General features: G+C 70.0%; 50 protein-coding genes and 1 riboswitch (1 of these 51 cut by a window edge). Of the genes, 18 read left to right on the forward strand and 32 right to left on the reverse strand.

Annotated elements, in window-relative coordinates; genetic code table 11:
- On the forward strand, positions 1-549 hold the 3' portion of the coding sequence (locus tag AB0I12_RS41275) for a P1 family peptidase (RefSeq protein WP_359941534.1). 474 nt of this gene lie to the left of the window's left edge; only the last 549 of its 1,023 coding nucleotides appear in the window; its start codon lies beyond the left edge, outside the window; its stop codon occupies positions 547-549.
- Here AB0I12_RS41275 and AB0I12_RS41280 read toward each other — a convergent pair.
- From AB0I12_RS41280 to AB0I12_RS41290, 3 genes are all read right to left on the reverse strand, one after another.
- The gene (locus AB0I12_RS41280; protein WP_359941536.1) at positions 524-1,018 is read right to left on the reverse strand and encodes an anthrone oxygenase family protein; all 495 of its coding nucleotides are present in this window, start codon (positions 1,016-1,018) and stop codon (positions 524-526) included. The two genes, AB0I12_RS41275 and AB0I12_RS41280, sit on opposite strands and share 26 nt — an antisense overlap.
- On the reverse strand, positions 1,018-1,656 hold the full coding sequence (locus AB0I12_RS41285) for an NAD(P)H-binding protein (protein WP_359941539.1): 639 nt from the start codon (positions 1,654-1,656) through the stop codon (positions 1,018-1,020). Before AB0I12_RS41285 ends, AB0I12_RS41280 begins: the two co-directional genes overlap by 1 nt.
- Before the next feature lie 85 nt (positions 1,657-1,741).
- Positions 1,742-2,707, reverse strand: a complete 966-nt coding sequence (locus AB0I12_RS41290) for a WYL domain-containing protein (protein WP_359941542.1) — start codon at positions 2,705-2,707, stop codon at positions 1,742-1,744.
- Between the two features lie 61 nt (positions 2,708-2,768).
- On the opposite strand from AB0I12_RS41290, the gene AB0I12_RS41295 reads away from it, so the two are divergent.
- The gene (locus tag AB0I12_RS41295) at positions 2,769-3,731 is read left to right on the forward strand and encodes a hypothetical protein (protein ID WP_359941545.1); all 963 of its coding nucleotides are present in this window, start codon (positions 2,769-2,771) and stop codon (positions 3,729-3,731) included.
- An 85-nt stretch (positions 3,732-3,816) separates the two neighbouring features.
- Here AB0I12_RS41295 and ribH read toward each other — a convergent pair whose 3' ends face one another.
- From ribH to AB0I12_RS41335, 8 genes are all read right to left on the reverse strand, one after another.
- Complete coding sequence (gene ribH, locus AB0I12_RS41300) at positions 3,817-4,290, reverse strand: 6,7-dimethyl-8-ribityllumazine synthase (protein ID WP_359941548.1); 474 nt, start codon at positions 4,288-4,290, stop codon at positions 3,817-3,819.
- On the reverse strand, positions 4,290-5,528 hold the full coding sequence (locus AB0I12_RS41305) for a bifunctional 3,4-dihydroxy-2-butanone-4-phosphate synthase/GTP cyclohydrolase II (RefSeq protein WP_359941551.1): 1,239 nt from the start codon (positions 5,526-5,528) through the stop codon (positions 4,290-4,292). Before AB0I12_RS41305 ends, ribH begins: the two co-directional genes overlap by 1 nt.
- Positions 5,529-6,203 (reverse strand): nicotinamide riboside transporter PnuC, encoded by a 675-nt coding sequence (gene pnuC, locus AB0I12_RS41310; RefSeq protein ID WP_355698982.1) that lies wholly within the window; start codon positions 6,201-6,203, stop codon positions 5,529-5,531.
- Positions 6,200-6,826: a riboflavin synthase gene (locus AB0I12_RS41315; RefSeq protein ID WP_359941554.1), complete on the reverse strand. Its 627-nt coding sequence runs from the start codon at positions 6,824-6,826 to the stop codon at positions 6,200-6,202. The genes pnuC and AB0I12_RS41315 overlap by 4 nt, the downstream gene beginning before the upstream one ends.
- Positions 6,827-7,822 (reverse strand): bifunctional diaminohydroxyphosphoribosylaminopyrimidine deaminase/5-amino-6-(5-phosphoribosylamino)uracil reductase RibD, encoded by a 996-nt coding sequence (gene ribD, locus AB0I12_RS41320; protein ID WP_359941674.1) that lies wholly within the window; start codon positions 7,820-7,822, stop codon positions 6,827-6,829.
- A gap of 172 nt (positions 7,823-7,994) precedes the next feature.
- Positions 7,995-8,128: riboswitch (FMN riboswitch) on the reverse strand.
- A gap of 57 nt (positions 8,129-8,185) precedes the next feature.
- Positions 8,186-9,397: an MFS transporter gene (locus AB0I12_RS41325; RefSeq protein WP_359941557.1), complete on the reverse strand. Its 1,212-nt coding sequence runs from the start codon at positions 9,395-9,397 to the stop codon at positions 8,186-8,188.
- Between the two features lie 48 nt (positions 9,398-9,445).
- A complete protein-coding gene (locus AB0I12_RS41330) occupies positions 9,446-10,480 on the reverse strand; it encodes a serine/threonine-protein kinase (RefSeq protein WP_359941560.1) in 1,035 nt (344 codons plus the stop codon).
- A gap of 10 nt (positions 10,481-10,490) precedes the next feature.
- Complete coding sequence (locus AB0I12_RS41335) at positions 10,491-12,395, reverse strand: VWA domain-containing protein (protein WP_359941563.1); 1,905 nt, start codon at positions 12,393-12,395, stop codon at positions 10,491-10,493.
- A gap of 109 nt (positions 12,396-12,504) precedes the next feature.
- Here AB0I12_RS41335 and AB0I12_RS41340 point away from each other — a divergent pair, with 109 nt between their 5' ends.
- From AB0I12_RS41340 to AB0I12_RS41365, 6 genes are all read left to right on the forward strand, one after another.
- Positions 12,505-13,113: a DNA-binding protein gene (locus AB0I12_RS41340; protein ID WP_359941565.1), complete on the forward strand. Its 609-nt coding sequence runs from the start codon at positions 12,505-12,507 to the stop codon at positions 13,111-13,113.
- A 180-nt stretch (positions 13,114-13,293) separates the two neighbouring features.
- Complete coding sequence (locus AB0I12_RS41345; RefSeq protein WP_359941568.1) at positions 13,294-14,112, forward strand: ABC transporter substrate-binding protein; 819 nt, start codon at positions 13,294-13,296, stop codon at positions 14,110-14,112.
- Positions 14,112-14,876 carry an amino acid ABC transporter permease gene (locus tag AB0I12_RS41350; protein WP_359941571.1) on the forward strand — a complete coding sequence of 255 codons (765 nt, stop codon included), beginning with the start codon at positions 14,112-14,114 and terminating at the stop codon, positions 14,874-14,876. The genes AB0I12_RS41345 and AB0I12_RS41350 overlap by 1 nt, the downstream gene beginning before the upstream one ends.
- A complete protein-coding gene (locus AB0I12_RS41355; protein ID WP_359941574.1) occupies positions 14,863-15,600 on the forward strand; it encodes an amino acid ABC transporter ATP-binding protein in 738 nt (245 codons plus the stop codon). Before AB0I12_RS41350 ends, AB0I12_RS41355 begins: the two co-directional genes overlap by 14 nt.
- Positions 15,601-15,665: 65 nt before the next feature.
- Positions 15,666-16,349, forward strand: a complete 684-nt coding sequence (locus tag AB0I12_RS41360; protein WP_359941577.1) for a polysaccharide deacetylase family protein — start codon at positions 15,666-15,668, stop codon at positions 16,347-16,349.
- Positions 16,350-16,484: 135 nt separating this feature from the next.
- The gene (locus tag AB0I12_RS41365) at positions 16,485-17,216 is read left to right on the forward strand and encodes a polysaccharide deacetylase family protein (protein WP_359941580.1); all 732 of its coding nucleotides are present in this window, start codon (positions 16,485-16,487) and stop codon (positions 17,214-17,216) included.
- On the opposite strand, the gene AB0I12_RS41370 is transcribed toward AB0I12_RS41365, so the two are convergent.
- The gene (locus AB0I12_RS41370) at positions 17,213-18,004 is read right to left on the reverse strand and encodes an HAD-IIA family hydrolase (RefSeq protein WP_359941583.1); all 792 of its coding nucleotides are present in this window, start codon (positions 18,002-18,004) and stop codon (positions 17,213-17,215) included. The two genes, AB0I12_RS41365 and AB0I12_RS41370, sit on opposite strands and share 4 nt — an antisense overlap.
- A 42-nt stretch (positions 18,005-18,046) precedes the next feature.
- Between AB0I12_RS41370 and AB0I12_RS41375 the strand changes: the two genes are divergently transcribed.
- Positions 18,047-19,258: an MFS transporter gene (locus tag AB0I12_RS41375; RefSeq protein WP_359941586.1), complete on the forward strand. Its 1,212-nt coding sequence runs from the start codon at positions 18,047-18,049 to the stop codon at positions 19,256-19,258.
- On the opposite strand, the gene rpe is transcribed toward AB0I12_RS41375, so the two are convergent.
- Positions 19,223-19,888 (reverse strand): ribulose-phosphate 3-epimerase, encoded by a 666-nt coding sequence (rpe, locus tag AB0I12_RS41380; RefSeq protein WP_359941589.1) that lies wholly within the window; start codon positions 19,886-19,888, stop codon positions 19,223-19,225. The genes AB0I12_RS41375 and rpe overlap by 36 nt on opposite strands.
- 34 nt (positions 19,889-19,922) lie before the next feature.
- Positions 19,923-20,771 carry an NAD(P)H-binding protein gene (locus AB0I12_RS41385; RefSeq protein ID WP_359941591.1) on the reverse strand — a complete coding sequence of 283 codons (849 nt, stop codon included), beginning with the start codon at positions 20,769-20,771 and terminating at the stop codon, positions 19,923-19,925.
- Positions 20,772-20,848: 77 nt separating this feature from the next.
- Here AB0I12_RS41385 and AB0I12_RS41390 point away from each other — a divergent pair, with 77 nt between their 5' ends.
- Positions 20,849-21,604 carry a TetR/AcrR family transcriptional regulator gene (locus AB0I12_RS41390; RefSeq protein WP_359941594.1) on the forward strand — a complete coding sequence of 252 codons (756 nt, stop codon included), beginning with the start codon at positions 20,849-20,851 and terminating at the stop codon, positions 21,602-21,604.
- On the opposite strand, the gene AB0I12_RS41395 is transcribed toward AB0I12_RS41390, so the two are convergent.
- The 6 genes from AB0I12_RS41395 to AB0I12_RS41420 all read right to left on the reverse strand — a co-directional run bounded on the left by AB0I12_RS41395 (position 21,565) and on the right by AB0I12_RS41420 (position 27,210).
- A complete protein-coding gene (locus tag AB0I12_RS41395) occupies positions 21,565-22,311 on the reverse strand; it encodes a cobalt-precorrin-6A reductase (protein ID WP_359941597.1) in 747 nt (248 codons plus the stop codon). The genes AB0I12_RS41390 and AB0I12_RS41395 overlap by 40 nt on opposite strands.
- Entirely contained in the window at positions 22,308-23,048 is a 741-nt protein-coding gene (gene cobM / locus AB0I12_RS41400; protein ID WP_359941600.1) for a precorrin-4 C(11)-methyltransferase, read from the reverse strand. The genes AB0I12_RS41395 and cobM overlap by 4 nt, the downstream gene beginning before the upstream one ends.
- On the reverse strand, positions 23,045-24,247 hold the full coding sequence (cbiE, locus tag AB0I12_RS41405; protein WP_359941603.1) for a precorrin-6y C5,15-methyltransferase (decarboxylating) subunit CbiE: 1,203 nt from the start codon (positions 24,245-24,247) through the stop codon (positions 23,045-23,047). The genes cobM and cbiE overlap by 4 nt, the downstream gene beginning before the upstream one ends.
- A complete protein-coding gene (locus tag AB0I12_RS41410) occupies positions 24,237-24,617 on the reverse strand; it encodes a PPOX class F420-dependent oxidoreductase (protein WP_359941606.1) in 381 nt (126 codons plus the stop codon). The genes cbiE and AB0I12_RS41410 overlap by 11 nt, the downstream gene beginning before the upstream one ends.
- Before the next feature lie 83 nt (positions 24,618-24,700).
- Positions 24,701-26,299: an ABC transporter permease gene (locus AB0I12_RS41415; protein ID WP_359941609.1), complete on the reverse strand. Its 1,599-nt coding sequence runs from the start codon at positions 26,297-26,299 to the stop codon at positions 24,701-24,703.
- Positions 26,296-27,210, reverse strand: coding sequence for an ABC transporter ATP-binding protein (locus AB0I12_RS41420; protein WP_359941612.1), 915 nt, complete (start codon positions 27,208-27,210; stop codon positions 26,296-26,298). The genes AB0I12_RS41415 and AB0I12_RS41420 overlap by 4 nt, the downstream gene beginning before the upstream one ends.
- Before the next feature lie 91 nt (positions 27,211-27,301).
- Between AB0I12_RS41420 and AB0I12_RS41425 the strand changes: the two genes are divergently transcribed.
- Entirely contained in the window at positions 27,302-27,814 is a 513-nt protein-coding gene (locus AB0I12_RS41425) for a MarR family transcriptional regulator (RefSeq protein ID WP_359941615.1), read from the forward strand.
- Here the strand turns inward: AB0I12_RS41425 and AB0I12_RS41430 are convergent.
- On the reverse strand, positions 27,802-28,446 hold the full coding sequence (locus AB0I12_RS41430) for an NBR1-Ig-like domain-containing protein (RefSeq protein ID WP_359941618.1): 645 nt from the start codon (positions 28,444-28,446) through the stop codon (positions 27,802-27,804). The two genes, AB0I12_RS41425 and AB0I12_RS41430, sit on opposite strands and share 13 nt — an antisense overlap.
- A 201-nt stretch (positions 28,447-28,647) precedes the next feature.
- On the opposite strand from AB0I12_RS41430, the gene AB0I12_RS41435 reads away from it, so the two are divergent.
- Together AB0I12_RS41435 and AB0I12_RS41440 are read left to right on the forward strand one after the other, a co-directional pair.
- On the forward strand, positions 28,648-29,106 hold the full coding sequence (locus tag AB0I12_RS41435) for a CHAP domain-containing protein (RefSeq protein WP_359941621.1): 459 nt from the start codon (positions 28,648-28,650) through the stop codon (positions 29,104-29,106).
- 75 nt (positions 29,107-29,181) lie between these two features.
- On the forward strand, positions 29,182-29,874 hold the full coding sequence (locus AB0I12_RS41440) for a CHAP domain-containing protein (protein ID WP_359941624.1): 693 nt from the start codon (positions 29,182-29,184) through the stop codon (positions 29,872-29,874).
- Positions 29,875-29,913: 39 nt separating this feature from the next.
- On the opposite strand, the gene AB0I12_RS41445 is transcribed toward AB0I12_RS41440, so the two are convergent.
- Positions 29,914-30,636, reverse strand: a complete 723-nt coding sequence (locus tag AB0I12_RS41445) for an alpha/beta hydrolase (protein WP_359941627.1) — start codon at positions 30,634-30,636, stop codon at positions 29,914-29,916.
- A gap of 29 nt (positions 30,637-30,665) precedes the next feature.
- Positions 30,666-31,715, reverse strand: coding sequence for a LacI family DNA-binding transcriptional regulator (locus tag AB0I12_RS41450; RefSeq protein ID WP_359941630.1), 1,050 nt, complete (start codon positions 31,713-31,715; stop codon positions 30,666-30,668).
- 135 nt (positions 31,716-31,850) lie between these two features.
- Between AB0I12_RS41450 and AB0I12_RS41455 the strand changes: the two genes are divergently transcribed.
- From AB0I12_RS41455 to AB0I12_RS41465, 3 genes are read left to right on the forward strand one after another with little or no spacing between them, the layout of a single operon-like run.
- Positions 31,851-32,753: a sugar ABC transporter permease gene (locus tag AB0I12_RS41455; protein WP_359941633.1), complete on the forward strand. Its 903-nt coding sequence runs from the start codon at positions 31,851-31,853 to the stop codon at positions 32,751-32,753.
- Positions 32,754-32,763: 10 nt separating this feature from the next.
- Positions 32,764-33,645 (forward strand): carbohydrate ABC transporter permease, encoded by an 882-nt coding sequence (locus tag AB0I12_RS41460; protein WP_359941635.1) that lies wholly within the window; start codon positions 32,764-32,766, stop codon positions 33,643-33,645.
- 13 nt (positions 33,646-33,658) lie between these two features.
- Positions 33,659-34,957, forward strand: coding sequence for an extracellular solute-binding protein (locus tag AB0I12_RS41465; RefSeq protein WP_359941638.1), 1,299 nt, complete (start codon positions 33,659-33,661; stop codon positions 34,955-34,957).
- On the opposite strand, the gene egtD is transcribed toward AB0I12_RS41465, so the two are convergent.
- From egtD to AB0I12_RS41505, 8 genes are all read right to left on the reverse strand, one after another.
- On the reverse strand, positions 34,954-35,919 hold the full coding sequence (egtD, locus tag AB0I12_RS41470; protein WP_359941641.1) for an L-histidine N(alpha)-methyltransferase: 966 nt from the start codon (positions 35,917-35,919) through the stop codon (positions 34,954-34,956). The genes AB0I12_RS41465 and egtD overlap by 4 nt on opposite strands.
- Positions 35,916-36,677: an ergothioneine biosynthesis protein EgtC gene (gene egtC, locus AB0I12_RS41475; protein ID WP_359941644.1), complete on the reverse strand. Its 762-nt coding sequence runs from the start codon at positions 36,675-36,677 to the stop codon at positions 35,916-35,918. Before egtC ends, egtD begins: the two co-directional genes overlap by 4 nt.
- Positions 36,677-38,014: an ergothioneine biosynthesis protein EgtB gene (gene egtB / locus AB0I12_RS41480; protein ID WP_359941647.1), complete on the reverse strand. Its 1,338-nt coding sequence runs from the start codon at positions 38,012-38,014 to the stop codon at positions 36,677-36,679. The genes egtC and egtB overlap by 1 nt, the downstream gene beginning before the upstream one ends.
- A complete protein-coding gene (locus AB0I12_RS41485; RefSeq protein ID WP_359941650.1) occupies positions 38,011-39,231 on the reverse strand; it encodes a glutamate-cysteine ligase family protein in 1,221 nt (406 codons plus the stop codon). The genes egtB and AB0I12_RS41485 overlap by 4 nt, the downstream gene beginning before the upstream one ends.
- 159 nt (positions 39,232-39,390) lie before the next feature.
- A complete protein-coding gene (locus tag AB0I12_RS41490) occupies positions 39,391-40,044 on the reverse strand; it encodes a (2Fe-2S)-binding protein (RefSeq protein WP_359941653.1) in 654 nt (217 codons plus the stop codon).
- Positions 40,041-40,814, reverse strand: coding sequence for an ABC transporter ATP-binding protein (locus tag AB0I12_RS41495; protein WP_359941655.1), 774 nt, complete (start codon positions 40,812-40,814; stop codon positions 40,041-40,043). The genes AB0I12_RS41490 and AB0I12_RS41495 overlap by 4 nt, the downstream gene beginning before the upstream one ends.
- Positions 40,814-41,851: an iron chelate uptake ABC transporter family permease subunit gene (locus tag AB0I12_RS41500; RefSeq protein ID WP_359941657.1), complete on the reverse strand. Its 1,038-nt coding sequence runs from the start codon at positions 41,849-41,851 to the stop codon at positions 40,814-40,816. Before AB0I12_RS41500 ends, AB0I12_RS41495 begins: the two co-directional genes overlap by 1 nt.
- Entirely contained in the window at positions 41,848-42,864 is a 1,017-nt protein-coding gene (locus AB0I12_RS41505; RefSeq protein WP_359941660.1) for an iron ABC transporter permease, read from the reverse strand. Before AB0I12_RS41505 ends, AB0I12_RS41500 begins: the two co-directional genes overlap by 4 nt.
- 78 nt (positions 42,865-42,942) lie before the next feature.
- Here AB0I12_RS41505 and AB0I12_RS41510 point away from each other — a divergent pair, with 78 nt between their 5' ends.
- Both AB0I12_RS41510 and AB0I12_RS41515 read left to right on the forward strand, forming a co-directional pair.
- A complete protein-coding gene (locus tag AB0I12_RS41510) occupies positions 42,943-43,920 on the forward strand; it encodes an iron-siderophore ABC transporter substrate-binding protein (RefSeq protein ID WP_359941663.1) in 978 nt (325 codons plus the stop codon).
- An 18-nt stretch (positions 43,921-43,938) separates the two neighbouring features.
- Positions 43,939-44,583 (forward strand): hypothetical protein, encoded by a 645-nt coding sequence (locus AB0I12_RS41515; RefSeq protein ID WP_359941666.1) that lies wholly within the window; start codon positions 43,939-43,941, stop codon positions 44,581-44,583.
- Here AB0I12_RS41515 and AB0I12_RS41520 read toward each other — a convergent pair.
- A partial coding sequence (locus AB0I12_RS41520; RefSeq protein ID WP_359927761.1) for an integrase core domain-containing protein occupies positions 44,580-44,678 on the reverse strand: 99 nt, incomplete at its 5' end. The genes AB0I12_RS41515 and AB0I12_RS41520 overlap by 4 nt on opposite strands.

Consider the following 44,678-nt stretch of genomic DNA (forward strand, 5'->3'; position numbering starts at 1 on the left):
GTCGGAGCGGGCTCGGGCACCACCGCGCTGGGCTTCAAAGCCGGCATCGGCACGACCTCCCGCACCCTCACCGGGCCTACCGCAGGTCCGGCGGCATCTGCCGGCGTCCAGCCGACTCCCGGCGACGGATACACGGTTGGGGTTCTGGTACAGGCGAACTTCTCCGGACTGCTGTCTGTGCTGGGCAAGCCGGTTCCCGTCGAGCCGATCGACGCGGACGGCAACTCCTGCATGATCGTGGTGGCGACGGACCTCCCGCTCGACTCCCGCCAACTCGGACGCCTGGCCAGGCGGGCGATCTTCGCAATGGGCCGCGTCGGCTCCGACTACGCGCCCGGCAGCGGCGACTACGCGATCGCCTTCACCACCGCCGGTACGCCGGACTACGCCGACCGCGACCTCCGCGGCCCGTTCCAGGCCGTCACCGAGTCGGTCGAAGAAGCCCTGCTCAACTCACTGACCATGGCTCGAACCACCGCCGGCTTCCAGGGGCGCACCGCCCAGGCCGTCCCCCACGACCTCATCACCGACCGACTCGGACCTCGCTGATGGCCGGCGAACTCGACCGGCCGCCACTGCGCTGACGCACGGCGGCCCCGACCAGCAGCCCGAACGCCGCCACCGCGGCGACCGTACGCACCGCGTGTGCGATCTGCCAACGATCACGGACGCCCGCCCAGTCCGCCGGCGGCTGCTGGACCGACCACGACAACTGGTCGGAGTTGATCGGCAGGTTCACCGCCAGCGTCGTCACGAACACGATCACCAGCAAGGCGACCGCGGTGATCGCGAACCGTCGACCGTTGCCGCGGCTCCAGATCACCACGGCCACGGTCGTGACGATCGCCGGTATCAGCGTCACCGACGCGAGCTTGTCCAACGAGTCCAGCTCGACCAGACGCACTTGGGTGTAGACGGCAGCGCCGAACGATCGCAACGAGTTCTCCAGCACCATCACACACACGAGGAACCCGGCGAACAACCCGCTGAAGAACAAGCTCACCCCACGCAGCACCATCAGTACCCCACCCCGATCGGCTGACCAACGGTTGCCGGGTCGTCGAGCACCGCGAGCATCAGGTGCGCCGTGTCCGCGCGCGAGATCGAATAACTCCGCGGCACCGTGCCGCCGACAACAGTCCGGTAGCGGCCGGTCAGCCGTCTGTTGGTCAGCTTCGGCGGCCGCACGATCGTCCAGTCCGTCGCGCTCGCCCGGATGTCGGCCTCCATCACCCGGAGGTCGGCGTACACGTCCGCGGCGAACGCGTTGATCGCCGGATAGAGCAGCCGCCGGTTCAGAAAGCCCTCGTCCGCCGGGATCGGCCCGAGCGGCGCAGCGCTCACCGCGACCAACCGCCGTACCCCGGCCGCCTCCATCGCGCCCAGGATCGACTGCGTACTGCGCGACGCGACCGGCCCGTCCTTCCGCCCGCGCGGCCCCACTCCCGAAATCACCGCCGTACTGCCGTCGACCGCCTCGCGCAGCGGCTCGGCCGCATCCAACCCCGGCACCCGTAACACCTCCAGCGAAGGGTGCTCCAGCTCGAACGCGGATGCCGTCCGCACCACCGCCGTCACCTTGTGACCCGCATCGAGCGCCTGCCGTACGACGTGGCCGCCGATCCCGCCCGTCGCGCCGAACACCGTGATCCTCATCGCGCCTCCTCTTCCGTTATCCATATAGTACGAAACTCGTAATATATGGAAAAGACAGAATCGGGTGACGCGCGCCACCGTGGGCTCAGGAGTAGAGCCGGAGGATCCTGCGCGCCAGCTCGGCGATCTCGGCCCGCAGCTCGGGCGGTTCCAGCACCTCGACCGCGTCGCCGAACCGGCTCAGCGACGCGGCGGCGTTGCCGATCGACTCGATCGGGATCGTCACCACGACACTGCCGTCGGCCTCCGGCGTCGCCGCGGCGACCGCCTTGACGAGAGTCGGGTACGAGACGTCGTACATCCTGCCCGCGAGCCGCGCCGCCACCCGGACGACGGCGTCGCCGGTGAAGCGCAGGCGGTCGAATCCCGTCAGGTGGTGCTGCCAGAAGTCCGCGAGGTGGAAGTCGGTCGCCCGCTCGAACGTCTCGTCGGTCGGCGTCAGCTCGAGGATGTTGGAGACGCGGTACGTCCGCAGCCCGCCCGGCGTGGACGCCACGACGTACCAGCTGCCGTTCTTCAGGACCAGTCCGTACGGCTCGAGGACCCGCTCGACCTCGCGAGGCTCCTCCCAGCGGCGGTACCGGACCTGCACCCGGCGGTCGTGGAGCACGGCGTCGGCGATCGCGGACAGGTGCGGGGAGTCCTCGGCGTCCTGGTACCAGGCGGGCAGGTCGAGGTGGAAGCGGTTCTTCAGCCGGCCGGCGCGGTCCCGCTGATCGGGAGCCAGCGCGGCCAGTAGTTTGAGCTCGGCGGCGCTTGTCTCCGCGGTCAGCCCGAGCGCCGCGGCCGCGCCCGGCATACCAACGAGGAACAGTGCGGCCGCTTCCTGTTCGGTGAGACCGGTCAGGCGGGTGCGGTAGCCCTCGACCAGGCGATACCCGCCTGCTCGGCCCTGGTCGGCGTACACCGGAACTCCCGCCGCGGCGAGCGCCTCGACGTCGCGATAGATCGTCCGCAGCGACACCTCCAGCTCGTCGGCGAGCTCACGCGCGGTCAACCGCCGGCGCGTCTGCAGCAACAGCAGGATCGACAACAGCCGGCTCGAACGCATACTCCGAGGTTAGTCCTGATCGCTGCCATGGGCTGTCAGGTTTAGCTCGCAGGCTGGCACCATGACGACTTGGACCAAGCTGACCGGCGACTTCGACTTCCTCAACGGGTACTTCGACGTCCACCACCGCACGCTCAAGCAGGCGTTCGCGGGGTGCGACGAATGGCTCGAGTACGACGGGACCACGACCGCGCGCACGTACTTCGACGGACAGATCAGCATCGACGAGATGCGGTTCCCGACCAAGGGGTCGTACGGGCTGTCGCTGCGGCTGTTCGACCCGGTCAGCGAGCAGTGGAGCATCTGGTGGGTCAACAGCACGACGATGAAGCTGTACCCGCCGGTGCACGGCGGCTGGGCGGCCGACGGGTCGCGCTGCCGTCTGGTCGGCGAAGACACCCACGACGGGCGGCCGATCCTGTGCAGCTACGAATGGTCGGACATCACCCCGGAGACCGCCCACTGGGAGCAGGCGTACTCCGCCGACGGCGGCGAGACCTGGGAAACCAACTGGATCATGGACTTCACCCGGCGCTCCACTCCCCCGCCCGCACTCGACGTACCCAAGCTCACCGACGACTTCGACTTCCTCGTCGGACGCTGGTCGTTCCACAACCGGCGCCGGCGTCCCGTACTCGGCGAGCCCTTCGAGTGGTACGAACACGACGCCACGATGGAAGCCACCACGTACTTCGACGGCGCGATCAGCTTCGACGAAGGCTGGTTCCCGAGCGAAGGCTTCCGCGGCGCGACCTTCCGCCGCTACGACCCCGAGGCCAAAACCTGGTCCATCCACTGGATCAACAGCCAGCGCGGCCGCCTCGAATCCCCCGTCATCGGCTCCTTCACCCCCGACGGCACCGGCACCTTCGAAGGCCCCGACGACTGGACCGGCCAACCGATCGACGTCCGCTTCCTCTGGACCCCCGGCACCGACAAAGCCGCCTGGCAACAGGCGTTTTCGACCGACCAGGGCAAAACCTGGACCACGAACTGGCTCATGGAACACACCCGCGTCGACTGAGGTCTGTGAACAGGCAAGGGGGTCGGTGAACAGGTTATTAGCTGTTCACCGACCCCATAGGGTGTCGCATGAGCTCAGGTTCGTCCTACCCCAACTGCCGGACGGCGGCCAGCGTGGAGAGGGCGGCTTGGGTGGCTTCGTAGCCTTTGTCTTCTCGGCTGTCGGGGAGGCCGGCTCGGTCCAGGGCCTGGGGGTCGTTGTCGCAGGTGAGTACGCCGAAGCCGACGGGGACGCCGGTGCTGACGCCGACCTGCATGAGGCCTTCGGTCGCCGCCTGGCAGACGTATTCGAAGTGCGGGGTGTCGCCGCGGATCACCACGCCGAGCGCGACCACGGCGTCGTACCCGGACTTCGCAGCGTGCAGGGCCGCGACGGGGAGTTCGAACGATCCGGGTACGCGGATGACGGTGTGGTCGGTGACGCCGGAGTCCTCCAGTGCGCGGAGGGCGCCGGCGAGCAGGCCGTCGGTGACTTTCGGGTGCCACTGGGCGGCGACGACCGCGACCCGGGCGCCGTCCACGCGGGGTGCCTCGATGGTGGGTGCTCCACTGCCCGACATCAGCCGGCTCCGTTCTCTTCGGTCAACACGCCACCTGGCAGGTGGTGGCCCATCCGGTCGCGCTTGGTGCGCAGGTACCGCAGGTTGTGCTCGGTCGGGTCGATGAAGATCCCGCGGCGCTCGACGACGTCGATGCCGTACCCCTGGACGCCCGCGAGCTTGTCGGGGTTGTTCGTCAGCAGCCGCGCCGACGTCACCCCGAGGTCGGCGAGGATCTGCGCCCCGGTGCCGTAGTCGCGCGCGTCGGCCGGCAACCCGAGGTCCAGGTTCGCGTCGACGGTGTCCCGCCCCGCGTCCTGCAGCTCGTACGCCTGCAGCTTGTGCAGCAGCCCGATCCCGCGCCCTTCATGGCCGCGCAGATAAACGACGACACCACCCTCGGCAGCGACCTGCCGGAGCGCCTCGTCCAGCTGCGGCCCGCAGTCGCAGCGCAGCGAACCGAACACGTCGCCGGTCAGGCACTCCGAGTGCAGCCGCACCAGCGTCGGCCCGTCCCCGATCTCGCCGCGGACCAGCGCGAGCTGCTCCGACCCGTCCACGACGTTCCGGTAGCCGTGGGCAACGAAATCGCCGTACCGGGTCGGCAGCGTCGTTGTCGCGACCCGCTGGATCTGGGACTCGGTACGACGCCGGTACCGGATCAGGTCGTCGATCGACACCAGCACGAGCCCGTGCTCGTCGGCGAACTCCCGCAGCTCCGGACCGCGCTTCATGGTCCCGTCGTCGTTCACCATCTCGGAGATCACCGCGGCCGGCGTCAACCCGGCCAGCCGCGCCAGGTCGATGGACGCCTCGGTGTGCCCGGGCCGAACCAGTACGCCGCCTTCGCGACCGCGCAGCGGGAACACGTGCCCCGGCTGCACCAGGTCGTACGGCTCCGAGGCGGAGTCGGCCAGCACCCGGATCGTCCGCGTCCGGTCCGCGGCCGAGATTCCGGTGGAGATGCCGTCGCGCGCGTCGACGGAGATCGTGTACGCCGTCCGCATCCGCTCCCGGTTGTGCGGCGTCATCAGCGGAATCCCGAGCCGGTCGAGCTCCGCGCCCTCCATCGGCACGCACACCACACCGGAGCTGTACCGGATCAGGAACGCCAGCAGCTCGGGCGTCGCCTTGGACGCGGCGAAGATCAGGTCACCCTCGTTCTCGCGGTCCTCGTCGTCGACGACGATCACCGGCCGCCCGGCGCGGATCTCCTCGATCGCGTGCTCGATCGTGTCGAGCTTCAGCACGTCACCCATCTAACCCACCACCACCGGTTCAGGAGTCTGGATCCGCTCACGGTTCTGGATCTTCCACCACGACGCGAATCCGAGGACGCAGAAGAGGCCGTACACGATGTACATCGTCGCGGACGGGTAGAACTTCGCCTGCACCAGCAGCGGTACGCCGACCACGTCGACGGCGATCCAGATCAGCCAGAACTCGACGAAGCCGCGCGCCATCCCGTACGTCGCCAGGATCGAGCCGGTGAGGATCCACGCGTCCCACTGCGGGCCCCACGAGCCGAGCTCGCGCAGGACGAAGTACGAGATCGCGTACAGCACCACGGCGACACCGCCGAGCTCGAGCCGCTCGCGCGCGGTCGCCCAGCGCGGCTGCACGGCCTTGTCGGCGCCGTGGTGCCGGGTCTGGTACCAGCGGTACCACCCGTACAGGCTGACGAGCGCGAAGAAGACCTGCCGGCCGGCCTGACCCCAGAGGTCCTTGTCCTGCGGGGTGTCGAAGATCCCGCCGACGAAGACCGTGAACAGCAGCACGTTGCCGACGATGCCGACCGGCCACGCGGCGACCAGCCGGCGCATGCCGAACAGCGCACTGGCCAGACCGAACACGTTGCCGACGATCTCCCGGACCAGCACCGGCGAACCGGCGATTGTCACCTGGGAGTGCAGCAGCCAGTCGATCGCGTTCACTTCTCGCCTCCGTTGTCCTGCACTGTGCCGGCGGTCAGCAGCCGCTCGACGTACTTGGCGATCACGTCGACCTCGAGGTTGACGGTGTCGCCCACCTTGTTCGCGCCGAGCACGGTCAGCTCCAGCGTGGTCGGGATCAGGCTGACCCCGAACGTCCCGGTCGCGTCGTCGACGTCGGTCACGGTCAGCGAGACGCCGTCGATCGCGATCGAGCCCTTTTCGGCGACGTACCGCAGGATCTCCGGGGACGTCGCGATCCGGACGTCCTCCCAGCGCTCGGACGGGGTCCGCGAGGCGATAGTGCCGGTGCCGTCGACGTGGCCCTGGACGATGTGGCCGCCGAGCCGTTCGTGCGCGGCGACAGCCCGCTCGAGGTTGACCGGCGAACCCTTCTCCAGGCCGCCGAGGCTGGTCCGCTGCAGCGTCTCGCGCATCACATCCGCGGTGAACAGGCCCCCGCCGTACTCCACTACCGTCAGGCAGCAGCCGTTGACCGCGATCGAGGCGCCGTGCGCGGCGTCCTCGGTCACCTTCGGACCGCGGATGGTGAGCCGCGCGGCGTCACCGTCCAGCAGGTCCAGGGACTCGACAGTGCCGAGTTCTTCGATGATGCCGGTGAACATCTACTTTCCTCCCAGAGGAACCAGGGTCAGCCGGACGTCGTCGCCGAGGCGGGTGACGTCCGCTAGCTTGAACCGCCGCAGGTGGTCGATCGATTCCGCGCCGAGGTCGCCGACCGCGGCGTAGCCGGAGCCGAGGACGGCCGGGGCGACGTACGCGACGATCTGGTCGACCAGACCGGCGCGCAGGAACGCGGCGGCCAGCGTCGGGCCGCCTTCAAGCCAGAGGTGCCGGATCTGCCGGTCGTCCAACTGCCGGAGCACCTCGGCGGGATCGTGGGTCGGCAGCAGCAACGTCTCGGCGCGGTCGTTGCGGACGCGCGCGGTCGGCGGAATCTCGCGGTCACCGACGACCACCCGCAGCGGCTGCCGCGCCGCGGGGACGTCGTTCTCGTCGCGGACCGTCAGCTCAGGATCGTCGTTCAGCACTGTCTGGGTGCCGACGACGATCGCGTCGCACTCGGCCCGCAGGCGGTGGACGTCGGCCCGCGCGATCGGGCCGGTGATCCACTTGCTGGTCCCGTCCGGCGCCGCGGACCGCCCGTCGAGCGTGGTCGCGAACTTCCAGGTGACGAACGGGCGCCCGACCCGCACGCTGTGCAGCCAGACGTGATTCACCGCCTCGGCCTCGGAGCGCAGTACGCCCTCCACGACCTCGATGTTCTTGGTCCGCAGCTTCTCGGCGCCGCCCGCGGCGGTCCGGTTCGGGTCGGGTACGGCGTACACGACGCGCGCGATCCCGGCCTCGATCAGGGCGTCCGCGCACGGACCGGTCCGGCCGGTGTGGTTGCACGGCTCGAGCGTGACGTACGCCGTACCGCCGCGGGCGCGGGCACCGGCCATCCGCAGCGCCTCGACCTCGGCGTGCGGTCCGCCGGCAACGGCATGGAAGCCCTCGCCCACCGGATGCCCGTCACGGCCGGTGATCACGCACCCGACCACCGGGTTGGGATGGGTGCTGCCGACACCTCTCGCAGCCAGCTCGACAGCACGCCTCATCCAGGCGATGTCGATCGGCGACGCGTCGTTCACTGCTCGGGCCCCTCGTCGTCACGGACGCACTCCGGGGCCTCCGGCCGGCACGTCCGCTCCGCCGCCCACCGGGAACCGCGTCGCGCGGGCCGTCACAGCCCACGCTCCGCGCCGTCGGGCGCCAGAGCGCACCCGTCGACCGCGTGCGCCTCCCATCCGGACTTTCACCGTCGGTCCTGGAATTCCACCAGGTCAACCGATCGCCATACCGCAGCGACCGGGTCGCGGACTGTTACCGCCGGCTCGGAATTACACCGACCCCGGAGCACGCGAGTGGGTTCACTCGTGCTTCAAGTATGCCCTCTGCCGCAACCCGCACCACGACCCAGGTCACATCCTGGTCGACGCCGGCGGCACCAGCCGGCGGGTGAGGGCCAGCGCCGCTCCGGCCAGCGCGCAGCCGGCGGCCACCGCGAGGATCAGCGGCCGGTACCCGAACGCGCCGGCCAGCCCGGCGCCGACGAGCGGCCCGACCGCCTTCGCGATCGTGGTCGGGGTGCCGAGCATCCCGGCGATCATGCCGAAGCCGCTCGCGCCGTACCGGTCGAGCAGGATCGCCGGGGTCGCGATCGACGACACCCCGAACCCCAGGCCGAACAGCACCAGGCACCCGATCGCCCCGCCGACGTGCTCTCCGACCGCGGGCAGCAGCGCGACCGCGACGCCCTGGACGAGCAGGATCAGCGCGGTGATCGTCGCCATCGGCAACCACCGGGCGGACACGCTGACCACCAGCCGCCCGGTCACCGACATCAGGCCGAGCAGCCCCGCCAGGCTCGCCGCCCGCGCCGGCGGGTGGCCCAGACTGACGAGGTAGAGGACCAGGTGGACGGCGATCACGGCGAGCGCCGCGCTGTGTACGACGAACGCACCGGCGAGCAGCCAGAACCCGGGATCGCGCAGAACTCTGGCCGGTGACTTCGGGTGCCGCGTGGTTGTGGGCAGTGGCGCTTCCCGCGGTACGGCGAGGAAGTGCAGCGGGACTGTGGTGACGGCGAGGATGCCGGCCAGCACGACGAGGGCGGAGCGCCAGCCGAGGCTGTGGGCGAGGTAACCGGTGAGCGGGATGAAGATCGAGCTGGCCAGTCCGCCGACCATCGTGATCGTGAGGATCGAGTTCGTCCGGGCGGTCGGGGCCGCGACGGCGACCACGACGGCGAAGGCGGGCGGGTAGAGGACCATCGCGCAGGCGACGCCGATCAGGACGAAGACGGCGAACAACTGGACGGTGTTCTGGACCTGCGACCAGCCGAGGACGGCGGCCGCGGCCAGGGCCGAGCCGGACGCCATCAGACCGCGCCCGCCGCGGACGTCCAGGCGGCGACCGACGGGGATCGAGATGAGGCCGCTGACCAGCACGGCGATCGTGGACGCGCCGACCGCGGTCGTGGTGGAGATGGACAGCTCGTGGCTCATCGGGCCGACGAGGGCGCTGAACGCGTACGTGAGCACGCCGTACCCGACGGTCGTCGTGATCGCCAGCGCGGCGATCAGAAACCGCAGCCGACCCCTCGTCGGCGCGGTGACCACTGACGGCTCCATCACCAAAAGTCTTCCACGCCACGCCCCCGAGGTCCGACGAACTACCTCTCAGCCAAAGAGCAGCCAGCCGGCCGTCCCCAACAGCCCAATCCCCCCAGCCAAACAAGCCACAGCCACCACCCACAACACCCGACCCCGCCCAATCGGTGTCCCCCGCCCAACCGGCGCCGCCTGTCCGGTCGGTTTGGCCTGGCCTGTCGGTGGGGTGTGGGCGGCCGAGGTTGGCTGGGCGGGTGGTGGGGTGGGGGTCCAGTTGGGTGGGAGTGGGGGGAGTTGGTCGAAGACCTCGGGGGCGTCGGGGGTGTGGGTCCAGGGATCGGTGCCTGGTGGCGGGAGGGTGCCGGCTTCGGCGAGGAGGCGGCCGGCTGCTGCGGCGGAGGCGGGGCGATCGGACGGGTCCTTCGCCGTGAGGATGCTGATGAAGGTGCCCAGCGGCCCGCCGAGCTTCGGGAGCGGGCCGGTTGCGCCGGGGCGTTCGCCGGTGAGGAGTTCGACGGCGACGGCGCCGACGGCGTACAGGTCCTGGCGCGGGTCGGGGTCCGCACCAGTCAGCTGCTCGGGTGCGAGGTAGCCGGGCGTCCCGAGGACAGTGCTGTGGCGGGTCATCCGGGGCTCGTCGAGCAGACCGGCGACGCCGAAGTCCGACAGGCGCAGGTGCGGCCGCCCCGTCCCGGTGACGTCGAGCAGCAGGTTGGCCGGCTTCACGTCCCGGTGCACGACGCGGGCGGCATGCACCGCGGACAGCGCGTGCAGCAGCTGATCCAGCAGCACGGCGACGTACGCCGGGGGCAGCGGCCCGTGGTCGCCGAGGAGGGTCGCCACCGAGCCGCCGCGGACCAGGTCCATCGCGAACACGACCCGGTCGTCGTCCGCGGCCCACCCGTGCGGAGCGACCACGTGCGGATGCTCGATCCGCAGCGACTGCTCCCGGACGAACCGCAGCAGCGTCGCCGCATCGTGCTGGCCGAGAACCTTCGCGGCGACGAAGGTCGCCCGCCGCAGGTCCCAGGCCCGCCAGACCGAGCCCATCCCGCCCGTCCCGATCAGGTCGATCAGCCGATACCGGCCCGCAAACGCCTCCACCGCCCAGAACTTACCGCCGCAGCCGGACCACCAGCAGCACGCCGACCATCAGGAGCAGCAGACCCCCACCGCCCAAGCCCGCCACCAGCGCGACCGGCGGACCGGCGTCGCCGTCGACGCGCCCCTGCACCGGACCACTCGCCTGGTTGGGCTGACCCGGATCCTGGGACGGCGTGGTGCTCGGTGTCACGGACTCGCCGGCGACCGGCGTAGCACCGTCCACGTACGTCGGTTTGCCCGTGCCGGGCGTGCCGACGAAGCCGATGGTCAGCGTCATCGGAACGGTGAAGGCCTTGTCGTCGGTCTTCCGCGTCATCGACACCGCGACGTAGTACTCCCCCGGCAGCGAGGTCCCGGTGTCCTGGTTGTTCGCGCCGTCGCGGTTCAGGTACCGGATCTCCTTCGTGGTGATCGCCTTGACCGTGCCGTGCGGGTCAAGCACGGTGCGCTTGCCGGCCCCGCCGGGCACCTTCTTCGCGAACACGGCGTACACGTCCTCACCGGTCGGCGAGATCACGTCGAGGTCGACATACCGCCCGACGTCCACTGCCTTCGCGGTCGCCGCACCGAGCTGCGGAATGGACACCTGTGCCTGGATCCGCTGCCCCCAGTCCGCCTTCACCTTGTACAGCTGGACCTCTCCGGGCATCAGCGTGGTCTTGTAGCTGCCGGCGGCGACCAGCGGCGCGTCGGCGAAGCTCGAGCCCGGGACGATCTCGCGCGGCGTCGAACCCGGCATCGGTGTCCAGGTCGGGTCGCCCGCCTCGGCCGGCAGGTTCGCGGTGGACTCGACGGCCGGCTCCTCGTCGACGCGCAGCTCATACGGCGCGGACTTCAGCTGGGCGTAGTCCCTGCCGCCGGAGACCGTGAGCACGAGCTGCTCGTCGGTCTCGCACTCCTTCGGGTAGTCGCCGGTCCAGCTCGACGCCGAACCGGTGGCGATGCCCTGCTCGCCCTCGAACGACAGCGGATAGCTCCAGCCGCACGCCTCACCGCTCAGCGTGTTCAGCTTGACCGCGGCCTCGATCACGGTGCCGCCGGGAACCGGCCGGCGGAAGCTGATCCCCGCGCGCAGCGTCGACTTCGCCATCGTCCGCTTGATCGTGTAGTACTTCGCGGTCCGATCGGTGCCGAACGTGTCCAGGTAGTGGCCCGGGGCAAGCACCGGCGCACCCTCCTGTTGCGCGGCCCCGCGCACCGGCGTGCCCGACAGCCGGAACGGCCGGAACGCCCTGGTGGACAACCGGTCCAGGCCCGCCTCCAGGTCGACGGTCGAGTCGGCGTCGTAGTAGTCGCCGCGGCCTTCGCGAGCCACGCACTGGAGCTGGCTGCGCGCCTTCCCGCCGACGCGGAACCCGACGACGTCGATCTTCACGTCGATGCCCTGCTGGGCGATCGATCGCGCGACCGCGCACGGCTCGGGTGCACAGGTGGCCTCACCGTCGGAGACCAGGACGATCGTGCGCTGGCCGACCGGGCCGACGTCCTTCGCGGCCTGCTGGAGCGCGTAAGCGATCGGCGTCTCGCCATACGGCTTGTACTTGGCGATGGCTGCCTGCAACTGCGGCCGGTTGCCGGTGCCGATCGGGACGGTGAGCTGGGTGTCGGTGCAGGCGCCGGCCTGCGTGCGCTTGAACACGGTCGCGCCATACACCCGGAGTCCGACCTCGGCGCCGTCCGGCAGCTTGCGCACCACACTCGTCAGCGCCGTCCGCGCGGCCGCGATCTTGGTCTGCCCGTCACCGGCCGGCTCCGCCATCGAGCCGGACGAGTCCAGCACCAGCACGAGCTTGCCGCCGCTCGGGGCCGGGTCCGCCAGTGCCGTCGGCGCCGTCAGACCGCCCAGGACGGCGGCGAGCGTGACGGCGAGGAGAGCCCACACCGCGGTGCGGCGGTGAGCCTGGTGAGTCGTCATCGTTGTCCTCCGCTGAGATTCGCTGCCGCAAACCTTGGCAGTTTGCTATCGCAAATGTCAAGCCGGTTCCAGGCTGGAAATTCGGGTTCGCAAATGCGAAGATCTTTGCATGGAGCAGACGGCGCAGAACCTGCAGCAGCAGGTCGAGTTGTACGGCGAGCCGCTCGGCGAGGTGGTCCGGCGGATCACCGCAACGCTCGGCCTGACCCAGGGCGGGCTCGCCCAGGTGATCGGGCTGTCGGCGCCGATGCTCTCGCAGCTGGTCAGCGCGCAGCGGGTGAAGATCGGCAATCCGGCCGTCGTGTCCCGGCTGCGGGCCGTCTCCGAGCTCGCCGACCTGGCGGTGGCCGGCGGCATCGAGCCCGAGCACGTCGCGCACGAGCTCGACGGCATCCGCGCCGCCACCAGCGCCTACACACGGCCGACGACGACCCACCTCCAGCGATCGGCCACGGCCGGGCAGCCTGTCGATCCGCCGGCCAGGTTCGTGCGGCCGCTGACGATTCCCGGCGGGCCACCCGACACGCAAGCACCGTCCGCACGCGCCGTCGTGAGGGAGATCCAGGATCTCTTCCGCGCGGTCGCGTCCGCCGACGAGATCCAGCGGGCAGCCACGGCGGCGGCCGCGGTGTCACCCGGGGTGGCCGAGCTGTTACTTGCCTATGGCACCGGTCGGACCGCGGACGCGCTCGCGCACTATGACCAGCATCACGGCTGATTGCTCTGATATAGCACAGCCCGAGTAGACATTAGGCCCCGTCTCACCCTTCGTCGGCACGGAATGCCGGTCGCAGCGCTGGTGTTGGCTTGCTGCGGCAGCGGCGAACCGCCCTGCCTTCGTTGACGTTGTGAGGAGACAGTTGTGCGCGCGTTCGGCGCTTTTCGGCGGGTTGTCGCAGTGGTTGGGGCCATCACCTTGGCGAGCGCGATGGTTGCCTGTGGCAGCAACGGGGACGACGCCGCGGCGGGCGGCCAGGATCTGGGCCTGATGTCGGCGGGCACGCTGCGGATCGGCACGCTCACCGACGCGCCGCCGAACGTGTACGTGAAGGACGGGAAGTTCACCGGCTTCGACAACGACCTGATCACCGCGGTGGCGGCGAAGCTGAACCTGAAGCCCGAGTTCGTCGGCACCGACTTCTCCGCGCTGCTGTCGCAGGTGAACGGCGGCCAGTTCGACCTCGGCAGCTCGTCGATCACGATCACCGAGGCGCGCAAGAAGACGGTTGCTTTCAGCAACGGGTACGACTTCGGCTACCTGGGACTGAACACCACGAAGGACTCCGGGATCACCTCGTTCGACCAGCTCACCGGCAAGCGGGTCGTGGTGGTCCAGGGCACCGTCCAGGGCGACTACGCCACCGGCAAGAACCTGAACCCGGTCCGGGTGCCGAACTACAACGCCGCGCTCGGCCAGCTCAAGGCCGGTACCGCGGACGCCTGGGTCTCACCGGCCGAGATCGGCGAGAAGATGGCCAAGGAGCAGGGCGGCGGCACGGTCATCCTGGCTGCGAAGGAGCTCAGTGACGCGCCGATGGCGTTCGCGGTGGCCAAGAACAACGACAAGCTCCGCGAGGTCGTCAACAAGGCGCTCGACGAGGTCATCGCCGACGGCACCTGGACCAAGCTCGTCGAGCAGTACTACCCGGGTCGCGCCGTACCGGCGAACTTCACGCCGGGCAGCGGATCGGTCAAGTTCACGGCTCCCAAAGCCTGATGGACATCTGGTCCACCCTGAGTGACACCTTCCTCGACTGGGAGTCGATGAAGGCGGTCCTGCCCGAGATGCTGAAGGTGGGACTGGTCAACACCCTCATCCTGGCGGCCGCCTCGGTCGTGCTGGGCACCCTGCTCGGCATGGTCGTGGCGGTCCTCGCCCTGTCCACGAAGCGCTGGCTGCGCTGGCCCGCGAAGATCTACACCGACATCTTCCGCGGCCTGCCCGCGATCCTGACCATCCTGCTGATCGGCCAGGGCCTGTCGCCGATCACCCGGCACTGGTGGGGCCCGAACCCGTACCCGCTGGGCATCCTCGCGCTCTCGCTGATCGCCGCGGCGTACATCGGCGAGATCTTCCGCTCCGGCATCCAGAGCGTGGAGAAGGGCCAGCTCGAGGCCGCCCGGGCGCTCGGCTTCAGCTACACCAGCGGCATGCGGCTGGTCGTCATCCCGCAAGGGGTACGGCGGGTGCTGCCCGCGCTCGTGAACCAGTTCATCGCGCTCGTGAAGGAGTCCAGCCTGGTCTACTTCCTCGGGCTGCTGGCGAGCCAGCGCGAACTGTTCCGGATCGGGCAGGACGCGGCCGCGACCAACGGCAACCTGTCTCCGCTGCTGCTGGCAGGCATCTTCTACCTGCTGATCACCGTGCCGCTCACGCACCTGGTGAACCACTTCGACAAGCGGCTGCGCGAAGGCCGGCCCGCCGAACCGTCGGGGCCGGAGGACGTCAAGCTGGAGGAGCTCGCCCATGCGAACCATTGAGGCCACGAGCCTGGAGGTGTCCGGCGTCGAGCTGGCCTTCGGCAGCAACAAGGTGCTGCGCGGCGTCGACCTCGCCGTACCGGCCGGGCAGACCGCGTGCGTGATCGGCCCGTCCGGGTCCGGCAAGTCGACGTTGCTGCGCGCGATCAACCGGCTGCTCGAACCGGACGCCGGCGACGTGAAGCTCGGCGGCGAGTCGGTACTGCGGGGTGATCCCGACGTCCTGCGGCGCCGGATCGGGATGGTGTTCCAGCACTTCAACCTGTTCCCGCACAAGAGCGTGCTCGACAACATCACGCTGCCGCTGCGCAAGCTCAAGAAGCTCGACGTGGAGCCGGCGCGCGCCGCGGCCCGCGCACAACTCGAGCTGGTCGGCCTCGAGCACAAGGCGGACGCCCGCCCCGGGAACCTGTCCGGCGGCCAGCAGCAGCGGGTCGCGATCGCGCGGGCGCTGGCGATGGAGCCCGAGGTGATGCTGTTCGACGAGGCCACCTCGGCGCTCGACCCCGAGCTGGTCAAGGGCGTGCTGGCGCTGATGGCGGACCTCGCCGAGACCGGGATGACGATGGTCGTGGTCACCCACGAAATGGGTTTCGCCCGGGAGGTCGCGGACCAGGTCGCGTTCATGGACCACGGCATCGTGGTCGAGTCCGGCGCACCCGGACAGATCTTCGGCGCGGCCGAGTCACCGAGGCTCCGTCAGTTCCTCTCTCAGGTGCTCTGAGGATCTGGCGAGTCGGCCCCGTCCAGGCGCACGATGGAAGCTCACGCTGCGTCCGGGGGGTGGCCATGTCTGTGTACCGACGAGCAACAGCCGGGCTCCTGACTGCGGTACTCGCGATCGGAATGCTCGCGGCCACGTCGACGCCCGAGGCGACCACCGTCGCAGCCACTCCGGCGGCCGCGGTGGTTCGCAAGTACGTCTATCTCACCTTCGACGACGGCCCGAGCCAGTACACGCCCCAGATCCTGAGGATCCTCCGGGCGTACGGGGCACGGGCAACCTTCTTCGAGCTCGGCCAGAACGTGGCGCGCTATCCGTATCTGACCCGGCGCGTCTACCAGCAGGGCAACAGCGTGCAGAACCACACCTGGTCGCATCCCGATCTCCGGCACGTCTCGTGGCCGGTCTTCAGGTCCCAGGTCCAGAAGACCGACCGGTACATCCGGGCCCAGACCGGCTACACCCCGCGCTGCCTCCGGCCGCCGTACGGCGGCACGAACCGGCTGGTGTCGCACCGCGCGGCCGTCCTCGGCAAGAAGATCCGCGTCTGGACCATCGACACCCGCGACTGGTCCCGCCCCGGCACGTCGGTGATCGTGCGCCGCGCCCTCGCGAACGTGCACATCGGCTCGGTGATCCTGATGCACGACGGCGGCGGGAACCGCAGTCAGACGCTCGCCGCGCTGCCGACGATCCTGCGCACCCTGAAGGCCCGCGGCTTCGTCTTCACCACGATGTCCTGCACCTAGGGCGCGTCCGGTATCCGTGAATTGTTGATGCGGAAGCGGCGTGGACGCTGGCTTTCTGCGGCCGTTCGCCCAGGATGCAGTGAGGTCTCAGTGAGGTTGTGAACCCACCGCCCTGGGGGGAACATGGACATTCGCTTGACGCGCACGGGGAACAGGGTCATCGGTCTGGCGCTGATGATGCTGGTGAGCGTGGTGATCGGCACGGTGGTCGTCGCGGCGGCGAAGTCACCGGCCAAACCACCCACGCCCACACCCGCTCCACCCGCGGCGGCGGTCGCGGTCACGCCGAAGCCGACACCGCTGCCGACCAAGTATGTCGTCCTGACGTTCGACGACGGGCCCGATGCCGAGTACACCCCGAAGGTGCTCGACATCCTCGCGAAGTACGACGCCAAGGCGACGTTCTTCGAGGTCGGCCAGAGCGTCCGGAAGCATCCAGAGCTGACCAAGCGGGTCCACGCCGCCGGCCACAGCGTGCAGAACCACACGTGGACGCACGCCGACCTCCGGCAGCTCGGCGCGGCGGCGTTCCGGCAGCAGGTGCTGTCGACGGATCAGGCGATCCAGGCCCAGACCGGTAGTACGCCGGGCTGCCTGCGGCCTCCGTACGGCGGGGTGAGCGCGGCCGTCCGGCAGCGGGCGAAGGCGCTCGGCAAGGACCTCGTCGTGTGGACCGTGGACTCGCGGGACTGGACGAAGCCGGGCGTCGCGGCGATCGAGCAACGGGTACTGAAGAACGTGCACAGCGGATCGGTCATCCTGATGCACGACGGCGGCGGCAACCGCACCCAGACCGTGGCGGCCCTGCCGGTGATCCTTCAGGCTCTGAAGGCGCAGGGGTACGGGTTCCGCACGCTGACCTGTTAGGCCAGCGCGGTCACCAGCGGTACGACATCGGCAATCGACTGGACGACGCGGGTCGGGCGGTACGGGAAGCGCTCGACCTCATGCTCGCCGGTCGAACCGGACAGCACGAGCACGCTGCGCAGGCCCGCCTCGAGACCGCTGATGATGTCGGTGTCCATCCGGTCGCCGATCATCACGGTCGTCTCGGAATGTCCCTCGATCCGGTTCAGCGCGCTGCGCATCATCAACGGGTTCGGCTTGCCGACGAAGTACGGCGCGACGCCCGTCGCCCGGGTGATCAGCGCCGCCACCGAGCCGGTCGCCGGCAGCGGGCCTTCCTGCGACGGGCCGGTCGGGTCCGGGTTGGTCGCGATGAACCGCGCACCCTCCGCGATCAGGCGGATCGCCCTGGTGATCGCCTCGAACGAGTACGTCCTGGTCTCGCCGAGGACCACGTAGTCCGGGTCGCGGTCGGTCAGCACGTACCCGATCTCGTGCAGCGCCGTGGTCAGCCCGGCCTCACCGATCACGTACGCCGTCCCGCGCGGACGCTGGTCCTCGAGGAACTGCGCGGTGGCGAGCGCACTCGTCCAGATCGACGTCTCCGGGATGTCGATACCCGCGGCAAGCAGGCGGGCGCGCAGGTCGCGCGGGGTGAAGATCGAGTTGTTGGTGAGCACCAGGAACTTCTTGCCGGACGCCTGCAGCGCTCCGATGAAGTCACTGGCTCCGGGGATGGCGCGCTCCTCGTGCACGAGGACGCCGTCCATGTCGGTCAGCCAGCTCTCCACCGGTTTGGGGTCGGTCATCTCGTCATCGTAAATGTCGGTGGCGGCGTTCAGGATGAGGGCATGGACTTGGGTGGCTACCGGGAGTTGTGGCGAACGCACGGCGTGACGGCGTTGCTGTTGTCCTCGCTGCTCGCTCGCCTGCCCGTGCTCGCGACGATGGTTCCGGTGGCGTTCCTGGCCAAGGACGCGAGCGGCTCGTTCCGCTGGGCAGGCGTCGTCGCTGGCGCCTATTCGGTCGGTATGGCGATCGCCGGGCCGTTGTGGTCCCGAGCCGCCGACCGCCGCGGCGCACGAGGCGTGCTGCTGATCACCGGGCTGTCGTGGAGCGTCGCTCTGTTCGCGATCGCGCTGCTACCCGCCGGGCTGTACCGGTTGCTGCCTGTGCTCACCATCATCGCGGGAGCCCTCGTCCCACCCGTGATGCAGACGTTGCGCGCAGCCTGGCCCCGAGTGGTGCAGGGCCCGGCGCTGCGGACGGCGTACGCCGTGGACGCGACCGCGCAGGAGCTGCTGTTCATGGTCGGGCCGATGCTCGGCGCGACCGCGGTGAGCGTGGCGAGCCCGCGACTGGGCGTGCTGCTCGCGGCGGCGATGTCCGCGCTCTTCATCTGGTGGTATGCGCTCCGACAACCGAGACCGCTCACCCACGACGATCACGCCGCGGTGCCGTTGACCGCGCGGCAGCTGCTGTGGCACCGGCACCGGTTGCCGCTGATCCTCGCGTTCGGCCTGTGGATCATGTCGTTCAACGGAATCTCGCTGGCGATCGTCGCGTTCGCCGACGATCACGGGCAGCGGTTGATCGCCGGGATCTTCGAGGCCGTCTGGGCGTTCGGCAGCCTGGTCGGCGGTGCCGTCGCGGGCGCGTTGCCGGGCCGCCGTACGTCGTACCTGTGGCGGCGGGCCGCGCTGGTCGGGGTGGGCATGCTGCTGTGCGTGTTCGCGACCTCGTCGCCGGTCACGCTCGGGATCGCGTTGGCGTTGTCGGGGCTGACGCTGGCGCCGGCGATCGGCGCGCTGTACGAGCGGCTGGGCGCGTTGACCCCGGACGTGGCGCGGACCGAGGTGTTCGGGTGGATGGGCAGCGCGGCGATGGGCGGTGCGGCGATCGGGTCCGCGGTAGCGGGTGCGGTGATCGAGGGCTTCGGCGTGCAGTACGTGTGGCTGCTGGCCGCCGTACTCGCGGCGATCTCGACCGTGTTGCTGCTGCGCGTGCCGCCCGAGGTGGAGCCTGAGTTAGCGACCGGCGGACTGCTCGGCGAGACCGCGTAGCTGCTCGACCATCGCGTTCGGGTCGTCGGCGGCGTAGACGGCCGAGCCGGCCACGAACACGTCGGCGCCGGCCTCGGCGCAGCGCTCGATCGTCTCGGCCGAGACGCCGCCGTCGATCTCGATCCACAGATCGAGGCCGTGCTTGTCGAGCAGCTGCCGGGTGCGGCGGATCTTCGGTACGCAGACGTCGAGGAACTTCTGCCCGCCGAAGCCGGGCTCGACGGTCATGATCAGGATCATGTCGAGCTCGGACAGCAGGTCCTCGTACGGCTCGATCGGGGTGGCCGGCCGGAGCGCCATCGCGGCGCGGGCGCCCTTGGCGCGGATCTCCCGCGCGGTCCGGATCGGCGCCCGGCAGGCCTCGACGTGGAAGGTGACGCTCGAGGCGCCCGCCTCGACGTACCCGGGCGCCCAGCGGTCCGGGTCCTCGATCATCAGGTGACAGTCGAGCGGCATGTCGGTCGCCTTGGCCAGCGACTCGACCACCGGCAGTCCGAGGGTCAGGTTCGGCACGAAGTGGTTGTCCATGACGTCGACGTGCAGCCAGTCGGCGTTCGATACCGCGGCCGCCTCGTCGGACAGCCGCGCGAAGTCGGCGGACAGGATGCTCGGCGCGATCTGAATCCCCATGGCGTCAATCTATCGAGCCGCCGACCGGTGAGCGTCAGGTGGGGAGCTCGGCGGCGAGCACCTCACGCAGCGTCGTGGCGGGGCGACCGATCAGTGCGGGCAGCGTGGGATCGACAACCGCGAACTCGCCACGCCGCGCGGCCGCGAAGATGCCCAGGGTCAGGTCGACGAGGAACTCCGGCATGCCACGGCCGAGCGCGGCCTGTCGCCATTCCTCGTCCGGCACTGTGATCCGGGTGACCTTCCGCCCGAGGAGGTCCGAGGCGATCGCGGCGACGTCCGCGTAGTCGAACAGTTCCGGGCCGGTCAGTGGTGGTGTGATGCCGTCGACGCGCCCCGGCTCCGTCAGGGCGATCGCGGCCGCGTCGGCCAGGTCCCGGTGCGCGGTCCAGGAGAACGGCCCGTCCTCCGGCAGGATCAGCTCGCCGGTCTCCAGCGCGGACCGCACCATGAACACCGGCGTACTCGCGTAGAAGCCGTTGCGCAGGGCCGTGAACGGCACGCCGGAATTCAGCAGGTCCTGTTCTGTCGCGGCGTGGCCACGGGTCGCGATGAAGAGCGAGTCCGGGTTCGCGGCCTGGTGGCTGGTGTAGAGGACGCGCTCGGCGCCGGCGGTCTTGGCCGTGTCGATCGCGAGGTGATGCGGCGCCGGGTCGGCCGGGCCCGAGACGACGAGCACCTGGCGGGCGCCCTCGAAGGCGTACGCCAGCGAGTCGGCATCGTCGAAGTCGCCACGCCGAACCCGGATGCCCTGAGCCGCGAGGTCCACGGCCTTCTCCGGGTCACGCACGCTCACCCCGAGCCGATCGGCCGGGACGCGTTCGGTCAGGCGGTCGACCACAGCACGGCCGAGGCGCCCGGTCGCTCCGGTAACGATGATCATTCGGACTCCTTGTTATCAGTGGATACTGATTTACGCTATCACTGTTAACAGCGTGCGCCGACCGCTACGGTTGGCGCGTGGTGGATGCGAGCGGGCGGGACCGGATGCGGGCGCAGATCGTCGAGGTCGCTGCCGGGCTGCTGGCGAGCGGCGGGCGCGATGCCGTGTCCACCCGGGCGGTCGCGGCCGCGGCGGGGACGCAGGCGCCGACGATTTACCGGCTGTTCGGCGACAAGGACGGGCTGCTCGCGGCGGTGCTGGAGTACGGGTTCGCGACGTACCTCGCGGACAAGCCGCCGCTCGATCCGACGACCGACCCGATCGCGGACCTCCGGTCGGGCTGGGACCTGCACATCGAGTTCGGGCTGGCGAACCCGGCCCTGTTCCTGCTGATGTACGCCGACACGCAGCCGGGGAAGCGTCCCGCGGCGGCCGAGGCCGGAATCGCGATCCTGCGGACCCGGATCCGCAACATTGCCGCCGCCGGACGACTGCGGGTCGACGAGGACCTGGCCGCGGACATGGTGCAGGCGGCCGGCTCAGGCGCCGTACTGGCCCTACTGGCCGAAGAGGCCGACCGCCGCGACCCACGCCTGGCGGACGCGATGTTCCACGCCGTGGTCGCGGCGATCACCACCGCTCCGGCCTTACCGCGCACGGCGGACGGAGCGACAGCAGGCGCGGCGGACGGTGAGGCCCGGGCGGTCGCGCGGGCGGACGCGGGTGCGGTGGCTGCGGCGAATGCGTTGCGGGTGCGGTTGGCGGAGATCGGGGTGCTGACCGACGGCGAGCGTCACGTCCTCGGCGAATGGCTCGCCCGGATCACCCACTGAACGGCGTCCTCGACCGTCTCGACCGCCTCGTGCCCGACCGGCAACGGCGGGCGGCGGATCACGACGACCGGGATTCCGAGCTCACGGGTCGCGGCGAGTTTCGCGGCCGTGGCGGGGCCGCCGCTGTCTTTGGTGACCAGGACGTCGATGCGATGGTCACGAAGAATCGCCTGCTCGTCGGCGAGGGCGAACGGCCCGCGGGCGAGGATCAGTTCACACCAGGCCGGGCGCGGGTCCGGCGGATCGACGCACCGGGCGAGCGTCCACAGGCCGGTGTCGGCGAAGGCGTCGAGACCTTGGCGCCCGATGGTGAGGAAGACGCGGGTGCCGATCTGCGGCAGCACGTTGGCGGCCGCCGACGTGGAGTCGGCCCAGTGCCAGTTGTCGCCGGGTGCCGGCGTCCAGCCCGGCCGACGCAGTACGACCAGCGGCGTGCCAACCTCGCGAGTCGCCGTGAGTGCGTTCGCGGTCATCGTCGCCGCGAACGGATGCGTCGCGTCGACCACCGCCTCCACCGGATGCTCCCGCAGCCAGGCCGCAAGACCGCTCGCACCGCCGAACCCACCGACCCGCACCTCACCGACAGGCAGCCGCGTGTCCGAGGTCCGTCCCGCCAACGACGACACGACCTCGACCCCCGGGACACCGGCCAGCGCACCCGCGAGTTCGCGGGCCTCCCCCGTTCCGCCGAGCAGCAGAACCTTCATCGGCTGCGGTCGGCCGAGTACAGATGGCTGTCCCGGAAAGCCGTTGCGGACAGCACCTTTCCGGCGATGATGACCGCGGTACGGCGAACACCTGCCGCCTTCACCTGCTCCGCGATGTCGGCGAGCGTCCCGCGCAGGACCACCTCGTCGTCGCGGGAGGCGCGTGCGACGACCGCGACCGGGCAGTCGGCGCCGTAGTTCGGCACGAGTTCCGCGACGACGCGATCGATCTGCTGGACGGCGAGGTGGAGGACGATCGTCGCCCGGCCGGCGCCCAGTGTCGCGAGATCCTCGCCGTCCGGCATCGCGCTGGCGCTGCCGCCGATCCGCGTGAGCACGACGGTCTGCCCGACCTCGGGGACAGTCAGCTCACGGCCGAGAGTCGCCGCGGCGGCGGCGTACGCCGGGACGCCGGGCGTCACGTCGTACGGGATCTCGAGCGCGTCGAGGCGGCGCAGCTGTTCGGCCATCGCACTGAAGACGGACGGGTCGCCGGAGTGCAGCCGGGCGACGTCGAGGCCGGCCGCGTGCGCGGTGGCGAGCTCGGCGATGATCTCGTCGAGGGTCAGGTTCGCCGTGTCGACCTTGCGGGCGCCGGGCGGGCAGTGGTCGAGGAGCTCGACCGGGACGAGCGCGCCGGCGTACAGGCAGACCGGCGACGCGGCGATCAGATCGCGCCCGCGGACGGTGATCAGGTCGGCGGCTCCGGGGCCGGCGCCGATGAAATGAACCGTCATTTGGTCACGCTCCAGATGGTCACCGGCATGGCTGGGCGCCAGCCGGTCATGGTGCCGACGGCGGAGGCGCGTTGTACGTCGAGGCGGACGAGGTCGCCGCCGACAGCCTTGTACCACTGGGTGATCAGGGACTCGGTCTCCAGCGTGACGCCGTTGGCGACCAGGCGGCCGCCGGGTTTCAGCGCGTTCCAGCAGGCGTCGAACATGCCCGCGGCGGTCGCCCCGCCGCCGATGAAGATCGCGTCCGGTGGCTCGAGACCGTCGAGGATCGCCGGCGCGGCGCCTTCCACCACGTCCACAGCGGCTCCGAGTGCGGCCGCGTTCCGCTCGAGGCGCTTCGCCCGGTCGGGGTCGCGTTCGACGGCGATCGCGCGGCAGGACGGGTGGTGCCGCGACCACTCGATCGCGATGCTGCCTGCTCCGCCGCCGATGTCCCACAACAGTTGGCCGGGGACGGGCGCGAGGCGGGACAGGGTGACGGCGCGTACTTCGCGTTTGGTGAGCTGGCCGTCGTTCTCGTACGCGTCGTCGGGCAGACCGGGTGACGTGGAGAGGACGGGAGCGTCGGCCGGGCATCGGATCGCGATCACGTTGAGCGGATCGACCTCGTGGGACCAGTCAGCCGCGGTCGCCGTACGGACGCGTTCGGCCGGGCCGCCGAGCTGTTCGAGAACGGTGAACTCGCCGGCGCCGTAGCCGCGCGCGACCATCAGGGCGGCCACCTCGGCCGGGGTCCGCGCACCACGGCTGAGAATCAGCAGGCGCCGCCCGGGCTGGAGATGCGGATGCAGCCGCTCGACCGGGTTGCTCACCAGGCTCACAACCTGCACCTGATCCTGCGCCCAGCCCAGCCGCGCACACGCCAGCGAGACACTCGACGGCTGCGGAATCACCCGCACGGCGTCGGCCCCCAGCAGCCGAACCAGCGTCGTACCGATCCCGTAGAACGTCGGATCCCCACTCGCCAGCACAGAGATCCGCCGGCCTCGGTGCTCCTCCAGCAACCGAGGCAGAGCCTCGGACAACGGCGAGCCCCATGCGATCCGCACGGCCCCAAAGGATTCAGTTGGGAGGAGAGCTAGTTGGCGGGGGCTGCCGAGGATTACTTCGGCGGACTGGATGGCATCGCGGGCGGCTGGGGAGAGGGTGCGCCAGCCGTCGGGGGTGATGCCTATGACGGTGATCGGGTCAGCCGGCATTGCCGAGGACCTTGGTGATGGTGATTTCGATGACCACTCGCTGCGGATTGACGCGCGGCTCCCGGTAGCGCTTGGCATAGCGCCGTTCGGCTTCGCGGACGTGCGCGGGGTCGTCGCTCACCACGGCGCGTCCCTCGATCGTGCTCCAGCGCCGCCCGTCGACCTGGGTGACCGCGACCGCCGCCTCACCCAGCCGCCGGATCGCGCGCGCCTTGTACGACGTACCGGAGCAGATCACCCGCACCAGCCCCGCCTCGACGTCCAGCGTCGCCCCGACCGGCGTCGCATGGACGGTCCCGTCCGCGCGCGCCGTACTCAGCACACACAGGTGCCGCTCACTCCAGAAGTCCACCAGCCGCTCACTGAACACGCAGCGATCGTAAACAGGCCCGCCCGGCGAGGTGCCGGGCGGGCCCGTGGGCGCTGGACCCCTCAGACCAGCGCGATCCGGATTCAGCCGATGTCGCGGCGGCGGAACGTGACGAAGCCGGTCACCGTGAGCGCGGCGGCGATCGCGGTCAGCCAGAGCACCGGCGTGGCGGAGAACTCACCGCCGGGCAGCCGCGGCGTGTGACCGTACGGGCTGAGGTCGATCATCCATTGCGGCAGGTTGAACAGCTCGCCGAACTGACCGATCAGCAAGAACAGGCCGTACAGCGCCCAACCGCCGGTCACCAGCTTCGGCGCCAGCCCGAAGAGGAGGACGACCAGCCCGGTCACCAGCCAGATCGCCGGCAGCTGTACGGCGGCCCCGGCGAGCATGCGCGGTACCTGACGGCCCATATTGCCGAGCGACGCACCACTCGAGACGCCGGACCCCAGACCGGCGACGAGGATCAGGACGGCGGTGCCGAACAGCGCCATGACGACGTGACTCCCGAGCCACTGCGCCCGGGTGACACCGGTCGCCAGCAGCGGCTCGGCCCGCAGCGCAGTCTCCTCCGACCGGAGCCGGAGGGCCGCCTGGATCCCGAACGCCGACGCCAGCAGCCCCATGATGCCCAGCTCGGTCGCCAGGAACGCGTCGGTGATGCCCTCCACGCCGCCGAGCTTCTGCACCATCTCCTTCGCGCTGTCGCTGGTGACGAACCCGTCGACGTTGCTGGCGATGTTGCCGACCAGTAGACCGAGCAGCAGGAACCCGAAACCCCACGCGAACAGCGACCCCCGATGCAGCCGCCAGGCCAGTGCGAGCGGCGAACGCAACGACGCGGCACCGCGCGGCGGTCCGGGACGCGGTCGCACCAGACCGGCGCCGACGTCGCGCCGCTGGATCAGTGCGATCGCCGCCGCGACCATCAACGCCAGGAACACGACTGGCAGCAGCAGTACGACCCACCGGTCACCGGCGTACGCACGGACCTGCTGGGACCACCCGATCGGCGACAGCCACGACACCCACTGCGTGCTGCCGTCGGCCGACGAGTCGCCGATCGCCCGCAGTACGTACGACACACCGAGCACGATCGCCGTCAGCCCGTTCGCGGCCCGGGCACTCTCGGTGACCTGTGCCGTCACCGCGCCGACACCCGCGAACGCCAGTCCGGCCGCGGCCCACATCAGCCCGAACGCGAACGAGCCCTTCGTGTCCAGGCCGCTCCCCATCAACGAGAGCGCGGTCAACAGGCCGAGCACGATCGCAGTTCCCCCGGAGACGATCAGCGCGGCGGCGAGAGCGGCGTACCGACCGAGGACGCCGGCGCTCAGCAACTCCAGCCGCCCGGACTCTTCCTCGCTACGGCTGTGCCGGACGACGAGCATGCCGCCGAGCAGCCCGACCAGGAGCGCGCCGAAAGCTGTGAGCTTGAACAGCGAGACCTCGCCGAGCGACGACTCGTCGAAGATCCGGCCGTACAGCGACACCAGGGCCGGCGACGCGTTCGACGTCCGAGCGGCCTCGACCAGCGCGTTCCGGTCGGAGTACAGGTCGATGGACGCCTTCGCCGACCCGGCCGCCGACATCACGAACACGACGATCCAGATCGGGATCAGGATCCGGTCCCGGCGCAGCGCGAGCCGGACCAGCGTCCCGGTACCGACGAAGTCGTTCATCGCACGGCCGCCTCGGGCTCGAGGTCGCCGTCGTAGTGCCGCAGGAACAGCTCCTCCAGCGTCGGCGGCTGCGCCACCAGGCTCTTGATGCCGCTCGCCGACAGCTGCCGCATCACCGCGTCGAGCTGGGCGGTGTCCACCTCGCACCGCACCCGGTTGCCCTCGACGTCGAGGTCGTGGACGCCGGGGAGCTGGGCCAGTCCGTTCGGCGATGCGGTCAGCTCGGCGTGGATCGACGTCCGGGTGAGATGCCGCAGGTCGGACAGCGTGCCGGTCTCGACCACCTTGCCGCGGCGGATGATGCTGACCCGGTCGCACAGCGCCTCGACCTCGGACAGGATGTGGCTCGACAGCAGGACAGTGCGGTCGCCGTCGCGGGCGCGCTCCTCCTCGATGACCTGCCGGAAGACCTCCTCCATCAGCGGGTCCAGGCCGGAGGTCGGCTCGTCGAGGATCAGCAGCTCGACGTCGCTCGCCAGCGCGGCGACCAGGGCGACCTTCTGCCGGTTGCCCTTCGAGTACGTCCGGCCCTTCTTGGTCGGGTCGAGGTCGAAGCGGCGCAGCAGGTCGTCGCGCTTCTTCTCGTCCAGCCCGCCGCGGAGCCGGCCGAGCAGGTCGATCACCTCGCCGCCGGTCAGGTTCGGCCACAGGTTCACGTCACCGGGCACGTACGCCAGCCGCCGGTGCAGCTTGGCCGCGTCGTGCCACGGGTCCCCGCCGAGCAGCGAGACATCTCCGGCATCACCGCGCAGCAGACCGAGCAGGACGCGGATGGTGGTGGACTTCCCGGCGCCGTTCGGCCCCAGGAAGCCGTGCACCTCACCGGTCGCGACCTCCAGGTCGAGACCGTCGAGGGCGTGCGTACTCCCGTACGACTTGTGCAGTCCGGAGACCACGATGGCTGATGTCATGATTCATAACGTACACTTCATTCAGAAGTTTGTGAATCTTCCTAACGCGTTTCTGACACGTCAGGCGACCCGGGGAGGAGATGATGGGTCCGTGAGCGCAGAGCGAGACGACGACGCCGTCCGGCGGTACACCGAGCAGTTCGGCAACCTGCTCGCCGAGACGGGCTGGCCGCGGATGGCGGCCAGGGTGTTCGCCGCGATCCTGTCCAGCGAGACCGGACGAATGACGGCCGCCGAGCTGTCCGACCAGCTGCAGGCGAGCCCTGCCGCAGTGTCCGGGGCGGTCAACTATCTGCTGCAGCTGCGCCTCGCGACCCGCGAGCGCGAGCCCGGCAGCCGCCGCGATGTGTACGTCGTCCAGGACGACGCCTGGTACCAGACGATGATGACCGAGAACGCCTCCCTGATCCGCTGGTCCGACTCCCTGCGCAAGGTCCTCGACGCCTCCGGCGACGGCACCGACGCCCACTACCGGATCCGCATCTCGCTGGGCTTCATCGACTTCATCGGCGAAGAGGTCAAGGGCCTCAGCGAACGCTGGATCAAACGCAAGGCCGAACTCGACGCCGAGATCGCCGCGGACTACGACAGTCAGAGCTCGTAGACGGTGAAGATGGTGCAGTAGAGGGGCGGGGACTCCAGGCCGGGGTAGTACAGGCGGCCGGCCTCGTCGGTGAGTTTGAAGTACGCCGTGGAGGCGCCGACCTGGCACGGGGCCTGGAGGGACATCGCGACCGTGACGATGTCGCCCGGTTCGGCGTCGGGGACCGGGGCGCGGTTCGGGGAGCGGAGCCAGCCGGGGGTGCCGGCGGCGCCTTGGCGGGTGAGCCAGCGGTCGTGCCAGGGGCGTTCGCCGCTGTTGCGGATCATCCAGGCTTTCTCGAAGACCTGCTCCCGGCACACCTGGGTCCCGTCCGGCACGGTCTCCCCCACCAGTTCCGCACGGTCGTCCGGGTGGTGGTCGATCGGTACGGATCCGCCGAGCAGCACCGGCTGCACGTGGCGGCGCATGTCCCGCTGCGACATGTCCCGTCCGGCGCGGACGGCGGCGTCGAGCTCCATCAGCTGGTTGACCAGCGCCTGGTTCGCCCCGAAAGAGTCGTCGTACCACTCGATGAGCTCGCGGCTCGGCTTGGTGTGACCGCGCTCGACCCGGGAGAGGTGGCCTTTGTCCCAGCCGGACTCGGCGGCCGCCCGGGTCAACGGCATCCCGGCAGCCTCGCGCAACTCGCGCATGCGCGCTCCGATCACGTATCGAGCCTGGGCTGGGCGCACGGCGCACTCTCCGCTCTCGCCGTCACTTATCTACACAAAGTACCAAACCGCAGTGATTCAGTTCCGTTGCCCACTGCGACAATCCGATCACGCTCTGATTGTCTGCACAAAGGAAGGGATTCTCCAAGACAACAGGCAGTTCAGAGCGAAAGGGTTTCCACCATGTTCAAGCGTCTGATCGCCACCGCCGCACTCGCCACGCTGCCCCTCACGGGCGCCGCAATCCCTGCGACCGCCGCATCCACGGCGCCGATCGCCGCCACCACCGTCGCGCCGCAGTCGCGGGCCGACGACGCGATCGCCTGGTTCGCCGCCCGGAACGGCTCCACCGCGTACCAGGGCTACTGCGAGAAGGCCGTCGAGAACTCGTACGGAAGGACCGGCGTCTACGCGTCGGCCATCGCCAACTGGAACGACGCCGTACGCCGGGGCGCCGCGCACCGCGGCGACCTGAACCCGCCGAAGGGCGCCCTGGTGTTCTGGAACATCAGCTCCTACGGCCACGTCGGGCTGGCCACCGGTGACGGCAACTTCTGGGCCACCAGCGTCAGCGGCGCGATCGGCAAGCGGAGCCTGCCGTACTTCTCCAACTACCTCGGCTGGGCGCAGCCCAACTTCTGAGCCCTTGTTGCCCACTGCGACAACACCGTCACGGTTTGGTTCCCTGCGAGTACAACTCCAGAAGGGATCACCACCATGCGTACCGCCCTCATGCGCATCACCGCCCGCCTTTCTGCCATGACCCTGCTCGCCGGTGCCGCCGTCCTCGGCACCGGCGTGCTCCCGGCCAGCGCCGCGACCGGGACCGTGGACACCGACAGCAACACCGGTGTCGCCATCCGGTCCGGCAACGCGACCAGCTTCGGCTCGGTCGGCAACCAGCCGGACGGCCCGGTCGAGATCGACTGCCAGCTCTACGGCGAGCCGGTCACCGGCAAGTTCGGCCGCAGCCTGATCTGGGACCACATCCCCGGCAAGGGCTTCATCACCGACGCGTACGTCAACACCGGCAGCAGCGGCCTGGTCGCGCCGCTGTGTACCAGCAACCCGCGGGCCGACAAGGCCGTCGCCTGGTACGCCGCCCGCAACGGGTCGACCGCCTTCCAGGGGTACTGCGAGATGGCCGCCGAGAACTCGTACGGGAAGACCGGGATCTGGGCCTCGGCGATCGCCGACTGGAACGACGCCGTGGCCCGCGGCGCCGCCCACCGCGGCGATCTGAACCCGCCGAAGGGCGCTCTGGTCTTCTGGAACATCAGCGCCTACGGCCACGTCGGAGTCGCCAAGGGCGACGGCACGTTCTGGGCCACCAGCGTCAGCGGCGCGATCGGCACGCGCACGCTGCCGTACTTCTCCAACTACCTCGGCTGGGCCTGGCCGAACTTCTGATCCGCCCCTCACGCAGCACCCGGACGCGTGTCCCGCCCCTCACGCGTCCGGGTGCTCGATCCTGTCCAGCCAGTCCTCGACCAGCGCGCGATACACGGCCGCGCCGGGGCCGGGCAGGAAGTGGTCCTCCTGATCCAGTACGGCGAACGTCGCGCGCGGGTAGTCCTCGATGATCGCCCACGCGTCGGCGTACCCGGCTGTGGTGTCCTGCCGGCCCGTCACGACCAGCGTCGGCCGCTCGAAGCGGATCGACAGCTCCTCCCGCAGGCCGTACGTCGAGACGTCTCCCTGGATCCGCCCGAGAAAGGCGAGGTCCGCCGACGCCTCGGCCGCGTCGTAGTACTGGTGCTGACGCTCGCGTGCCGCGGACGGGCGCAGGTGCTCGTCCGTCGGGAGCGTGCGGCGGGAGCGGTCGATGACGATGCCCGGTGCTCTCAGCAACAATCCGAGGACACGGGACGGGTCGCGCTTGACGATCCCGCGGGCGTGCAGGCCGCCGGCCGACGTACCGGCGAGCGCGAACGGTTCGGCACCGGCGAGCGAGTCGATCAGCCCGGCGATGGACGACAGCATGCCGTCCTGGTCGGTGATCGACGGGTCGGCCGGGGACCGGCCGGTGCCCGGCGGGTCGACGTAGATCCGGCGCCAGCCGGGGCGTGCCTCGAAGATCGGCTCGTGGACGTCGCGGCCTTCGCCGGCGTCGCCACCCCAGCTGGGCAGGAAGAAGATCGGCCGGCCGCTGCCGAAGCTCTCGTAGTACACACCGCCACCCTAGCCAGGACGGCGGCGGCTCATCGAGCTTTTCTGTCGGCAGCAGAAGGCGGCCGCTCGCCCGACCCGCGCTCGATCAACGCGCACGGCAGCACGATCCGCTGCGGCGGACGGGTGTCCGTGCCCGACGCGCGATCGAGCAGCAACCGCGCCGCACTGCGGCCGAGCTCGGCGATGTCGGAGGCAACGACCGTGACCGGTGTCGGCAGCATGTCGGCCAGCCGGAAGTCGTCGAACCCGACCACCGCGGGCTCCGGACCGCTCAGTTCGCCGAGCGCGCGCAGTACACCTTCGGCGAGGAAGTTCGTCGACGCGAAGATCGCGGTCGGCGGATCGGGGCGCAGCATCACCTCGCGGGTCGCCTTCTCCGCGGCCTCCGCGTTGCCCTCGGGCAGCTGGATGACGAGCGACTCGTCGACGTCGATCCCGGCCGAGCGGTGCGCCCGCCGGAACCCGCGCAACCGGCGACCGATCGTGTAGTACGACGGGGCGAGCAGGATCGCGATCCGCTGGTGCCCCTGCTGCAGCAGGTGCTCGGCCGCCAGCCGCCCGCCGCCCTCGTTGTCGACCATCACGATGTCCGCGTCGATCCCGGTCGCCGGGCGGTCGACGAACACCACCGGCACGCCGGCGCCCTGCAGGAACGCGTGGTCGCCCTGGTCGGGCACGATCATCAGACCGGCCACCTGCCGGCTGACCAGCTCCTGGATGGCCCGCTTCTCACCTTCGGGGTCCTCGTCGACGCTGCCGAGCACCACGGCGAACCCGGACTGCCCGGCAACCTCGAGCGACGCCTTCGCGATGCTCGCGTAGAACGGGTTGGTCAGGTCGCCCAGGACCAGGGCGAGCGAGGTCGACTTCTTGCCCGGCCGGAGCGCCCGGGCCACCTCGTTGCGCTGGAACCCGAGCTCGTCGATCGCGGCCCGGACCCGCTGCGCGGTCTCGTCACGGACGCCGTGCCCGCCGTTGACCACGCGTGACACCGTGCCGAGGCCGACACCGGCCCGCCGGGCGACGTCGATCATCGTCGGCCGGGGAGCCTCCGGCTGGCTTGGAAACGTTTCGGACACGGGGTTGACTTCCTTTTCACGACACGGCATCGTCACCCAACAGTAAAACGTTGGAAACGTTACCGTCCAGGAGGCCGGGTGAATTCAGTCTCTGCCGGCGGATCCGCTACCCGAAGGCGCACGACCCGTGGTGGCATGAGCCGCAATGCCGGCTCCGACGTCAAGGCCGCGTACCTGTTCATCGCACCCGCGGTGATCGGGTTTCTGGTCTTCGTGGGGTATCCGCTGATCCGATCGTTCTATCTCGCGCTGACGAAGTACAACGGGCTGACCGACCCGATCTTCGTTGGCCTCGGCAACTTTCGCCGGTTGTTCTCCACCGACCCGGCTTTCTGGCCGTCGTTGCGGGCGACCGGCTATCTGGTGCTGCTCTATGTCCCGCTGTCACTGGTCCTCGGCCTGGCGCTGGCGATGTTCCTCAACCAGCGGTTCGCCGGGGTGCGGGTGGTCCGCACGCTCGCGTATCTGCCGGTGGTGCTGCCCGCCGTCGCGACGATCACGCTCTGGAAGTTCATGCTCGACCCGCAGGTCGGCCTGCTGAACACGATCCTGGACCGGATCGGGCTGCCCACGAGCCTGTGGCTGCAGAGCCCGAAGATGGCGATGCCGTCCGTGGTGCTGGTGATGCTGTGGGGCGTCGGCGGGACGATGATCATCTTCCTGGCCGCGCTGCAGGCGGTGCCGACCGAGCTGTACGAGGCCGCGAAGGTCGACGGCGCCGGGCCGTGGGCGGTGTTCTTCCGGATCACACTGCCGGTGATCAGCCCGATCATGCTGCTGCAGGTGATCCTGCAGACCACCGCGGCGCTGCAGACGTTCAACCAGCCGAAGATCCTCACCGGCGGTGGACCGGGGTTCAGCACCAACGTGCTGATGCTCGGGATCTACAACAACGGCTTCCCGACCCTGGGCAAGATCCCGCAGCTCGGGTACGCCTCGGCGCAGGTGTGGGTGCTGTTCATCATCATCATCGCCGTGATCGCCCTGACCGCGAAGTTCTCCTCGCTCTGGACGTACAGTGACAACACTCCCGACTGAAGCTCCCCCGGTGACGGTGGCCGACCACGCCGTCAGTCCCGCAAAGAAGAAGCCGCGCGTCGTCGGTACGACGGCCTGGTACGTGGTCGCGCTGTTCATCTGCGCGGTGATGATCGTCCCGCTGCTGTGGATGATCACGATCGGCCTGAAGAGCCGCACCGCTGTCTTCGACATCCCGCCGCGGCTGCTCCCGCACGAGTTCCAGTGGAGCAACTTCGTCAAGGGACCGCAGGCGATCAACTTCCCCCGGTTGTTCCTCAACTCGATGGTGATCACCGCGCTCAGCGTGCTGGGCGGCGTGCTGACCGCGATGATGGCCGGCTACGCGCTGGCCAGGCTGCGGTTCCCGGGCCGCAAGACGTGGTTCTACCTGTTCGTCGGCAGCATGCTGCTGCCGGGCGTGGTCGGGCTGATCCCGTTGTTCCAGCTGTACAAAAGCATCGGCTGGTACGACACCTGGCTGCCGTTGATCGTGCCTGCGTTCCTCGGCGGGAACCCGCTGTTCATCTTCCTGGCCCGGCAGTACTTCCTGGCCATCCCGTACTCGATCGACGAGGCGGCCAAGATCGACGGCGCCGGCCACCTGCGGATCTTCGTCAGCGTGATGCTGCCGTTGACCCGGCCGGCCTGGCTGACGATGGCGATCCTCGCGTTCCAGGCGTCCTGGAACGACTACCTGAACCCGCTGGTCTACCTGTACTCCTCCGGCAAGTGGCCGCTGTCGGTCGGGATGGCGTCCTTCATCTCCCCGTTCGCCGGGAAGACGCCGGACTGGAGCTACTACATGGCCACCAACCTGCTGTACATGCTGCCGCCGCTGATCATCTTCTTCGCCGCGCAGCGCTACTTCATCCAGGGCCTCGGCGCTCTCGGCAGCACGAACCAGAAATAGAGGGAGAATCCTTGTGAAGAGGACATCGGTTGTGACCGCGCTGGCGTGCGCGGGGTTGCTCGCGGCAACGGGCTGCAGCGGGTCGGACTCCGGCGGCTCGAGCGACGGCCCGGTCACCGTGACCGTGATGACGTGGGAGTCGGCCGAGACGAACGCCGCGATCAAGAAGGCGCTGGCGGACTTCAAGGACGACAACGTCACGGTCCAGCTGCTCGACACTCCGAGCGGTCAGTACGGCGACAAGCTGGCGTCGCTGACCCAGGCGAAGAAGCTGCCCGACCTGTTCTGGTGCGGCAACGACACCGAGCAGCAGTACACGTCGCAGGGCCTGCTGGTCGACTGGGCGGACAAGATCCAGAACGGTGACGGCGACTTCAAGGCCGACAAGTTCGTCCCGTCCGCGATGGAGAACTGGAAGACCGCCGACGGCCAGATGGGCGGCCTGCCGTCGCTGATGAACACGTACGGCGTCTGGTACAACGCCGACGCGTTCACCGCGGCCGGGCTGCCGCTGCCGAAGGCCGGCTGGACGTGGGACGAGATGTACGCCGCGGCCGCGAAGCTGGCGAACAAGAACGGCGCGAAGTACGGCCTGATCGCCGACCAGCTGACCGGTCCGGACGGGCCGTTCACGATGAGCATGTACTCGGTCTCGGCGGGCGGCGCGCCGTTCACCGACAACGTGAACCACCCGACCAAGGCCGAGGCCGACGACAAGTACAAGGAAGGCGTCGAGAAGCTGACCGCCGCGATCAAGAACGGGTCGGTCGCGCCGCCCGGGTACGACGCGGCGAACGTGCAGTCGCTGTTCGCGGCCGGCAAGATCCCGATGACGTTCGGCGGGCAGTGGCTGGCGGCCGGGTTCCAGACCGACAAGCCGAAGATCAAGTACGGGTTCGCGCCGTTCCCGCAGGTGCAGACGCCGACCACGCTGTACGACTCGGTCGGGATCTGCACGCCGCAGTACACCAAGGACCAGGACGCGACGTTCAAGGTGCTGCAGTACCTCAACACCAAGGTGTGGGACGCCGTCCTGCCGGCCTCGCCGGTCGCGCCGCCGGCGTACACCCCGGCCCAGACCAGCTACTTCGACGCGCTGACGAAGGCGCAGCAGACCACGGTCGTCGACACGGTCAAGGCCGACCTGGCGGCCGAGAAGACGGTCGGCGTCCGCTTCACCACCCAGTGGGCCCAGCAGGTCGGCGACCTGACCACGGCCAACTACCAGCCCATCCTGAGCGGAAAGAAGCCGATCACCGACCTGCCGGCGTACGTCGACAAGATCAACGGATTGATCAAGCAAGGCAGCTAGACAGCCTGCCAGAGTGACAATGCGAAGCGGGCTTCGCCGTCGGTCCACCAGGCGGCCGGGGTGAAGCCCGCTTTGTCGAGCTCGGCCTCGACGCCGGAGCGGTGGAACTTGGCGGAGATCTCGGTGCTGATCTCCTCGCCCTCGTCGAACGTGACCTCGAGGTGGATCTCCGGGATCAGCACCCGCAGTGCGCGGGTGGCGCGCAGGTGCATCTCGATCCACTCGTTGTCCGCGTCCCAGATCGCCACGTGCTCGAAGGCGTCCACGTCGAAGTCCGCGCCGAGCTGCCGGTTGATCACCCGCAGCACGTTCTTGTTGAACTCGGCGGTGACGCCGGCCGCGTCGTCGTACGCCGCGACCAGCGTGGCGGGGTCCTTCACGAGGTCGGTGCCGAGCAGCAACGACTCGCCCGGCTCGAGCACCTCGCGGACCGACCGGTAGAACGCCTCGCGCTCGGCCGGGATCAGGTTGCCGATCGTGCCGCCGAGGAACGCGACCACCCGCGGCGGCTCCCCCGGCAGCTTGTCGAGGTGGGCAGTGAAGTCGCCGACCACACCGTGGACCTCGAGGTCCGGGTAGTCGGCATTGATGGCGTCGGCGGCGTCCCGGAGTGCGGACTCCGAGACGTCGAGCGGGACGAACGACGTGAGCGTGCCGTGGTCGCGGAGCCCGTCGAGCAGCAGCCGGGTCTTCTCCGACGACCCGGACCCGAGCTCGACCAGCGTGTGCGCGCCGGTGATCGCCGCGATCTCCCCGGCGCGCGCTTGCAGGATCTCCCGCTCCGCGCGGGTCGGGTAGTACTCCGGCAGACGCGTGATCTCCTCGAACAGCTCACTCCCCCGCGCGTCGTAGAACCACTTCGGCGGCAACCACTTGGGCGTGGCCGTCAGCCCCGCCCGAACGTCCTCCCGCAAAGCCCGAGCGGCGTAGTCCGGCGTCAGATGTACGTCTATGAGGGTCACGCTTGTCCTTCCATGCTGGTGATCTGCACTGTGGTGGCGGTGGCCACGAGAAGCGAGCGGTCCGGTACGGCGGTCCAGTCGCCCGCGCCGAACGGCTCGGACGCGACGGTCACGGAGTCGGCGGTCCGGCGTACGTGCAGGGAGTGGGTCCAGGCGGTGGCGACGAGTTGTTCGCCGTCGGTCAGCAGGATGTTCAGCCGCGATCCCGGCGCGAGCGTGTCCACGTCATGCACGACCGCGGCGACCGCGTCCGCCGGAGGCACACCCTCCGCGAGCCGATGGGTGATCAGGGCCCACAGGAACACCGAGTCGATCGGCGCGCTGAGGCCCAGCAGGTCGGCGACCGGTAACTGCTCGGCCAGCTTGAGCGTCGCCTCCGGCCAGCCGGGGATGCGCCCGTTGTGGCTGAACAGCCAGTGGTCCGAGGCGAACGGCGCGACCGCGGACTGACCGTACGGCATGCCGACGGTCCCGTTCCGGACGGCGGCCAGGACGGCGCCGGACCGGATCGTACCGGCCAGGCCGGGCAGGTTCTCGTCGGTCCAGATCGGTACGTCGCGCCGGTAGCGCACCGGCCCGCCGGACACGGCCGCGTCCCGTTCGGGATACCAGCCGATGCCGAAGCCGTCGGCGTTGACCGAGCCGCCGCCGCGCATGTCCGCCGGGGCCCAGCTCTGCTCGTAGAGCGAATGCTCCGGCTCCAGCACCAGCGAGGCGAGCGTGACGGGCGGACCCAGGTAGGCCAGGTGGCGGCACATCAGGCGTGCAGCTCCTCGGGACGCGGGTCACGCGCGCACCGGAAGCCGGCGAAGATCTGCCGGCGGATCGGGTAGTCCCAGTTCCGGAAGGTGCCGCGGGCAACAACCTCGTCGGTGCCGAACGAGCCGCCGCGGAGCACCTTGTAGTCCGGCCCGAAGAAGACCAGCGAGTACTCGTCGTACGGCCAGGCGCGGAACCCCGGGTAGCCGTGGAAGTCGCTCGACGTCCACTCCCACACATCGCCGATCAGCTGCTCCACGCCCAGCGGCGAAGCACCCGCCGAGTACGCGCCGACCGGGGCCGGCCGCAGGTGCCGCTGCCCCAGGTTCGCGTGCTGCGGACCGGGCGACTCGTCACCCCACGGGAACCGCCGCGTCCGCCCGCTCTCTGGGTCGAACCGGGCCGCGAACTCCCACTCCACCTCGGTCGGCAATCGCTTCCCGGCCCACTTCGCATACGCCTCCGCCTCGTAGAAGCAGACGTGCATGACCGGCTCGTCCAGCGGCAACAGCTCCTGGTGCCCGAAGCGCAGCCGCCACCACTCGCCGTCGGCCCGCGACCAGAACCGCGGCGCGACCAGCGACGCCTTCCGGACGTGCGCCCACCCGGCCTCGGACCACCACTGCGGATCGGAGTATCCACCGCCGAGCACGAAGCGCAGGTAGTCCCCGTTCGTCACCGGCACCGTGTCGATCACGAACGGCTGCACGTGGACGGCGTGCGCGGGCCGCTCGTTGTCCAGCGCCCACGGCTCGATCGACGTCCCCATCTCGAACACGCCGCCCGGCACGAACACCTCGGCCGACGGCAACGGCCGGCCCGCGGGAGGCGGCGGCGCGTCCAGCACCGGAGCGCCCTCGCGGAGCTGGTGCGTGGCCAGCATCGTCTCGTCGTGCTGCTGCTCGTGCTGCGCGATCATGCCGAACGCGAACGCGTTGTCGACGAGCTCCCGGCCGTTGTCGAACTTCACGTGGTCGAGCACGTCCAGCACCTTGTCGCGCACCTCGTTCACGTAGACGCGGGTTTCGGCCGGTCCGAGCAGCGGCAGCGACGGGCGGTCGGCACGCGCGTGCTGGAATGCGTCGTACAGCTCGTCGATGTCCTGGCGCAGCGGCTCGCGGCCGCCGACGTCACGGACCAGCCACAGCTCCTCCTGGTTGCCGACGTGCGCGTAGTCCCAGACCAGCGGCGACATGAGTCTGGAGTGCTGCTTGACCAGGTCGTCGGTGTCGACCGCGTCGGTCAGCTGGACCGTCCGCGCCCGCGAGCGCTCGAGCTGTTCACCGACGAACGCCCGCAGGCCTTCGGGCGACAGGTCGGACAGTTGGTGATTCATGAAGCTCGCCTTCCGTGGGTGGTGTCGACGATGCGCTGCAGCCGGGTCGCGACGGCAGCGACGAGATCGGGATCCGCGCCGGTCCGGTCCATGACCTCGGTGCCCAGTGCGACCACGGCGCGCGCGGCCCGCAGGACCAAGGAGTCCTTCAGGCCTTCGCGGGCCGCCGGGAACCAGCGCCCGGCGGCAGGCTCGGCCGCGGCCAGCACCTGGTCGATCGGAGCCGACATCAGCGCGGTGACCAGCAGGGTCGGGGCGATCCACCCGTCGCCTGGCTGCGCGTCGAGGTAGCGCACCTCGAGATACCCGCGCGGGCGGACCGGCGGGAAGAGCGTGGACAGGTGGTAGTCGAGGTCGTCGTACGTCGGTCTGTCGCCGGGCAGCTGTCCGTCCGCCCACGCTCCGAACGTCAGCCCGGTCGGTGCGTCCCAGGTGTCGCCCCGCCGCAGGCAGAGCACCGGCGCCTCCATGGCCGTACGGGCCCAGGCCGCGGCCGGGTCGGCGTCGAGCGGCGGCGGCTCGGTGAACGGGGCGCAGGTGCCGAAGGTCGCCTGCGTGCGGGCCGAGGCCCAGCCGGTGTCCGCGCCCGCCCGGCGCCGGGAGTTGGCGAACAGGCCGACCAGCGCGGGGCCGAGATCGTGCAACGCGCGCCAGCGCAGTGCGGTCTGGTCCGCCTCGCCGGCATCGAGGCAGATCTGCAGGCCGGCGGTGCTGCACATCATCCGCGGCCCGTGCGGCCCGAGGCGCTGGAAGGCATGTTCCATCGCGGCGTACCGCGGGACGGTGAGGATGCGGCGCGGCGTGCGGAAGGGGTCCAGGCCGTGGTCGCCCGGAACGAGGTCCGCGTCCAGCAGAAGGGCCGTCAGCTCGGCGGCGTCGGCGGCGGTGTCCTCGATCAGCCGCGGGATCGAGTCCGCCGCGGGGCCGGAGATCTCCACCTGGCCACCCGGCTCCACGGTGACCAGGGCGCCCCGGCTCAGCGGCAGCTGCGGACTGCCTCGCACCAGGGTCGCCGGGGCGTGCACGCCCAGGGCCTTGCTCAGTCGGCCGGCGTCGAGCGGCCGGTGCGGGTCATCCGCGTGATGCACCGTCCACTCCAGCTCGACGCCGAACAGTCGTGGTGGACCGTGCTTGAAACAGACCATCGCGACGTAACCCTCCGCCTCGGCCCGGGAGCCGATCGGGGTCGTCGCCGGAGAACCACCGGACGAGGTCACGTCAGCGAACCTAGCTCCGGGTCCAGGGCTGGACAACCGACCGGAAATTACCCGTCGGTGACGTCTGGGGTGCGTAGGAACTCATGCCGAGCATGCTTCCCGAGGCCACCGACACTTTCCGGCCGGATCCGGACAACCTCGCGATCCGGGGGTTCGCTCTCAGCGAAACCTGGGGCAGGTGGTACAGGCGGTCACGTTCGGCAACACGTAGAAGTAGCAGCAGGACGTCCGCAGCTTCTCCTCCAGCGACACCCCGAACGCCACCGCGGCCCGGTCTGCGTACGGCGCGTCCTCCGGTAGCCGGATCGCCGCCCGCACCTCGTCGTCCGCCGCCCCGAACCGCTGCAACGACCCCAGCTTGACCCCGGGACGGTACGAGTCGAGGAACGCGCTGACGTGAGCCTTGTGCTGTGCTGCAGCTTCCTCGACCGGCACGACCACGTCGGACAGCAACGCCACCTCAGCCGGGTAGTGCGCCAGCGGGTGCCGCTTGAACGCCAGGGCCGCCGGTGAAACCTCAGGCGAGAGACCTGTCGCCGCCCCGGTGACCCCGGCGACCAGAGACGGCACCTGGACGTACCACATCAGGGTGAACATGGCCGCGACCTGCACCGGCGGCTCGATCCCGTAGTCCCGCGCGTAGTCGGCTGCGGCAGCCGACCGCCACGCCAGCGTCGGGTCGCCGCCGGCTTCCTGTTCCGCGATCAGCTCCGCACACGAGACCCAGCCCGGGCCACGCGCCGCCGTACTCACGGACAGCCAGCTGACCGAGTCAGCCAGCACGCCCGCCAGACGGCTCACGGTGCAGGTCATCCAGCCAGCCTACGATCCGGTACGACGACCGGTGCGCCGCCGACCTCGACAACAGTCGCCTTCAACCCGAACACCTCGGCCAGCAAGTCCGCGGTCAGCACGTCGACCGGACGGCCCTGCGCGGCGATCCGCCCCTCCCCCATCACGACCAGGTGGTCGGCGTACTGGGCTGCGAGGGTGAGGTCATGCAGCACAGCCACGACGGTCCGTCCGGTCGTGGCGGCGGCGTGGACGACGTTCATCACGTCCACGGCATGCGCGAGGTCGAGGTACGTCGTCGGCTCGTCCAGCAGCAGGTGCTGCGTCCCCTGCGCGAGCACCATCGCGATCCACACCCGCTGACGCTGACCGCCGGACAGCTGGTCGACCGGCCGGTCACGGAGCTCTGTCAGCTCAACTGCCCGCAGTGCGTCGTTGATCGCGGCGTCGTCATCACTGGTGAGCCTCCCGAACAGACCGCGGTGCGGATGCCGTCCACGCGACACCAGCTCGGCTGCGGTGATCCCCTCCGGTGTGACCGGTCCTTGCGGCAGGACACCGAGCTTGCGGGCAAGTTCGCGCGCAGGCAGCTGGTGGATGTCCTTGCCGTCCAGCAGCACACGTCCGCTCTGTGGAGCGAGCAGTCTGCTCATCCCACGCAGCAGGGTCGACTTGCCGGATCCGTTCGGCCCGACAACCGCAGTCAGCTGACCGGACGGCACCTCCAGCGTCAGGCCGTCGACCACCGGCACATCAGCGTCGTACGCGAGGGTCAGGTTCTCGACGTGCACTAGCGTCCCTTCTGCTGGCGACCGATGAGGTGAAGCAGGTACGGCGCTCCGCACGCGGCGGTGACCACACCGACAGGCAACTCGTACGGGCCGACGTGCGCCCAGTGCAGCCCGTTCCGCGCCAACAGGTCGGCGAGGACGACGAACAGCGCGCCGAGCATCGCCGTGGTCAGCAACGGCGGCCGTTCCGTCCGGGTGAGCCGCAGCGCGACCTGCGGCGCCACCAGCGCGACGAACGCGATCGGACCGGCGCCCGCGGTCGCCATCGCGGCCAGCACCGTCGCGATCACCAGCAGCGCCAGCCGGATCCGCGCCACCCGGACGCCGAGTGACGACGCCACGTCGTCACCGAGCACCAGCGCGGACAGGTCCCGGTTGAACATCATTGTCACCGGCAACAACAGCACGACGGCGATCAGCACCGGGATCGCGTCGCTCCAGGTGCGCGCGTTCAACGATCCGGCCAGCCAGGCGGCGGCCCGGCCCGCGTCGTTCACGTCACCGACCACCAGCAGCCAGGCGACGAGCGAGTTCGCCGCGGCCGCGACGCCGACGCCGATCAGCACCACCCTGCCCGCGTCCACCACGCCGCGCTGGACCGACAGCGCGCCGACGACCAGCGTCGCGAGCAATCCGCCGAGAACAGCGGCCAACGGGATCCCGACCTTGGCCGCGACGCCGGAGATGTTGCCGCCGCCGGTGCCGGCGAGCACGATCACCGCGACAGCCCCGGCGGACGCGCCGGAGTTCACGCCGACGATGTCCGGGCTGGCGAGGGGGTTGCGCGACAACGTCTGCAACAGGGCACCCGACACCGCGAACGCCATGCCGACCAGCAGTCCGGTCGCAACGCGCGGCAGACGCAGCTCCAGCACTACCAGCCGCGTGCCGCGCCGACCGCCGCCGAGGAGTACCTCGACCACGTCGGCGAGCGGGAGCTTCGTCGTACCCACGCTCAGCGACACCAGCGCGACCACGACCGCGAGCGCCGCGAACAGGATGCTGAGGACGACCGTCCGTGACCTCACAGATTTCACAGCGCCACCGCCCGGCGGCGTACGACGAGAACGAACATCGGAGCGCCGACGATGCCGAGGACGACGCCTGCCTGGACCTCGCCCGCGCCGCCGACGAGCCGGCCGACGAGGTCCGCGAGCACCAGCGCGGTCGCCCCGATGACGCCCGCGGCGGGGATCAGCCAGCTGTTGCGGGCGCCGAAGATCCGGCGCGCGACGTGGCCGGCCAGCAGGCCGAGGAACCCGATCGGACCGCACGCCGCGACACCGGCGGCGGTCAGCAGGCCGATCGCTGCCAGTCCGACGAGCCGGGCCCGGCGGACGGACAGGCCGAGGCCTGCCGCCACGTCGTCGCCAAGGGCAAGCAGGTCGAGGTCACGGGCGTTGACGGCGGCGAGCAGCAGGCCGACGACGGCGAACGGCAGCACCTGAGCGGCGACATCCAGCCCGCGGCCGGCGACCGATCCGACCGCCCAGAACCGATAGCTGTCGAGGGTGTCGGCGTCGAGGAGAACGACGGCTGAGATGAGCGCGCCGAGCAGTGCGGCGACCGCTGCACCGGTCAGCGCCAGGCCGACGGGCGTGGCGCCCGAGCCGCGGGAAGCCAGTTGCTGTACGGCGAAGGTGGCGATCAGTGCGCCGATCAGCGCGACCCACACGGTCGACGACACCGACTCGACCAGACCGAGCTGGAGTCCGAGCACCACGGCGAACGCCGCGCCGGAGCTCACGCCGAAGATGCCCGGCTCGGCCAGCGCGTTTCGGGTGTGGCCTTGCATCAACGCGCCGGCGATCCCGAGACAGAGCCCGATCAGGACCGCGACCACCGTGCGTGGGAATCGCAGGCTGCGCACGATCACGTCCGCGTCCGACCCGGAGTTCGCAGCGAGGGCGTGCCAGACCGCGCCCGGTCCGAGCCAGCGCGAGCCGAGCGCGAGGCTTGCGGCGAACGCGAGCACCAGGGCGACGACCAGGGCGAGGAGCGCCGCGGTACGCCGGACGGCCAGGCTCGCAGTAGGAGCGGCGGAGGACATATGGTTAGGTTTACCTTACTTCGCTGAGGTCGTGAGTCACCCTATCCCGTTGCCTGATCCGGTTGCTTGGAGACGTCTGTGCGCCTGCCCCGCATCACCGCCCTGCTCGCTGTCGCCGCACTCGCCCTCACCGCCTGCGGCGGGTCCCAGGACGACGACTCCCCGGAGGCCGCCGGTGCGTCCGACGGGTTCCCGCGCACCATCGAGCACGCGATGGGCAGCACCGAGATCCCGGCGAAACCGAAGCGGGTGGTCGCACTCGACGCCAGCTTCGTCGACGCCACACTGATCCTCGACACGCCGGTTGTCGGCTACACGGAGTACCGCAGCATCAAGGGCAGCCTGCCGGACTACCTCGGCGACGACCGGACGAAGTACGGCTCCGAGGCGCAGGCGGTCGGCACGCTCGCCGAGCCGAACCTGGAGAAGATCGCCGAGCTGAATCCGGACCTGATCGTGACCGCGAAGGTCCGGCACGAGAAGCAGTACGAGCAGCTGTCCAAGATCGCGCCGACGATCATGTCCGAGACCACCGGCCCGACCTGGAAGGACAACATCCGGCTGGAGGCCAAGGCGCTCGGTCAGGAGGCGCTCGCCGAGCAGGAGATCACGGCGTACGAGAAGGCGGCCAAGACCGTCGGCGACGCGATCAACGCCAAGGCGGGCAACCCGACGATCTCGGTCACCCGGTTCGTCGACGGCCCGACCCGGCTGTACCAGAAGAAGAGCTTCTCCGGCATCGTCATGCAGGACGCCGGCCTGGCCCGCCCGAAGTCGCAGGACGTCGACGACTTCGCTCTGGAGATCAGCCCGGAGCGGATCAAGGACGCCGACGCGGACGCGATCTTCGTCACCGTGTACGCCGACGAGAAGGGCCTCGGCCAGAAGACCGCCGCCCAGTTCAAGGCGAACCCGCTGTGGAAGCCGCTGGCCCCCAAGGTCCACGAGGTCTCCGACACCACCTGGATGACCGGCGTCGGCCTCCAAGGCGCCTGGGCCATCCTCACCGACCTCGCCCAGACCTTCGACATCCCGGCCCCGGCGAAGGCCAGCTGACCGAATAGTGTCGGGGGTATGACGGCTCTCGCGCGGTGGCACGTTGGTCCGTGGACTGCCCGGGGGACGCGGGCCGGTGAGGCGACGGTGCCGGGGAGGCGGCGGACGGCTGACGAGCTGAACTTCGACGTGGTCGGGCTGGCGCGGATTCTCGGGCGGCGGTTGTCGGGGCGGGACGAGTTGCAGGTCCGGCTGTGGCAGAACGAGTTGCGGCCGACGCACACGCGGATGTGCGGCATCCACACGCTCGCGGATCCGGACAACGCCCGCCTGCTGCACGACACGGCGCAGGAGGCGCTCGCCTGGTTGGGAGAGCGCGCGCCGGCTGGGTACGAGTTCGTTCTCACGGACGCGGTCGAGCTGCGACCGCTCCTCGAGCTGTCCGCCGACGTGATCGCCGTCGACGCGGTCGTGCAGCTCGCAGACCGCCCTCTCCCTGCCGCACGGCTGGCGACGGCCCACGTACGCCGTTCCGCCACGGGCGATTGGTACGCCGGGGACGCGGTGTGCAACTGGTCCGGCCCGCACGCCACGTCCGACGACGCGGTCGCCGCAGTACGAGCTGCCCGCAACGAACTGGTGGAGCAACTACGCGCCGCGGACCGCGAGGACCTGGCCTCGACAGCGGACCGCTGGCCTGCCGTGCCGATCGAGTCGGCCTAAGTGTGATGTCCAGGGACGTTGGTTAGTCGGGTGATGGGTGGCTGGCCGCCGATTGCGCTGTGGGGTCGGTGATGATTGTAGAAGTGGAGCCAGCC

This window comes from Kribbella sp. NPDC050459 (assembly GCF_040655315.1).
Taxonomy (GTDB): domain Bacteria; phylum Actinomycetota; class Actinomycetes; order Propionibacteriales; family Kribbellaceae; genus Kribbella.

Excerpts from the sequence above, each read along its gene's own strand:
- AB0I12_RS41385 (WP_359941591.1), bottom strand. The coding sequence starts at position 20,771 with ATGATCATCGTTACCGGAGCGACCGGGCGCCTCGGCCGTGCTGTGGTC.
- cbiE (WP_359941603.1), bottom strand. The coding sequence starts at position 24,247 with ATGCCGGCTGACCCGATCACCGTCATAGGCATCACCCCCGACGGCTGG.
- AB0I12_RS41430 (WP_359941618.1), bottom strand. The coding sequence starts at position 28,446 with ATGCGCGAGTTGCGCGAGGCTGCCGGGATGCCGTTGACCCGGGCGGCC.
- AB0I12_RS41435 (WP_359941621.1), top strand. The coding sequence starts at position 28,648 with ATGTTCAAGCGTCTGATCGCCACCGCCGCACTCGCCACGCTGCCCCTC.
- AB0I12_RS41505 (WP_359941660.1), bottom strand. The coding sequence starts at position 42,864 with ATGTCCTCCGCCGCTCCTACTGCGAGCCTGGCCGTCCGGCGTACCGCG.
- AB0I12_RS41370 (WP_359941583.1), bottom strand. The coding sequence starts at position 18,004 with ATGACCGACCCCAAACCGGTGGAGAGCTGGCTGACCGACATGGACGGC.
- ribH (WP_359941548.1), bottom strand. The coding sequence starts at position 4,290 with ATGTCGGGCAGTGGAGCACCCACCATCGAGGCACCCCGCGTGGACGGC.
- cobM (WP_359941600.1), bottom strand. The coding sequence starts at position 23,048 with ATGACGGTTCATTTCATCGGCGCCGGCCCCGGAGCCGCCGACCTGATC.
- egtC (WP_359941644.1), bottom strand. The coding sequence starts at position 36,677 with ATGTGCCGCCACCTGGCCTACCTGGGTCCGCCCGTCACGCTCGCCTCG.
- AB0I12_RS41420 (WP_359941612.1), bottom strand. The coding sequence starts at position 27,210 with ATGACATCAGCCATCGTGGTCTCCGGACTGCACAAGTCGTACGGGAGT.
- AB0I12_RS41335 (WP_359941563.1), bottom strand. The coding sequence starts at position 12,395 with ATGACGACTCACCAGGCTCACCGCCGCACCGCGGTGTGGGCTCTCCTC.
- rpe (WP_359941589.1), bottom strand. The coding sequence starts at position 19,888 with ATGGGGATTCAGATCGCGCCGAGCATCCTGTCCGCCGACTTCGCGCGG.
- AB0I12_RS41415 (WP_359941609.1), bottom strand. The coding sequence starts at position 26,299 with ATGAACGACTTCGTCGGTACCGGGACGCTGGTCCGGCTCGCGCTGCGC.
- AB0I12_RS41290 (WP_359941542.1), bottom strand. The coding sequence starts at position 2,707 with ATGCGTTCGAGCCGGCTGTTGTCGATCCTGCTGTTGCTGCAGACGCGC.
- AB0I12_RS41350 (WP_359941571.1), top strand. The coding sequence starts at position 14,112 with ATGGACATCTGGTCCACCCTGAGTGACACCTTCCTCGACTGGGAGTCG.
- AB0I12_RS41355 (WP_359941574.1), top strand. The coding sequence starts at position 14,863 with ATGCGAACCATTGAGGCCACGAGCCTGGAGGTGTCCGGCGTCGAGCTG.
- AB0I12_RS41325 (WP_359941557.1), bottom strand. The coding sequence starts at position 9,397 with ATGGAGCCGTCAGTGGTCACCGCGCCGACGAGGGGTCGGCTGCGGTTT.
- AB0I12_RS41315 (WP_359941554.1), bottom strand. The coding sequence starts at position 6,826 with ATGTTCACCGGCATCATCGAAGAACTCGGCACTGTCGAGTCCCTGGAC.
- AB0I12_RS41440 (WP_359941624.1), top strand. The coding sequence starts at position 29,182 with ATGCGTACCGCCCTCATGCGCATCACCGCCCGCCTTTCTGCCATGACC.
- AB0I12_RS41305 (WP_359941551.1), bottom strand. The coding sequence starts at position 5,528 with ATGGGTGACGTGCTGAAGCTCGACACGATCGAGCACGCGATCGAGGAG.
- ribD (WP_359941674.1), bottom strand. The coding sequence starts at position 7,822 with ATGAGGCGTGCTGTCGAGCTGGCTGCGAGAGGTGTCGGCAGCACCCAT.
- AB0I12_RS41395 (WP_359941597.1), bottom strand. The coding sequence starts at position 22,311 with ATGAAGGTTCTGCTGCTCGGCGGAACGGGGGAGGCCCGCGAACTCGCG.
- AB0I12_RS41360 (WP_359941577.1), top strand. The coding sequence starts at position 15,666 with ATGTCTGTGTACCGACGAGCAACAGCCGGGCTCCTGACTGCGGTACTC.
- egtB (WP_359941647.1), bottom strand. The coding sequence starts at position 38,014 with ATGAATCACCAACTGTCCGACCTGTCGCCCGAAGGCCTGCGGGCGTTC.
- AB0I12_RS41285 (WP_359941539.1), bottom strand. The coding sequence starts at position 1,656 with ATGAGGATCACGGTGTTCGGCGCGACGGGCGGGATCGGCGGCCACGTC.
- AB0I12_RS41340 (WP_359941565.1), top strand. The coding sequence starts at position 12,505 with ATGGAGCAGACGGCGCAGAACCTGCAGCAGCAGGTCGAGTTGTACGGC.
- AB0I12_RS41515 (WP_359941666.1), top strand. The coding sequence starts at position 43,939 with ATGACGGCTCTCGCGCGGTGGCACGTTGGTCCGTGGACTGCCCGGGGG.
- AB0I12_RS41455 (WP_359941633.1), top strand. The coding sequence starts at position 31,851 with ATGAGCCGCAATGCCGGCTCCGACGTCAAGGCCGCGTACCTGTTCATC.
- AB0I12_RS41490 (WP_359941653.1), bottom strand. The coding sequence starts at position 40,044 with ATGACCTGCACCGTGAGCCGTCTGGCGGGCGTGCTGGCTGACTCGGTC.
- AB0I12_RS41375 (WP_359941586.1), top strand. The coding sequence starts at position 18,047 with ATGGACTTGGGTGGCTACCGGGAGTTGTGGCGAACGCACGGCGTGACG.
- AB0I12_RS41295 (WP_359941545.1), top strand. The coding sequence starts at position 2,769 with ATGACGACTTGGACCAAGCTGACCGGCGACTTCGACTTCCTCAACGGG.
- AB0I12_RS41280 (WP_359941536.1), bottom strand. The coding sequence starts at position 1,018 with ATGGTGCTGCGTGGGGTGAGCTTGTTCTTCAGCGGGTTGTTCGCCGGG.